Origin of the sequence: Rathayibacter sp. AY1C9 (assembly GCF_002932315.1) — a bacterium.
Taxonomy (GTDB): Bacteria; Actinomycetota; Actinomycetes; order Actinomycetales; family Microbacteriaceae; genus Rathayibacter.
This window is the reverse complement of sequence record NZ_PSVZ01000001.1, coordinates 1-54,210: the sequence shown is the minus strand read 5'-3', so window position 1 is coordinate 54,210 and position 54,210 is coordinate 1. Positions and strand designations below refer to the sequence as shown.

The following is a 54,210-nucleotide window of genomic DNA, read 5'->3' as shown; positions in this document are numbered from 1 at the left end:
GATAGGCGATGCGGGTATCGGAGTCGATGCTCATCGGGCGGCGCCGGACCGGATCAGCGGCGACGGCGACGGCGACGGGTGGTCGGGGCGGGAGCGGGTTCGGGCTCGACGTCGTCGGAGTCCTCGTCGTCGGAGTCGTCGTCCGGGTCGTCGTCGTCGGAGTCGTCCGAGTCCTCGTCGTCCGAGTCGTCGCCGTCGGAATCGTCGTCCGAGTCGTCGTCGTCGTCGACCGGATCGTCGTCGTCGCCCGCGTCCTCGTCCTCGTCGGAGTCGTCGTCCGAGTCGTCGTCGAGGTCGTCTTCCTCGGCGTCCTCGAGCTCGTCGTCGTCCGCGTCCTCGACCTCCTCGCCGAGCGCGTCCTGCGCGGTCTGGTAGTCGGCGAGACGCACGGACCACGGCACCCAGTCCGGAGCGAGGACCGCGCCCTCGCCCGGCAGCAGCTCGACCTCCAGGACGTTCACGTCCTCGGTCTCGTCGATCCGGGACAGCGTCGCCGTCCACAGCCAACCCGGGTAGCCGCGCATGAGGTTCGCGAACTGCAGCGACACGACGTGCTCGCCCTGCGCCAGAGTCGTGACCAGCTCGCCGATCGTCCCCTCGGGGGCGATCTCGGCGAGCGCGGCGCGAGCGACATCGAGAGACCCCGCGAGCACGGCGTCCGCCTCGTAGACGGGCTCGGGAGCCTCGTCCGCGGCGGCCTCGTCCGCCTCCCCCGGGGAAGCGTCGTCGTCGGCTGACGTCGCGTCCGCCGCCGGTGCGCCATCGGCGTCGGAAGGTTCGTCCATGACGAGGGCGGAATCCTCAGCAGAAGTCGCATCCTCAGCAGGAGCCGCATCCTCAGCAGAAGCCGCATCCTCAGCAGAAGCCGCATCCTCAGCAGAAGCCGCATCCTCAGCAGGAGCCGCATCCTCAGCAGGAGCCGCATCCTCAGCAGGAGCCGCATCCTCAGCAGGAGCCGCATCCTCAGCAGGAGCCGCATCCTCAGCAGGAGCCGCATCCTCAGCAGGAGCCGGCACTGCAGCAGAAGCAGTGCCCGAGCCGGAGACTCCCGCCTCCGCGGCGACGTCGTCGGCCGGAGGAGTCTCCTCCGCAGAGGCGGAGTCCTCGCCAGAAGCCTCGGTCACCGGGAGGGCCGCGTCGCTCTCACCCTCGCCGGAGGGAGCCTCGTCGACAGGAGCCGCCTGGTCAGCGTCGGTCTCCTCGTCGGCTCCGCGCGCGTCCTCAGCGGAGGAGTCAGAATCGGCGGGAGTCGCGTCGGGCTCGGCGCCGGAGACGCCCTCTCCCGAGGACTGCTCCACGCGAGCGTCCTCCGTGGTCGGAGCGGCGACGGTCTCCTCGACCGGGCCCTGCTCGTCGGTCGTGCCGTCGGCGTCAGGCATCCAGCTCGTCCGCAACCCGGCGCAGGAGCGCCGCGATCGTGCGCCCGTGCGCCTTGTCGGGGTAGCGGCCGCGCTTGAGCCCGGCGCCGATCCCGTCGAGCAGCTTGACCGTGTCCTCCACGATCACGGACATGTCGTCCGCGGACTTCCGGTTGAGCTTCACCAGGCTCGGCGGAGCGTCGAGGACGCGCGCCGAGAGCGCCTGCGCCCCGCGCTTGCCGTCGGCGATGCCGAACTCGAGGCGGGTGCCGGCCTTGACCGCGGTCCCGGAGGGCAGCGCGGAAGCGTGCAGGAAGACCTCCTGGCCGTCATCAGTGCTGATGAAGCCGAAGCCCTTCTCCTCGTCGTAGAACTTGACCTTGCCGGTAGGCATGCAGACCCCTCCTGGAAATGAAGCAGCCATCAGTTTAGTCGACCGGGGCCGCTCTATCCTTGACGGGTGAAGCCACAGGAGCCGGCGGGCGTCGGACGCGCGGAGCGCACGCTCGCCTACATGTTCATCGCGATCATCGTCGTGACGGTCCTCGCGTTCCTCGCGATCCTGGTCGCCCCCGCGCTCGGGATCCGCGAGTACGCCGGCCCGTTCTGGCAGTTCGTCTTCGCCGTGCCGCTGGTGGGCCTGCCCATCGCGTTCCTCATGATGATCACGATGCTCATCGTGGGGGTCCGGCGCCGCCGCGCGCAGTCCTGATCGGACGCGGTCTCCTCCTGCCGCACCGCCTTTCGTCAGGCGTTCCCCGCCGCCGAGCCGGCACCGAGCGCCTGGACAACCGACTCCCAGACTCCGTGCAGCCGACGGCCAGATACTGTCCTGCATGGACGGACCCCGCATTCTCATCGTCGACGACGAGCCCAACATCAGAGACCTGCTCACCACAAGCCTCCGCTTCGCCGGCTTCGCCGTGCGTGCGGTCGGCAACGGGGCCCAGGCCATCTCGGCAGTCCTCGAGGAGGAGCCGGACCTGATCATCCTCGACGTGATGCTCCCCGACATGAACGGGTTCGGCGTGACCAAGCGCCTCCGCTCGGCCGGGTACACCTCCCCCATCCTCTTCCTCACGGCGAAGGACGACACCGAGGACAAGATCACGGGCCTCACCGTCGGCGGTGACGACTACGTCACGAAGCCGTTCAGCCTCGACGAGATCGTCGCGCGCATCAAGGCGATCCTCCGCCGCACCATGCACGCCGAGGAGGACGCGGTCATCCGGGCCGGCGAGCTGACGATGGACCAGGACACGCACGAGGTCCTCGTCGGCGACGAGCCGGTGGAGCTCAGCCCCACCGAGTTCAAGCTGCTCCGCTACCTGATGCTCAACCCGAACCGGGTGCTCAGCAAGGCGCAGATCCTCGACCACGTCTGGGAGTACGACTTCAACGGCGATGCGGGCATCGTCGAGTCCTACATCTCGTACCTGCGACGTAAGCTCGACACGCATTCGGAGGAATCGCTCATCCAGACCAAGCGAGGATTCGGATACATGCTGAAGGTCGCGAAGGCCTAGCCTCCGCCACCTCGGCGCCACCTCCCGCCGGAGGCGCGGCGCCCGCCGATCCCGAGGGAGTTCCACCGCCATGCACCAGGGTCTGGCCGAGCGGTGGAACTCCATCTCGTTGCGCACCAAGATCACCGCGGTCACGGTCCTCCTGCTCACGCTGGGACTCCTCGTCTCCGGGATCGGGACGATGACGATGCTGAAGCCGCAGCTCGTCGCCCAGCTCGACGCGCAGCTGGCCGACCAGGTCCAGCGGACGGCGAGCGACCTCTCCGTCAACGACCTCGCCGCGATCGACGAGTCCAAGGCCGACTTCGGCGCCGTCTACGACCAGTACGGCACGCTCGACAACACGAACGCGTCCGGCGCGGCCGACCCCGCCTTCCCGCAGACCTTCACCCTCGAGCAGGCGCTGCAGGGCGGCGACAAGCCGATGGAGATCTGGAGCTCCAACGGCAAGGTCGAGTACCACGTCATGTCGACGGTGTTCACGAGGGGCACCGAGTACCAGACGCTCCTGCTCGCGGTGTCGACCCGCAGCGTCGACGTCATCATGACGACGTACCTCACGATCTTCCTCGGCTTCGGAGTCGCGATCGTCGTGATCGGCGCACTCCTCACCCGCCTGCTGGTCACCACCACCTTCGCCCCGCTGCGCGAGGTCGAGCAGACCGCCGCCGCCATCGCCGACGGCGACTTCAGCCAGCGCCTGGACGGGACGACACCCAACACCGAGGTCGGACGCCTCAACCGCTCCCTGAACGCGATGCTCGGGCGGATCGACTCCGCCTTCCGCGACCGCGCCCGCACGATCGACCAGATGCGCCGCTTCGTCGGCGACGCCAGCCACGAGCTGCGCACCCCGCTGGTCTCCGTCCGCGGCTACGCCGAGCTGTACCGGATGGGCGCTCTGCAGACGCCCGAGGCCGTCGGCCAGGCGATGGAGCGCATCGAGAAGGAGGCGATCCGGATGGGCGGCCTGGTCGAGGACCTCCTCGAGCTCGCCCGCCTCGACGAGACGAAGCCTCTCGCACTCGCGCCCGTCGATCTGATGCCGCTCGCCCGCGACGCCGCGATGGACGCGATGGCCTCCTGGCCCGACCGCGACTTCGGCGTCGAGACCCGCGACGACACCCCCGTGGAGACGCCCGCGCTCGAGCCCGACGAGGCCGGCGCCTCCGCCACTCAGACCATGGAGCTGACGAACCCCGGGCTCACCGGCCCGATCGCCGCGGCAGGAGCGAGGCTCGCCCGATTCCGCCGGCGTCCGCGCCGGGTCAACGCCGAGGAGATCGCCGCCGGCACCGCCACCGCCCCCGAGGAGCCGGGCGTGCCCGCGATGGTGATGGCGGAGGAGAACAAGATCCGCCAGGTCCTGACGAACCTGATCGGCAACGCCGTCCGCTACACGCCCGAGGACACTCCGATCGAGATCGGCGTCGCCGTCGACCGCTCCCGCCGCCTCGCCCTGCTGGAGGTCATCGACCACGGCGAGGGCATCCCGCCGCAGATCCGCGAGAAGATCTTCCAGCGCTTCTGGCGCGCGGACACGTCGCGGACCCGCGAGACCGGCGGCAGCGGCCTCGGACTGGCGATCGTGTCCTCGATCGTCGCCGCGCACAAGGGCCGCGTGGACGTCGTCGAGACGCCGGGCGGAGGCGCGACCTTCCGCGTCGCGCTGCCGCTGCTCACGGTCGGCCAGAACGGCGAGACCTCCCCCGCCTCGGTCTGATCCGCACCGCCGCCCGTCTCCCATCGGGGGGCTCTTCGGCCCGAGCTCTCCCGTCGACGTCCGCGAGCGGCACAGATCGATCCGCTCGAGCGACCGTGACCTCGCCGACCAGGCCCGCACGGCCGCGCACGGCTCACTCTCTCCTCTTGGGGACCAACGGGCGGCGAGCCCGCCCAGACCGCTGGAGATGAGACCCGACGCTCGACGGATGCCGCGTCACCGGATCCTGCGGCATCGCCGTCCGCATCCGTTCGGCCGAAGACATCTCCGCCCTGACCCCGGACGTCGCGACCCGCACCGGCGCACTCCACGCGCTTCTGGTGCCGGTGTCCGCTGAGGAGACCGAGGCGGCGCGGAGGGCGGTGCCACCGCAGGAGGACCGCCGTTGTGGTCGCGGGGCCGGTCCACGACCGCCTGCCGGCGGGGTCCCCCGCTGCTCGCTCAGATGCCTCCGGAAACGCCGAAGGCGGCTCCCCCGGAGGGAAACCGCCTTCTGCGTGGTGGGGGGACGGACTAGAAGTCCATGCCTCCGGTGGGGTCGCCGCCCGCGGCGACCGGGTTCTTCTCGGGCTTGTCGGCGACGACGGCCTCCGTGGTGAGGAAGAGACCGGCGATCGACGCCGCGTTCTGCAGAGCGGAGCGCGTGACCTTGACCGGGTCGATGATGCCCGCGGCGATGAGGTCGACGTACTCGCCGGTCGCGGCGTTGAGGCCGTGTCCGGTGGGCAGCTCGCGGACCTTCGCAGCGACGACGCCGGGCTCCATGCCCGCGTTGAGGGCGATCTGCTTGAGCGGGGCGTCGATGGCGACCTTGACGATGTTCGCGCCGGTCGCCTCGTCTCCGACGAGCTCGAGCTTCTCGAAGGCGAGCTTGCCGGCCTGGATGAGGGCGACGCCACCACCGGCGACGATGCCCTCCTCGACGGCGGCCTTCGCGTTGCGGACGGCGTCCTCGATGCGGTGCTTGCGCTCCTTGAGCTCGACCTCGGTCGCCGCTCCGGCCTTGATGACCGCGACGCCGCCGGCGAGCTTCGCGAGGCGCTCCTGGAGCTTCTCGCGGTCGTAGTCGCTGTCGGTGTTCTCGATCTCGCCGCGGATCTGGGCGACGCGGCCGGCGATGGCCTCGGCGTCGCCGGCACCCTCGACGATCGTGGTCTCGTCCTTGGTGATGACGACCTTGCGGGCCGAGCCGAGCAGGTCGAGGGTGACGTTCTCGAGCTTGAGGCCGACCTCCTCGGAGATGACCTGGCCGCCGGTGAGGATCGCGATGTCCTGGAGCTGCGCCTTGCGACGGTCGCCGAAGCCGGGGGCCTTGACGGCGACCGACTTGAAGATGCCGCGGATCTTGTTGACGACCAGGGTCGCCAGCGCCTCGCCGTCGACGTCCTCGGCGATGATCAGCAGCTGCTTGCCCGCCTGGATCACCTTGTCGACGACCGGGAGCAGGTCCTTGATGTTCGAGACCTTGGAGTTGACGATGAGGATGTAGGGGTCCTCGAACACCGCCTCCTGGCGGTCGGGGTCGGTCACGAAGTACTGCGACAGGTAGCCCTTGTCGAAGCGCATGCCCTCGGTGAGCTCGAGCTCGGTGCCGAAGGTGTTCGACTCCTCGACGGTGACGACTCCCTCCTTGCCGACCTTGTCGATCGCCTCGGCGATGATCGCGCCGATCTCGGGGTCCGCGGCGGAGATGGAGGCGGTCGCCGCGATCTCCTCCTTGGTCTCGATCGCCTTCGCGCCGGCGATGAGCTCGGCGGTGACGGCCTTGACGGCCTTCTCGATGCCCTTCTTGAGGCTGATCGGGTCGGCGCCGGCCGCGACGTTGCGCAGGCCCTCGCGGACTAGCGCCTGAGCGAGGACGGTCGCGGTGGTGGTTCCGTCGCCGGCGACGTCGTCGGTCTTCTTGGCGACCTCCTTGACGAGCTCGGCGCCGATCTTCTCGTACGGCTCGTCGAGCTCGATCTCCTTGGCGATGGAGACGCCGTCGTTCGTGATGGTGGGAGCGCCCCACTTCTTCTCGAGGACGACGTTGCGGCCGCGCGGGCCGAGGGTCACCTTGACCGCGTCGGCCAGAGTGTTGAGTCCACGCTCGAGGCCGCGGCGGGCTTCTTCGTCAAAAGCAATGATCTTGGCCATGTGTGTTTCTCGTCCCTCCCGGACGTCGTGAAATGTCTGTGCTGGCACTCGACCGGAGCGAGTGCCAAGGTCGATTCTGGCACTCGCGGTGGACGAGTGCAAGCGACCGGCACGCGCTCCGACACGAAGGAGCCGCCGCCCGCACGAGGCGGACGACGGCTCCCGGGAGGCTCGGTGGTCAGGCCGGGCGGACCGATTCGGCCTGGGGGCCCTTCGACCCCGTGCCGACCTCGAACGCGACCTGCTGCCCCTCCTCGAGGACCTTGTACCCCGACATGTCGATCGCGGAGTAGTGGACGAAGACGTCCTGTCCGCCGCCGTCGACCGTGATGAAGCCGTAGCCCTTCTCAGCGTTGAACCACTTGACGGTTCCGTTCGCCATCTCTGTACTCCCCAGTGCTGTGATGCCCGCGGCACGAGCGATGTGCTGGTGCCTGGTCAGGAATACTAATCCGGCTATCGGCCCCGGGAGGGGCTGGAAAGGGCCTCGCGGGGAAGAGTTGCCCGGGATTCAACACGGAGGAAACGTGCCCGTAACAGAGGGCCCCGATCAGCCCTGCTCGGAGGCGTAATCGGCCCCCAGGACCACGACGACGGAGCCCGTCTCGACGAAGTCCTGCGATAGCAGGACGGTCCCCGTTCCGAGCGAGTCGACGAGACCGAGGGCCGCTCCCTCGAGCGCTGGGTCGGTGTAGTAGACGGTCGTGGCGGCGATGTCCTCGGTGTTCGCGTTCGCGACGGTCGGGACGCTCCATCCGGCCGTCGTCAGGGCGTCGCCGGCGCTGGCGGCGAGTCCGACGGTGGCGGTGCCGTTGAGGACGGCGACGGCGAGATCGGGATCGAGCGTCGCGGCTGCGGTCGGGGTCGCCTCCGCGGTCGCGGTCGGCGGAGTGAAGACATCCGTGAACTGCACCCGGTCGTCGATGACCAGCAGCCCGATGAAGCCGAGCAGGACGATGACTCCGGTGGCGAGGGCGGCCCAGGCGAGGGCGACGGCGCGGGCGTGAGGGGCCGGCGGCCGGCGGTGGGCGCCGACGCGCGCCTCCGTCGCCGGGACCTCGTCGAAGCGGTCTCTCGGGTGCGTGTTCGACATCGGGGGTACGGCCGGCCTTCCGTTGGTGGACTCGAGCAGCTCGTCTACTCGAGGCGCCCGAGGCGTCGCGAGGCGCGGGCGCCGGCGCGCTGGTCGCGGATGCGCTGCAGCCGCGTGACGAGCATCGGGTCGTGCGCGAGGGCGGCCGGAGAGGCGAGCACCGCGCTGAGCACCTGATAGTAGCGGGCGGCCGACAGTCCGAACTGGGAGCGGATCGCGTCGTCCTTGTCCCCGGAGCGGGCCGTCCACTCGCGCTCGAAGGCGAGCACCCGCAACTCGCGCTCGGACAGACCGGTGCCCGGTCTCGGGTCCGTCGTCCTGCTCATCCGTCCAGGGTAGGCAGGCCCACGGCCGCCGCCGGGGAGGCGCTCCGAACACCTCGTGACCGTGTCGCGGCATGGAGGCGGGGAGTCTCCTCCACAGCCCGCGGAGGCGGAATGGAGCCGTCGCCCCGGGGGTTGGACCAGGTGGAGGGGCGCGACCGCCCCCGTACACTGACGAGGATTCCGAGGGAGACCCATGTCGTCGTATTCCGTGAACAAGTCCGACGCCGAGTGGCGCGAGGAGCTCGACCGCGACCAGTACGCGGTCCTGCGCGAAGCGGCCACCGAGCGCCCGTGGACCGGCGAGCTGCTCGACGAGCACCGCTCCGGCCTCTACACCTGTGCCGCCTGCAGCGCCGAGCTCTTCAAGAGCGGCACCAAGTTCGACTCCGGCTGCGGCTGGCCGAGCTTCTACGAGTCCGTGAACCCGGACGCGGTCCAGCTGATCGAGGACAGCACCCTCGGCATGGTCCGCACCGAGGTCCGCTGCGCGAACTGCGGATCTCACCTGGGACACGTCTTCCCCGACGGCTTCGGCACGCCCACCGGCGACCGCTACTGCATGAACTCGATCGCCCTGAACTTCCAGGCCGAGGGCGAGTGACCGTGTCCTCCTCCCCCGTGCTCGAGGCCGTCCTCGCGCGCCGATCGCGCTCGAAGGTGACGCCGGAGGCTCCGGGGCACGACGAGATCGCGGCGTTCGTCTCGGCGGCGTCGCGTCTCGCCGATCACAGCTCGCTGCGCCCGTGGCGGGTCATCGAGATCCGCGGCGCCGCCCGCGACCGGGTCGGCCGCAGCTTCGCGGTCGCCTCGGGGGCGAAGAAGGACCCGCGGAAGTACATCGAGAAGACGCACCGCGCCTCCCTGCTGCTGGCCGTCGTGGTCAGCGTCAAGAAGTCGAGGGTGCCGGCCTGGGAGCAGGAGGCCGTCGCCTCGGGTGTCGCCCACCTCCTGAGCCTGCTGCTCGACGAGGCGGGCTGGGGTGTCTTCTGGCGCACCGGCTCCTACACGCGCGACAAGGCCGTGCGGAAGGCGCATCGCCTCGAGAAGGGCGAGGAGCTGCTCGGCTGGCTCTACGTCGGCCGTCCCGACGGGAAGATCGGCGGCCCCAAGCGTCCCGCTCCCGCCGAGCGGCACCTCAGCATCCTCGAACCGTGAGACGCGGCGGGCCCCGATCCGGGCGGATCCGGGGCCCGCGATAGGGTGGCCGGGCGCGCGAGCGCACCTGCCGACGTGGCGCAATTGGTAGCGCACCCGACTTGTAATCGGGCGGTTACGGGTTCAAGTCCCGTCGTCGGCTCAGGAGAGAAGAAGGCCCCGACCGCTGTATGCGGTCGGGGCCTTCTGCATGCGCGGGGCTCGTGCGCGTCCGGGGCTCAGCCCGCGGCGGCCGGAGTCGGCTCGGAGGAGGCCGGAGCCTCGGTGGAGACCGGGGCGTCGCCGGGAGCCGGGGTCTCGGTCGACGCGGGGGCCTCGGTCGAGGCGGGCGTGTCGCTCGGCGCCGGAGTCTCGGAGGAGGTGGGCGCGGGAGTCGCCGACGAGTAGGAGTCGGCGGCGGCCGAGAGCACGAAGGAGCTGAAGGCGTCCGGGTCGGTCAGCGAGCCCGAGTACGCCTCGCCGTTGACCAGGACGGTCGGGGTGCCTGTGACCGCGGGCACGTCCGTGCCGGGCAGCGGACCCGAGGTGGCGCGCTCGGTCGCGGCGCGGACCCAGCTCACGAAGCTCTGGTCGTCGATGCAGGTGTTCACGGCCGCCGTGTCCTCGACGCCGGCCTGCGAGGCGTAGTCCTTCAACTGATCGTCCGAGAGTCCGTCGGTCCCCTCCGCCGGCTGGTTGGCGAACAGCAGGGAGTTGAAGTCGAAGAACGAGTCGGGCGAGCGGTCCGCGACGCACGCGGCGGCGTTGGCCGAGCGCTCCGAGTACTTGGTGCCGTTGGAGCGGGTCGTGAGGATGGCGATCGGGTGGATCTCGACCGTCGCGGCACCGCTGGTCACCCACTCCTTGATCTGGTCGCCGTTGGTCTTCTCGAACTGGCCGCAGTAGGGGCAGAGGTAGTCGAGGTAGACCCGGATGTCGACCGTGCCGGCCGAGGTGTCGAGCGCGCTGGGGGTGGGCGTCCCGTCGGCGGCGACGGCGCCGCTCGTCTGCGCGACCATGTTCTCGCCGATGACGACACCGTCGCTCGCCATGTTCGCCGGGCCCGGACCCGCGGGGCGGATGCTCGAGGTGACGGCGAAGACCACGATCACGACGACCGCGATCACGACGGCGGCGAGCCCGCCCTGCAGGGCGAAGCGGCTCACGCGGTCGCGGCGCTTCTGCTGCTCGCGCAGGCGGCGCGCCTTCTCTCGGGCGGCCTCTCGTCGCTGGTTCTTCGAGAGACGGTCGTTGGCTCCGCCGGTGGTCATGACAAGAACGCTCCGAATGAGAGAGGGGGAAGAAGGGGGTCGCCGGGCGCGACTCGCCGGAATCCTACGCGCGAGCCCTGGGAAACCTCCAAACGACGGATACGCGGTGCCCGACCGACGACTGTCGGCCCCGTGGCATACTGTGACGGTTGGTCGGAGTCGCCCACGCGATGATGACCATCACTTCCATTCACTCGGATCGTCCGGCACGTACCTGCCGGTGAAGGAGCAAGAACAATGGCGTCCGTAACTTTCGACCACGCGTCCCGCGTCTACCCCGGGGCCACTCGCGCCTCCGTCGACAAGCTCAACCTCGAGGTGGGCGACGGCGAGTTCCTCGTCCTCGTCGGCCCCTCCGGCTGCGGCAAGTCCACCTCCCTGCGCATGCTCGCCGGCCTCGAAGAGGTCAACGAGGGCCGGATCCTCATCGGTGACCGCAACGTCACGGACGTTCCGCCGAAGGACCGCGACATCGCGATGGTCTTCCAGAACTACGCGCTGTACCCGCACATGTCGGTCGCCGAGAACATGGGCTTCGCGCTCAAGATCGCCGGCGTCAACAAGGACGAGCGCGCCGCGCGGGTCCTCGAGGCCGCGAAGATGCTCGACCTCGAGCCCTACCTGAACCGCAAGCCGAAGGCGCTCTCCGGTGGCCAGCGCCAGCGCGTCGCGATGGGCCGCGCCATCGTCCGCAAGCCCCAGGTCTTCCTCATGGACGAGCCGCTGTCGAACCTCGACGCCAAGCTCCGCGTGTCCACCCGCACCCAGATCGGCACGCTGCAGCGCCGCCTGGGCATCACCACGGTCTACGTCACCCACGACCAGACCGAGGCGCTCACCATGGGCGACCGCATCGCGGTCCTCAAGGACGGCCTCCTCCAGCAGGTCGGCTCGCCCCGCGACCTGTACGAGAACCCGAACAACGTCTTCGTGGCCGGCTTCATCGGCTCGCCCGCGATGAACCTGTTCCACGCGGACGTCACCGACGGCGGCGTCAAGTTCGGCGACACCGTCCTCCCGATCGCCCGCGAGGCGCTCGCGAAGACGAGCCAGAAGGTCGTCACGCTCGGCGTGCGCCCCGAGGACGTCACCGTCTCGACCCAGCCCGGCGGACTGCCGATCGAGGTCGACCTCATCGAGGAGCTCGGCTCGGACGGCTACCTCTACGGCCACACCGAGGTCGAGGGCCGCCGCACCGACATCGTCGCGCGCGTCGACGGCCGCGTGCACCCCACCGCGGGCGACCGCGTGTACGTGACCGCGAACCACCGCGTGCACGTCTTCGACGCGGAGTCGGGCGAGCGCCTCTCCTGAGCATCCTCCTGCACCGCACGCTGCCGCCGTCCCCCCCAGGGCGGCGGCAGCGTCGTCTGCGGCTCCCCCACCGTCCGACACGCGACACGAACGGCGCACCATGTCCGGCTCCCTGAACATCACCTCGGCCACCGTCGACCCGGCCCTGCTCGACCTGCCGTGGAACCTGCGGCTCGACGACTGGCCCGACGAGTACATCGCCGCCCTGCCGAAGGGCATCTCGCGGCACACGGTCCGCTTCGCCCACCTCTCCGGTCACGTCGTCGCCGTCAAGGAGACGACCGCCGAGATGTCGCGGCGCGAGTACGAGATGCTGAAGACGCTGCAGCGCCTCGACGTGCCGTGCGTGGTTCCGGGCGCGGTGATCACGAACCGCACCGACGACGAGGGCGAGGCCCTGCCCGCCGTGCTGGTCACCCGTCACCTCAAGTTCTCGCTCCCCTACCGGGCGCTCTTCTCGCAGACGCTGCGGCCGGACACGGCGACCCGTCTGGTCGACGCGCTGGCGCTCCTCCTGGTCCGCCTGCACGTGATCGGCTTCTTCTGGGGCGACGTGTCCCTTTCGAACACTCTCTTCCGGCGCGATGCCGGCGCCTTCGCCGCCTACCTGGTCGATGCGGAGACCGGGCAGCTCTACTCGGGCGGCCTCTCGAACGGCCAGCGCGAGAACGATCTGGAGATCGCCCGCGTCAACATCGCCGGCGAGCTGCTCGACCTCGAGGCCGGCGGTCGCGTCGACGACGACCTCGACCCGATCACGGTCTCCGACGGCATCGTCGCGGCGTACCGCAGCCTCTGGAAGGAGCTGACCGGTGCCGAGTCGTTCGCGACGTCGGAGCGCTGGCGGATCAACGACCGCGTGAACCGGCTGAACGAGCTGGGCTTCGACATCGAGGAGCTCGCGATCAAGACCGACGAGGCCGGGTCGACGGTGCGCATCCAGCCGAAGGTGGTCGACGCCGGCCACCACCAGCGGCGGCTGCTCCGTCTCACCGGGCTGGACGCGCAGGAGAACCAGGCGCGACGCCTGCTCAACGACCTCGACTCGTACACGGCGACCTACGACAAGCAGGGCCTGGACGAGGAGATGGTGGCGCACGAGTGGCTGGCGCAGGTGTTCGAGCCGGTCATCCGCTCGATCCCCCGTGATCTCAAGGGCCGCCTGGAGCCGGCCGAGATGTTCCACCAGCTGCTCGAGCACCGCTGGTTCATGTCGCAGCAGCAGGCGCGCGACGTCCCCCTGGCGGAGGCGGTCACCGCCTACGTGAACGACATCCTGCGTCACCGCCGCGACGAGGCGACGGTCATCGCTCCTCCCACCGAGGCGCTGACCCTCCCGAACCTCGTCCTCGACGAGTCCGGCGACGCCGAGCTCACCGACGAGGACGCCGACGTCGACTGGACGAAGAACGTCTGACCCCCCCCCCACCACCGCAAGAGGGCCCGCGCTGTCAGCACGGGCCCTCTTCGCATCCCCCCGGCTCGCTCGCCGTAGGCGGCGCCCCTCTATCCGCTCGCCGCAGGCGGCGCCTCTGACATCCAGACCCGTAGCGCGGGTGCCGGCGCGGGGAGCTGCAAGGCGGAGGAGGAAGCGATACCGGCGGTATCGCGCCCGACGACAACGCCGCAGATCGCCGTGCCGGCGCCCGCGCTACTCGGAGGCGGAGCGGAGTTTGGAGATCTCGTAGAGCGCGACCGACGCCGCGATCCCGGCGTTGAGGGATTCGGTGGCGGAGCTGATCGGGATGGAGACGACGGCGTCGCACTGCTCGGTGACGAGGCGGGAGAGGCCCTTGCCCTCGCTGCCGACGACGACGAGGAGCGGCCGGTCGGCGAGTTCCAGGCCGGGCAGCATCACGTCGCCGTCGCCGTCGAGTCCGATGACGAAGACGCCTGCGCGCTTGAAGTCCTTGATCATGGCGGTGAGGTTGGACGCCATCGCGACGGGGATGCGTGCGGCGGCTCCGGCGGAGGTCTTCCAGGCGGCGGAGTTGAGGCCCACGGAGCGGCGCTGCGGGACGATGACGCCCTGTCCGCCGAACGCGGCGACGGAGCGGATGATCGCTCCGAGGTTGCGCGGGTCGGTGATGCCGTCGAGGGCGACGAGGAGGGGGACCGCTCCGCGGGAGACGCTGCGCTCGAGCAGGTCGCTCGGGTGGGCGTACTCGTAGGGCGGCACCTTCAGCACGAGGCCCTGGTGCACGGAGTCGGGGCCGGCGAGGCGGTCGAGCTCCGGGCGCATGACCTCGAGCACGGGAAGGCCGCGGGCGGTGGCGATCTTGAGCGCCTCCTTGACCCGGTCGTCCATCTCGATGCGGGTCGCGAGGTAGAGGGTGGTGGCCGGGATGCTGGCGCGCAGCGCCTCGAGGACCGAGTTCCGGCCCGTCACCATCTCGAAGTCGTCGCCGCTCTTGGGCTTGCGCGACGGAGCGGGGCGCCCCTGTCCGCGGGCGGCCGCGGAGAGGGCTCCGCCGGGGCGGCCCTTGCCGCCTGCGGCGACGAAGCGCTCGCGCGCGAGCTTCGCCTTGCCTGCGGGGTGGTAGGGCCGGTCCTCGGCCTTGGGCGTGGGCTTCTTGCCCTCGAGGGCCTGACGGCCCTGACCGCCGGAACCGACGGCCTTGCCCTTGCTCTTCTTTCGGACCGCTCCGGGGCGGCCGGGCTTATTCGCCATCGAGACTCCAATGCGCACCCGTCTGGGTGTCTTCGATCGTGATTCCCGCCGCGGCGAGATCGGTTCGGATGCGGTCGGCGCTCGCCCAGTCGCGCTGCTCGCGCGCGGTCTGGCGTTCGGCGACCAGGCGGTCGACCAGCACGCTGAGCGCGCGGTACGAGGGTTCGTCGTCGGAGCGCGCCCACTCGGGCGCCTCCGGGTCGATGCCGAGCACGGCCGCCATCGCGAGCACCTGGCTGCGCAGGGCCGAGACGGAGCCGAGGTCCTCGGCGTCGAGGGCGGCGTTGCCGGCGCGCACTGTCTCGTGCAGGACGCCGATGGCCTGCGGGACGGACAGGTCGTCGTCCATCGCCTCGGCGAACTCCTCCGGAACCACCGGCTCGCCGAGCGCGGCGAACCGCGTGCCGTCGAGGCGGCGGCGGGAGCGCTCGAGGAAGCCCTCGATCCGCTCCAGCGCCGCTTCGGCCTCCTCGAGGGCCCCGTCGTGGAACTCGAGGGTGGAGCGGTAGTGGGCCGAGCCGAGGTAGTAGCGGACGACGAGCGGGCGGGCCGCCTCGAGCAGCTCGGAGGCGAACACCGAGTTGCCGAGCGACTTGCTCATCTTCTGGCCGATGACGGACACGAGGCCGTTGTGCAGCCAGTAGCTGGCGAAGGCGTGGCCGGCGGCGCTGGACTGGGCGAGCTCGTTCTCGTGGTGGGGGAAGCGCAGGTCGAGCCCGCCGCCGTGGATGTCGAACTGGGTGCCGAGGTACTTCGTCGACATCGCGGAGCACTCGATGTGCCAGCCGGGGCGCCCGGCGCCCCACGGCGAGGCCCAGGCGGCCGACTCGGGCTCCTCCGGCTTGGCGCCCTTCCAGAGAGCGAAGTCGTGCGGGTCGCGCTTGCCGCGCGGGTCGGCGTCGGTCGCCGCCTCCATGCTCTCGAGGCGCTGGTGGGTGAGCGAGCCGTAGTCCGGCCAGGACCGCGTGTCGAAGTAGACGTCGCCGGAGTCGTCGGGCGCCGGGTAGGCGTGACCGCGCTCGATCAGGGTCTGGATGAGGGTGATCATCTCGGCGATGCTCGCGGTCGCGCGCGGCTCGTAGGTCGGCGGGAGGATGCCGAGGGCCGTGTACGCGGCGGTGAACTCGAGCTCGACGCGGTAGGCGAGCGCCCACCACTGCTCGAACGGCGCACCCTCGGGCACCCGACGCCGCGCGTCCTCGGCGATGGCGAGGATCTTGTCGTCGATGTCGGTGACGTTGCGCACCAGGGTGACCTGGAAGCCGCGGTACGCCAGCCAGCGGCGCAGCTGGTCGTAGGCGAGGGCGGAGCGCAGGTGCCCGATGTGGGGCGAGGACTGAACGGTGGGTCCGCAGACGTACATCCCGACCTCGTTCTCGCGGAGGGGGACGAAATCGACGAGGGCCTGGGCCTTCGAGTCATGCAGTCGCAGAGTCACGCGGGCGAGTTTACCGGGCGGACCGCTCCCGGCCGGGTCGGCGGCTCCGCCCGGGGACTACCGGGTGACAGCGGGGGTGGGGAGGACGAGTGCCGTCGCGGTCGCGGCGACCCCCTCGCCCCGGCCGGTGAAGCCCAGCGCGTCCGAGGTGGTGGCGGCGACGCTGACCGGTGCGCCGAGCAGCTCCGAGAGCAGCCTCTGCGCCTCCTCGCGCCGCGGCGAGAACTTCGGGCGGTTGCCGATGAGCTGCACCGAGACGTTGCCGATGGCGAAGCCGGCGGCCTCCACCAGCTCGCGGGTCGCGCGGAGGAAGACCTCGCCGTGGGCGTCCGCGAAGCGCGGGTCGGCCGTGCCGAAGCGGGAGCCGATGTCGCCGAGACCCGCCGCCGCCAGGAGCGCGTCGCAGATCGCGTGGGCGACCGGGTCGCCGTCGCTGTGCCCGGACAGGCCCCGCTCGCCCGGCCAGTGCAGCCCGGCGAGCCAGAGCGGCGACGCGTCGTCGAAGGCGTGCACGTCCGTGCCGATGCCGACGCGCGGCACGACGACGACGGGCGGCGGTGCGAGCACCTGCTCGGCGCGGGCCAGGTCCCAGGGGGTGGTGATCTTGAAGGCGAGCGGGTCGCCGGCGACGACGATCGAGGGGCCGCCGCGCGAGGCGAGGAGCGCCGCGTCGTCGGTGAAGTCCTCCTCCGCCGAGGCGTAGGCCTCGTCGAGGAGCGCGCGCGGGAAGCCCTGCGGCGTCTGCACCGCGGCGAGCTCGGAGCGGTCCACCGTGCCGAGGATCCCGCCGTCGGCGCGGATGCGCTTGATCGTGTCGGTGACCGGCAGACCCGGGATCACTCCACCGCGCGTCTCCCGGACCGCCGCGATCACCCGCTCGAACTGGTCGACTGGCGTGAGGGCGCGGGCGGCGTCGTGCACGAGCACCGTCTCGACGGCCGGGCCGAGCGCCCGGAGCCCCCGAGCGACCGACTCCTGGCGGCTGGCGCCTCCGGCGACGACGCTGACGGAGCCGTCCGGGGCGCCGGCGGCGTGCGCGAGAGCGGCCGTCTCCTCGAGGAGGGCGGCGGGAGCCACGACGACGATCTGGACCGGCTCCGCGAGCAGCAGCACCGTGCGCAGGCTGCGCTCGAGGATCGTCCGCCCCGCGCAGTCGACGTAGGCCTTGGGGCGCTCGCGGCCGAGCCTCGTGCCGCTGCCGGCGGCGACGACGACGACGGCCGCGGTCGGCGCGCCGGCCGGACCGTTCAGGATGCGAGGACCTCGTCGAGGAGCACGGAGGCGGCGTCCTCGTCGGTCTTCTCGGCCAGGGCGAGCTCGGAGACGAGGATCTGGCGGGCCTTGGCGAGCATGCTCTTCTCCCCCGCTGAGAGGCCGCGGTCGCGGTCGCGGCGGGTGAGGTCGCGGACGACCTCGGAGACCTTGACGACGTCGCCGGACCCGAGCTTCTCGAGGTTGGCCTTGTAGCGGCGCGACCAGTTGGTCGGCTCCTCGACGACCTCGGCGCGCAGGACCTCGAACACGCGCTCGACGCCCTCGCGGCCGATGACGTCGCGGACGCCGACCAGGTCGACGTTGTCGGCGGGCACCTCGATGACGAGGTCGCCCTGCGCGACGCGGAGCTTCAGGTACGTCTTCTCCTGGCCCTTGATCGTCCGGGTCTTCACCTCGGCGATCGTGGCGGCTCCGTGATGGGGGTAGACGACCGTCTCTCCGACCTCGAACTGCATGCGACGTCCTTTCAGCGGCGGAAAGATTACCATGCGCGCCGAGCGGGACGGGAGTCCGGACGGGCGGAGCCGCGGTGCTCGCTACGCTAGCCTGGTGTCGGCTCGTGCACAGTGAAGTCGCCCTGTCCGGGGCGAGCGGGGCCGACGATCTGGAGGTTCCTGTGAAGGCGCGTATCGCTGCATCCGTCGTTCTCGCGGTCGGCGTCGCCCTCGCTACCGCCGGCTGCAACCTCGTCGCCCCGCAGGCGACGCGCAAGATCTACGACCCGAGCGACGGAGTCGGCGCGACGATCGGCGATCTCGCCATCCGCAACGCGATGATCGTCTCGGACGACGGCGAGGCCGGCACCCTGATCGTGACGCTCGTGAACTCCACCGATGAGGCGCTGAGCGTCGAGGTGCAGTACGAGGGCTCCGCGGGCCGCAGCAGCGACACCGTCGACGCCGTCCCCGGCCGTACCGAGGTCCGCCCCGACAGCACCGAGGCCGTCCAGATGGACGACATCGACACCATCCCCGGCGGCCTGCTCCCCGTCTACTTCCAGTACGGCTCCGAGCAGGGCAAGGAGCTCCTCGTCCCCGTCCTGACGAACGCCCTCGAGGCCTACTCGACGCTGACCCCCGCGCCCTCCGCGACGCCGACCGTCACCCCGACGGCCGACCCCGCCCGGACCGCGCTCCCCACTCCGACCGCCGAGCCCGGCGTCGACGCTCCCACCGCGGAGTAGCCCCCTCCGCCCTCGAGGGCCGTCCACCCCGGCGGGCGGCCCTTCGTCGTCCCCGCAGGTCTCGATCCGCCGACTCCGTCGGCTACTCGACCACCATTCGCGCGACGTCCGGCTGCGCGCGTCTCGATACGCCGACTCCGCCGACCACTCGAGCACCACGCCCTGAGCGACGCCCCCGCCCGGCTCGTCGCACAGCGACGGCCCCACCCTCGACGGCTCGTCGCGCAGCGACGGCCCCACCCCGCGGCTCGTCGCGCAGCGACGGCCCCGCACTTCACCCCTCCAGCACAGGGTTGATCGCGGGTCCTGGCGGGGTGAGCTGCAAGGCGGAGGAGGGCGCGATACCAGCGGTATCGCAACCGACGACAACGCCGCAGATCGCCCCGCCAGGGCCCGCGATCAAGCGTCGAAGCGGTAGCCGAGGCCGCGGACAGTAACCAGGAGCACCGGCTCCTTCGGCGTCTTCTCGATCTTCGAGCGGATGCGCTTGACGTGGACGTCGAGGGTCTTCGTGTCGCCGAAGTAGTCGCTGCCCCAGACGCGGTCGATGAGCTGGCCGCGGGTGAGGACGCGGCCCGCGTTGCGGAGGAGCATCTCGAGGAGCTCGAACTCCTTGAGGGGCATCGGGGTCTCGACGCCGTCGACTTCGACCGTGTGGCGTTCGATGTCCATGCGGACGGGGCCGGCGACGACGATCCGCTCCTCGCCGGGCTCCTCGGTGCGGCGTCGGAGGACGGCGCGGATGCGGGCGAGCAGTTCGCGGGTGGAGTAGGGCTTGGTGACGTAGTCGTCCGCGCCGAGCTCCAGGCCGACGACGATGTCCACTTCGGAGTCCTTGGCGGTGACCATGATGATCGGGACGGAGGAGCGGGTGCGGATCTCGCGGCAGACCTCGGTGCCGGGCATGCCGGGCAGCATGAGGTCGAGGAGGATCAGGTCGTAGTCGCTCTCGTCGAAGGCGGCGACGGCGCGGTTGCCGTCCTCGGCGACGGTGACGTCGTAGCCCTCGCGTTCGAGCAGGTAGCTGAGGGGCTCGCTGAGGGCGCTCTCGTCCTCGACGAGCAGGATGCTGGTCACGCGTGTTCTCCTATCGGGGCGGTCGCCGCGAAGGGCGTCCGGGCGGGGTCGGCTTCGGGGAGCCGGATGGTGAAGGTGGAGCCGCGGCCGGGCTTGGACCAGACGCGGACGTCGCCGCCGTGGTTCTGCACGGCGTGCTTGACGATGCTGAGGCCGAGGCCGGTGCCGCCGGTGTGGCGGGAGCGGGCCTGGTCGACGCGGTAGAAGCGCTCGAACACCCGGTCGAGGTCCTCCTCCGGGATGCCGATGCCCTGGTCGGTGACGGCGATCTCGACGACTCCGCCGGTGGAGCGGACGCCGATGCCCACGCGGGAGCCGGCGGGCGAGTACTGGATGGCGTTGGCGAGGAGGTTGTGCAGCGCCGAGACGAGCATCTTCTCCTGCCCCACGACGTAGGCCTTCTTCATCCCGCCCTTGACCAGGGTGACGTCGTGCGACTCCGCCATGACGTGGGTGGTCTCGAGCGCCGCCGTGACGACGTCGTCGACGCGGATGATCTCGGCGGAGCCGGCGACGTCGGCGGCCTGGAGGCGGGAGAGCTCGATGATCTCGCGGGTGATCTTCGCGAGGCGGTGCGACTCCTGGGTCAGCCGGTGCGCGAAGCGGCGCACCTGCTGGGGGTCGTCGGCGGCGGAGTCGAGGGCCTCGGCGAGCAGGCCGACGGCGCCGATCGGGGTCTTCAGCTCGTGGGAGATGTTGGCGACGAAGTCCCGGCGGACGGCCTCGAGCCGGCGCGCCTCGGTGTGGTCCTCGGCGATGACGAGGACGTAGCGGGAGCCGAGGCGGGTCGCGTGGACGACGAGCGTCACGGCGGCGTCGGAGAGCGGGCTGGTCGCGAGCTCGAGGTCCTGGACGATGTCGTCGCCGAAGCGGCGGACGCGGTCGACGATGGCGGCGAGGTCGGGGTGGAGCAGCGTGTCCTGCGAGACCAGGCCGAGCGCGACGGCGCGGGTGGACGCCTTCAGCACGTTGTGCGACGGGTCGGTCACGAAGGCGGGCGAGCCGACGGCGTCGATGATCGCCTCGATCCCCTCGGGGAGCCCGACCGAGATCACGTCCTGCGCGATGCGGCCCTGGCGGGCGGCGAGCGTGAGCACGGTCGTCAGAAGGATCCCGATCGCGACACCGAGAACGAGCGACAGAACCACGATCAAGCCCGAATCCACGGACCCAGGCTAACCATCCACCGGGCGTCCCCCTACCGGACGCCCGTCGATCCTCCGGGGGTCGAGTACTGTTCAAACGCCCGGCACCGTCCGTTAACCTGCCGTGGTCATCATGACTGCGCCTGCGCCCACGGAGTGCAGTCGCAGCGGCGTGCGAGGTGCTCGCCGCAGATCCGGCGCCGTCGTCCGCGCGCGCCGTAGAGAGGGTCGAACACAGATGCGCGAAGTTTTCCAGCAGGAGCTGGCCGAGGTCCAGGAACGACTCGTCGAGATCTCCGGACTCGTCGAGATCGCCATCGAGAAGGCGACCCAGGCGTTCAACCACTCCGACGTCACCCTCGCGGAGGAGGTCATCGCGAGCGACGCGCGCATCGACGAGCTGGCCATCAGCCTCGACGAGCTCGCGATCGACATCCTCGCCCGGCAGAACCCGGTCGCCCGCGACCTGCGGATCGTCGTCTCGGCGCTGCGCATCAGCGCATCGCTCGAGCGGATGGGCGACATCGCCGAGCACATCGCCCAGCTCTCGCGCTACCGCTTCCCCGACAAGGTGGTCCCCAAGAGCCTGCGTCCGACGTTCGTCGAGATGGGCCGCCTCGACGTGGTCGTCGCGCACAAGCTGACCGACCTGCTCCGCTCGCAGGACCCGCGCATCGCGGAGGAGATACGCGACGAGGACGACAAGATCGACGAGCTGCACGTCAGCGTCTTCGACAAGGTGCTCAGCGAGGCGTGGAAGGGCCAGGCCGCCGACACCGTCGACGCGACCCTCGCCAGCCGCTACCACGAGCGCTTCGCCGACCACGCCGTGTCGATCGCCAAGAAGGTCCAGTACCTGATCTCGGGCGACTACTCCTAGTCGACACCTCGGGCTCCGGCCCGTCTCACCGTCCGGCCCGCAGGAACGAGCGTCTCCTGCGGGCCGGACGTGTCCGTGCGCTCCGCCTCCGGGGCTACGGGAACGGCCCGCCGGAGTCGAGGACTCGGGCGGGCCGTTCGCGCGTGCGGGGCGGTGCTACTTCTTGGCGCCCTGGGCGGCGACGGCGGCGGCACCGGCGGCCGCGGCCTCGGGGTCGAGGTAGCGCGCCTCGCCGATGGGCTCGAAGTCCTCGTTCAGCTCGTAGACGAGCGGGATCCCGGTCGGGATGTTGAGCTCCGCGATGTCCGAGTCCGAGATGCCGTCGAGGGTCTTCACCAGCGCGCGGAGGGAGTTGCCGTGCGCGGTGATCATGACGGTCTTGCCCGAGGCGAGGTCCGGCTTGATGTCGGACTCCCAGTACGGGAGCATCCGCTCGATCACGAGCTTCAGCGACTCGGTGCGGGGCAGGGCGTCGCCGAGGTCGGCGTAGCGCTCGTCGTGCGCCTGCGAGTACTGGTCGTCGTCGTCGAGCGGGGGCGGCGGCACGTCGAAGGAGCGGCGCCAGGTCTGGAACTGCTCGGGGCCGTACTCGGCGAGGGTCTGCGCCTTGTCCTTGCCCTGCAGGGCGCCGTAGTGGCGCTCGTTGAGGCGCCAGGAGCGCTTGACGTCGATCCACAGGCGGTCGGCGACCTCGAGGGCGATGTTGGCGGTCTGGATCGCACGCGTCTGGCGCGACGTGTAGACGATGTCGGGGTGCAGGCCCGCCTCGGTCAGCAGCTCGCCGGCGCGGGTGGCCTCCGCGACTCCCTGCTCGGTCAGGCGCACGTCGACCCAGCCGGTGAAGAGGTTCTTCTGGTTCCACTCGCTGTTGCCGTGGCGCACGAGGATGAGGGTGTAGGTCTCGGACATGCGTCCAGCTTAGAGGCGGCCCCCTCGCCCGCGGATACGCTGGAGAGCATGCCCATCGGAGCCGTCACCCGCGGAACGACGGGCACGAACCGCCTCCGCCGGGTCGACCGCCGGCTCGCCGAGCTGCCCGTCCTGCGCAGCACCGCCTCCCCGCTCGTCGTCGATCTCGGCTTCGGGGCGAGCGCGGTCACCACGCTCGAGCTGCACCGCCGGCTCGTCCGGGCCGCGCCCGACGTCGAGGTGCTCGGCCTCGAGATCGAGCCCGCACGGGTCGACACCGCTCGGCGCCAGCTCGCCCGGGTGAGGGAGGGCGGCACGCCGTTCCCCGCGGACGCGCGCGTGCGCTTCGAGCGCGGCGGCTTCGAGGTGCCCCTGCCCGCGGGGCGGCGGGCGGGCGTCATCCGCGCCTTCAACGTGCTCCGCCAGTACGACGAGGACGCGGCGGAGGGAGCCTGGGCGACGATGACGGACCGTCTGCAGCCCGACGGCGTCCTGGTCGAGGGCACCTGCGACGAGATCGGCCGCATCTGCACCTGGATCGAGGTCGGCCGGGAGGGCCCGCGCTCGCTGACCCTCTCGCTCCGGCTCGCGGCGATCCCCTCGCCGATGACGGCGGCCGAGCGCCTGCCGAAGGCCCTCATCCACCGCAACGTGCCCGGCGAGGGCGTGCACGCCTTCCTCTCCTCCCTCGAGCGGGCGTGGACGCTGAACGCCCCTCTCGCCGTCTACGGTCCGGGTCAGCGCTGGATCGCGGCGGTCCGGGACCTCCGGCCGGAGTGGCCGGTCCTCGGCGGGCCGCGGCGCTGGCGCCTGGGCGAGGTGACGGTCGCGTGGGAGGCGGTCGCCCCCTCCTCCTGAGCGCCCGACTGAGCACCGGACCTCCTGAGCCCTAGGCGAGCGGGGGCAGGGCGGCCCGCGCCTCGGCGGGAGCGGCGCCGGTCGCCGTGAGCAGGTCGACGACGAGCGGGCGGAGCAGGACGAGCACCGTCTTCTCGGCGAGGCGCGCCTCCGGGATCAGCCGCTGGGGGTCGAGCGTGGTCGCGAGCAGCACGAGGTCCTGACGCGCCAGGGCGAGCACCGACGGATCGGCGACCGCGCGGCCGAGCAGCGCGATGCCCGGGCCGAGGGCGGCGACCGCTCCGGCGAGCTCCGGCCGCGGGGCGCCGTCCCGGACGAGGAAGTCGGTGCGGCGCGCGACGATGCGCAGGTTGCGGGTCGCGAGGTCCAGCGCGGACAGCATCACGGCCTGGCGGGAGAGCTCGCCGCGGTGCCGGCGGACGAACGGCGAGATCCGGGCGAAACGGTCGCGGAGTCGAGCGCCGCGGTCCAGCCGTCGATGACCGGCTGCGTCCCGCGGATCCGCTCGAGGGCTGCGGTGGACGCCGAGGAGTCGCCCCGGCGGAGCGCCTCGGCCAGCTCCTCCACGGTCCGGCTGAGCGCGGTGAGGAGCCGGTGCGCCTCGGCCCGCGCTGTGCGCAGCGGCGGGCGGGGCACGATCGCCGTGCAGAGCAGCGCCGCGAGCCCGCCGATCAGGCCGTCGACGCTCCGGGTGAAGACGCCTCCGTCCGGCGCAGGGAGGACCATCACCAGCATCGCCTGGGTCCCGGCGGCCACGGCGAACCCCGGCGAGGGCGAGAGGGCCCGGCCGAGCGTGAAGACGATCGCGAGGACGACGGCGAGCTGCCAGACGCCGCTCCCCCACAGCAGGAGCAGGACCTCGCTGGCCGTGATGCCGATGAGCATCCCCGTCGCTGTCTCGGCCACCTGCTTGGGGCGGGTGTCGCGCGCGATGCCGAGGCTCGAGATCGTGGCCGTCAGCGCCAGCACCGGCGCGGGGTGCCCGAGGACGAAGTGCGCGGCGGAGTAGGCGAGGGTCGCCGCGAGCACGATCTGCAGCACGGCGGGGAGCGACGCCCCCGCGCGGGCGAGGGCGCGCGCGGGACTCAGCTCGGGGGTCCGGACGAGACCGCGCAGCCGCTCGGCCGCCCGGCCCCGCTCGGCGGGACGTGCGGCCACCACGGCGTGGCCTACCTGGTCGTCGCCCCGAGGCGGGGCAGGCGGGGCACTCCCGCCTCCGCTCCGGCTCCGGGCGGGACCACGACCTCCTGGGCCGCGGCCACGCGCGAGTCGCCGGCCAGCACGGTCAGCTCGAGGTCCACCGGGACGCTCCGCTTGACGACCGCGAGGGCGACCGGTCCGTCCTCGTAGTGCCAGGCGCTGGAGGTGACCGTGCCGACGTCGACCGGCTCGCCGCCCTTGAGCGCCGTGACGACGTCGCCGTGGGCGGGGAGGACCGAGTCGGAGCCGTCGAGCTGCAGCAGGACCAGGCGCCGGGGCGGGTGGCCGAGATTGTGCACCTTCGCCACCGTCTCCTGGCCCCGGTAGCAGCCCTTGGCGAGGTGCACGCTCGAGCGGAGGAGGTCGAGCTCGTGCGGGATGGACCGCTCGTCGACCTCGGTCGCGTGGCGCGGGCGCCAGGCGGCGATGCGCAGCGCCTCGAGGGCGTCGACTCCCGCGAGGGCCACTCCCACCCCGACGGCCGTCTCCGCGAGGGCCTCGAGGGCCGCTCGCGGGACCAGGACCTCGCGGAGCTCCCAGGAGCCCCCGGGGTGCTCTGTGGTCAGCGCGTACTGCCAGCCGCCCGGCTGGACCTGCGACCACGGGTCGCTCCAGACGACGGGCTCCTCGGCCAGTGACAGGGCGAGCGTCAGGGCCGGCCCGTCGCCGAGGGCGGCGAGGGTCGCGAAGTCGTCGGTGCGGTCGGCGACCTCGACGCGGAGCATGAAGCGCATCCGGTCGAGCCAGGCGGCCAGGCCGGCCGTCTCGTCGCGGTCGAGCAGGAGCCAGGCGGTCTCGCCGTCGTCGACGAGGCGGATGACGTGCTCGATCCGGCCGGTCGGGTCGAGCAGGAGCGTCTCGGCGGACGCGCCGGGAGCGAGGCGCGAGACGGCCTGGCTGGTGAGCGAGTCGATCCAGGTGAGGCGGTCCGGCCCCGTGACGGTCACGACGCCGCGGCCGGAGAGGTCGACGAGCGCGGTGCCCGCGGCGAGAGCGCGCTGCTCGCGGAAGGGCTCGCCGTAGTGGGCGGCGACGCCGGGCTCGGCGACGCTCGTCGTCGCGACGGCGCCCGGGGCGGCCAGGAGCGGGGAGGGCGCGTCAGTCGACACGGGCGAGCCGTCCGGAGGAGTGGGTCCGCAGGCCCTGGCCGAGCGCGGCGATGTCCCACGCCCAGAGCAGGTGGTCGTCGACCAGGCCGTAGAGGCGCGTGGCGGCGGCGTAGTCCTTCGCCGCGGCGGTGCGCATCACCGCGTCGGTCGCGAGGTCGATCCGCGGCCCCTTGACCTGACCGAGGTAGAGCTCGCTGACCCCGTCCGGGTGCACGAGCGAGACCTCGATGTCGAAGCCGCCGGCGGCGTTGCGCAGCGTCTCGACGGACTCCGCGTCGGGGAAGGCGGGTGCGCCGCGGCCGGGCAGCATTCCCGGGCCCGCGTCGGAGTCGGTCAGAGCGCGGCTGAGGCGCCAGTAGCCGGTCTCGGTGACCAGCGGCCGGGGCGCCTCCTCGGCGCCCTCCTCGATCAGCCACGTGTAGGAGTTGTAGTTGAGGTACGGGAGGCCGTCGTAGCTGAAGCTGATGCGATGGCCGAACTCGGCCTGGACGGAGTCGTCGCCGATCGTGTAGTCGATGACGCCCGAGCCCTCCCAGACGCCGAGCAGCCAGGACAGGGGGACGAGCTCGGGCGGCAGGCCCGACGGAAGCGAGATCACTCGGGCTCCGGCGGCGGCTAGCGCTGGCCGCGGTAGAGCTTGTAGACGACCACGCCGGAGACCCACGCGATGGCGAGGGAGGCGAGCCCGAGCAGACCGAGGTAGAAGAGTTCCAGGGCGAGAAGCATGCGCTCATCCTACCCGCCGCCTCCGACGCAGGGGCGGGGCGGACGCGGCCGCTCAGGCGGTGCGGATCCGGGCGCTCGGGACGGGAGGGCGCGACCGCTCAGGCGGGGAGGAGGAGGGCGATCCCGCTCGCGACCGCGACCACGGCCATCGCCCCGACGATGCTCGTCATCGCGCGGAGGAGGTACCCCTCGGCGCGGGCCACGGCGAGCTGCACCGCGAAGGTCGCGAGCACGCATCCGCCGAACGTCAGCGCGAGCCAGAGCTGCCGGGACTCCGGAGCGGCGATCGCCAGAGTCAGCACGGAGCCCGCGAGTGCGAGCGCCCAGACGACTCCGATGCCCACCCGATCCCTGCCCATCCGACAATTGTGCCCCAGGCGGACGCCCCTCCCGGCCCGCCGCTAGTATTGCGGGCAGACCAGTTCTGGAGGATCCGTGGCGCAGTTGTTGATACTGACCTCGGCGGGAGGCGCCGAGGTGCTCCCCGCACTGGGGCTCCTCAGCCACCGGACCCGGCAGATCCCCGCGGAGCCCGCCCAGCTCGTGAACGCCCCGAGCTGCGATCTGATCCTGGTCGATGCGCGGCAGGACCTCGCCAGCGCCAAGTCGCTCTGCAAGATCCTCACGACCACGGGCATCAACGTCCCCCTCATCCTGATTCTCACGGAGGGCGGGCTCACGGCCGTCTCGGCCGACTGGGGCGTCAACGACGTCATCCTCGACTCGGCCGGCCCCGCCGAGGTCGACGCCCGCATCCGCCTGGTGATCGGCCGGCTGGCGCAGGAGCAGTCGACCTCGCGCATCCAGGCCTCGGGCGTCGTGATCGACGAGGCAAGCTACTCCGCCAAGGTGCACGGGCGCCCGCTCGACCTCACCTTCAAGGAGTTCGAGCTCCTCCGCTTCTTCGCCACGCACCCCTCGCGCGTCTTCACCCGCGAGCAGCTGCTGAGCGAGGTCTGGGGCTACGACTACTTCGGCGGCACCCGCACGGTCGACGTGCACGTGCGGCGCCTCCGCGCGAAGCTCGGCGACCTGGAGTCGCTGATCGGCACGGTCCGCAACGTCGGATACCGCTTCAACGTGTACGAAGAGGACAATGAGCGAGTCGCTCAACCTGTCCGTTGAGGACCTGGCCGATCCCGCGGTGGCGGCCGGCCTCGAGCACCTGATCGGGCGCGCCGCCTGGTTCGACCATCAGCCCCCCTTCAGCGATCAGACCCTCGTCGACGCCCGGGCCGGCTCGCGCACCCTCCTCGTGGGGCTGCGCGCCGACGTGGTCGTGGCGGCGGCGATCCTCGGGCAGGGCGAGCTGGAGTTCGTCGTCGATCCGGAGTGGCGCGGGGTCGGCTTCGGCACCGCGACCCTCGAGCAGGTCCTCGCGAGCGGCCGGACGGGCCTGCTCGCCTGGGCGCACGGCGACCACCCCGCCGCCCGGGCCCTCGCGGCCTCCCACGGCTTCGCCCCGGTGCGCACCCTCCTGCACCTCGAGCTCGAGCCGCTCGCCGCCCCCGAGGTCCGCGTCCCCGAGGGCGTCGTCCTCTCGGACGCCCGCGACCTCGCTCCGGCCGAGTGGATCGCCCTGAACGCGCGGGTCTTCGCCGCGCACCCCGAGCAGGGGCGGATGACGGAGGAGGACCTGGCGGCCCGCCGCGCCGAGCCGTGGTTCGACGAGGGCGACTTCCTCCTGCTCCGCGACGCCGACGGCACGCTCCTCGGCTACGACTGGCTCAAGATCGAGCCCGGATCGACGACCGGCGAGATCTACGTCCTCGGGATCGCCCCCGAGGCGGCCGGACGGGGACTCGGCCGCACCCTGCTGAACGCCGGGCTCGCGCGGATGCTCGAGCGCGGCTGCACCACGGCCGACCTCTACGTCGAGGCCGAGAACCGGTCGGCGGTGGCGCTCTACCGCTCGCTCGGGTTCACGGACGCCTCCGTCGACGTGCAGTACCTGCAGCGCGCCGCGCCGCTGCGCTGAGCCGGCACTCCTCCACAGGGCCTCCCCCGGCCCCGTTCATCCGGCATTCACGAGCGGCGGCGCGGAGCGGACGGACGCGGTGCCAGGATGGTCGCATGGACGGCGACAACCTGCTTCTCGAAGACGGTCTCAGCGATGACCTCGACGACGACTTCGACGACGAGGAGGAGCACTCGGACCCGCTCCTCCCCGACAACCGCTACCTCGACCGGGAGCTGAGCTGGCTCGCGTTCAACCAGCGCGTGCTCGAGCTCGCGGAGGATCCGCTGGTTCCGGCGCTCGAGCGGGCGAACTTCCTGGCGATCTTCTCGTCCAACCTCGACGAGTTCTTCATGGTCCGGGTCGCCGGCCTCAAGCGCCGCATCCTCACGGGGCTCGCCCTGCCGACGAACATCGGCCGCGTGCCGGTCGACGTGCTGACCGACATCTCGGAGAAGGCGCACCTGCTGCAGCAGCGCCACTCCCGAGCGTTCAAGGAGCTCGTCGAGCCCGCCCTGCGCGCCGGCGGCATCGACCTCGTCCGCTGGGACGAGCTGAGCGACGCCGAGCGCACCGTGCTGGACGACTACTTCTCGGCCCAGGTGTTCCCTGTTCTGATGCCGCTCGCGGTCGACCCGGCGCACCCGTTCCCCTACATCTCCGGCCTCTCGCTCAACCTCTCGGTGCGGGTGCGGAACCCGAAGACGCAGAAGGTCGAGTTCGCGCGCCTCAAGGTGCCGCAGATGCTCCCCCGCTTCGTGCGGATCGCCGGAGTCGCGGCGCCGGGCGAGCCGATGCGGTTCATCTCGCTCGAGGACCTGATCGCCAACCAGCTGGACGACCTGTTCCCCGGCATGGAGATCCTCGACCACCACGTGTTCCGGGTGACGCGCAACGAGGACGTCGAGGTCGACGAGGACGAGACCGAGAACCTGATCAAGGCCCTCGAGAAGGAGCTGCTGCGCCGCCGGTTCGGCCCGCCCATCCGCCTCGAGGTCACCGACGACATGGACGACGAGACGCTGGGCCTGCTGGTCCGCGAGCTCGACATCACGACGCAGGAGGTCTACAAGCTCCCGGCCCCGCTCGACCTCAGCGGGCTCTTCAGCCTGCAGAAGATCGACCGCCCGGACCTGAAGTACCCCAATCACGTCCCGACGACGGCGGTACAGCTCTCGCCCAGCGAGCCCAACCAGCGGCAGGACGTCTTCAAGGCCGTCTCCCGCGGCGACGTGCTCCTTCACCACCCCTACGAGTCCTTCGCGACGAGCGTGCAGTCGTTCCTCGAGCAGGCGGCGGCCGATCCGGACGTGCTCGCGATCAAGCAGACGCTCTACCGCACTTCGGGCGACTCCCCCATCGTCGAGGCGCTCATCGACGCGGCCGAGTCGGGCAAGCAGGTGCTCGCCCTGGTCGAGATCAAGGCGCGCTTCGACGAGCAGGCGAACATCTCGTGGGCGCGCAAGCTCGAGAAGGCGGGCGTGCACGTGGTCTACGGGCTCGTCGGGCTGAAGACCCACTGCAAGCTCGCGCTCGTCATCCGCCAGGAGAAGGGCGGAGTGCTCCGCCACTACTCCCACATCGGCACCGGCAACTACAACCCGAAGACCTCGCGCATCTACGAGGACCTCGGACTCCTGACGGCCGACCCCGAGGTCGGCAAGGACCTCACGCGTCTGTTCAACGAGCTCTCGGGCTACGCGATCGAGAAGAAGTTCAAGCGCCTGCTCGTCGCGCCGCGCCACCTGCGGAAGGGCCTGCTCAAGCGGATCGCCGCCGAGACCGAGAACGCCCGCGCGGGGCGCCCCTCGGGCATCCGGATCAAGGTCAACTCGATCGTCGACGAGTCCGTGATCGACGCGCTCTACCGCGCCAGCCAGGCCGGCGTGCCGGTCGACGTGTGGGTGCGCGGCATCTGCGGGCTGAAGCCCGGCCAGGAGGGGCTCTCCGAGACCATCCGCGTGCGCTCGATCCTCGGCCGCTACCTCGAGCACTCCCGCATCTTCAGCTTCGTCAACGGCGGCGAGCCGGACGTCTTCATCGGCAGCGCCGACATGATGCACCGCAACCTCGACCGCCGCGTCGAGGCTCTGGTGCGGATCGTCGAGCCGGCGCACCTCAGCGAGATCGACGACATGTTCGAGCGGGCGATGGACGAGCGGACCGCCTCCTGGTGGCTCGGCCCGGACGGCGACTGGACGCGGCACCACCTCGACGAGGAGGGCGCTCCGCTCGCCGACCTCCAGAACCAGCTGATGCAGCACATCACCCATCGCAAGCGCGCGGCGACACGGTCCGCCAACCGGGCCTCCAGCCGCTGACGCCCGTGACGGGCACCGTCTACGCAGCAGGAGCGGTGTGCTGGCGGGTCATCGAGGGCCGCCCGCACATCCTCGTGATCCACCGGCCGCACCGCCGGGACGTCAGCCTGCCCAAGGGCAAGGTCGACGCGGGCGAGTCCCTCCCGGAGACCGCGGTCCGCGAGATCCGCGAGGAGACCGGGCTCTCGGTGGCGCTCGGGGTGCCGCTGGGGTGCACCGAGTACACGCTGCCGAGCGGGCGCCCGAAGGCCGTCTACTACTGGGCGGCGCAGGTGACCGAGAAGGCCGTCCTGGCGTCCGACTTCCTCCCGAACGACGAGGTCGAGGCGCTCGAGTGGGTGACGCTCAAGCGGGCCCGGAGCTACCTGACCTATCCGCACGACGTGACGATCGTCGACGAGTTCGCCCGGATAGCCGCACGCGGTGCGCTCGAGACCTTCGCGATCGTGGTCCTGCGGCACGCGAAGGCGGTGCCCGCCTCCTCCTGGGACGGCCGCGACTCCACCCGCCGCCTCACCGGGCGCGGCCGGGTCGAGGCCGCTGCCGCCGCTCAGGCCGTGGCCGCCTGGCGCCCGCGCCGCCTCGTCTCGAGCACCGCCAAGCGCTGCCGGTCGACCATCGCCCCGCTGTCCGGTCTGGTCAGGAAGCCGGTCAAGCTGCGCGACGACCTCAGCCAGGAGTCGCACGAGCAGGGCACCGCCGACGTCCGCGCCCTGGTCGGCAAGCGGGTCCGCGCCCGCCGCACCGCCGTCCTCTGCAGTCACCGGCCGGTGATCCCCGAGATCCTGCGCGAGATCGCCCTCGCCACGGCGACTCCTCTCGGCGCCTACCTCGACGAGGCGGCAGCGCTCCCGACCGGGGGCTTCGCCGTGGTGCACCTCTCCACCGGCCACCCCGGCTCCGGCATCGTCGCGATCGAGACGCACACGCCGCTGGCCTGACCGCCCGGGCGCGCTGCGCGACCGGCTCGACGGGTCCGTCCGCACCGGGCCGGTCGCGCCGCCGGGACGCGCCCGACGCACCGCGCCTTCCCCGCCGCCCCGTCGCTCCGCAATCCCGAGGCGGACCCGTTCACCGCGCGTTCACCGAGCGGTCGGTGGCAGGACACGACCCCTCCGTACTCTCGCTCGCGGGCTGCACCAGGTCCTGTTCTGTTTTCCACGCTTTCCTACCCGAAAGGGATACTTGTGAGATTCTCGCGTCTCGGCCAGGCGGCCGTCGTCGCCGCCGTCGCAGCGATCACGCTGACCTCCTGCGCTGCCAACGAGGCACCGGCCGCAGGCGGCAGCTCCGGCTCCGCCACCACCTCCACGCTCTCCGGCACCATCACCGGGATCGGCTCGTCCGCTCAGGGCACCGCGCAGACCACCTGGGCCGCCGCGTTCCAGACCGCGAACCCCGAAGTCACGGTCAACTACGACCCGCAGGGCTCCGGCGCCGGCCGCACCAACTTCATCGACGGCGCCGCCGACTACGCCGGCTCCGACTCCGCGCTCAAGGACGAGGAGCTCGCGGGCACCTTCGCCGCCTGCGCCCCCGACACCAAGGCGATCGACCTCCCGGTCTACATCTCGCCGATCGCGGTCATCTTCAACGTGGAGGGCGTCGACGAGCTCAAGCTCGACGCGGCCACCATCGCGGGCATCTTCAAGGGCACCATCACCTCCTGGGACGCCCCGGAGATCAAGGCCCTGAACCCCGACGCGACCCTCCCGTCGGCGAACATCACCTCCGTGCACCGCTCGGACGACTCGGGCACCACGCAGAACTTCACCGACTACCTCGCGGCCACCGCGAGTGACGTCTGGGACGCTCCCGCCGCGCAGACCTTCCCGTACCAGAGCGGTGACGGCGCCAAGGGCACCTCGGGTGTCGTCGACGCGGTCAAGAACGGCACCAACACGATCGGCTACGCCGACGAGTCCGGCGCCCAGGGCATGGACATGGCCCAGCTGAAGGTCGGCGACGCGTTCTCGACCATCTCGGCCGACGGAGCCGCGGCGGTCGTCGCCGCCTCGCCCATCGCCGAGGGCCGCGAGGACAACGACCTCGCGATCAAGATCGACCGCACCGGCACCGAGGCGGACGCCTGGCCGATGGTCCTGGTCAGCTACCTCATCGTGTGCCAGGAGTACGCGGACGCCGAGAAGGGCGAGGTCGTCAAGTCCTTCGCCTCCTACGTCGCGAGCGAGGAGGGCCAGGAGGCCGCCGCCGCTCAGGCCGGCTCCGCTCCCCTGAGCTCCGAGCTCGCCTCGACCGTCGCCACCGCGATCGAGTCGATCAAGTAGTCCCACCGGCAGGGCCCGTCTCGCAGCACGATCCGCGGGACGGGCCCCGCCTGTGCCGGGCTCGACCCACCGGACGCCCCTCCGAGCCCTAGCATCTCCCTGTGCGCCCCGCCGAACCCCCTCGTCTGAAGAGAGTCCCCTGGAATGGCAACTGAGACCGTCGTCCGCCCGAAGGCGAAGGTGCGTGTCGGAGATCGGGTCTTCTCGATCTCGACCGTCGCCGCCGGCTCCCTCATCCTCCTCGTCCTCGCCGCCGTCGCGATCTTCCTCATCGCGCAGTCGATCCCCGCGTTCACCGCGCCGGCCGGCAGCCTCCCCGGCGACGCGACGAGCTTCTGGGCCTACGTCGGCCCGCTGGTGTTCGGCACGGTCTGGTCGGCGGTGATCGCCCTGGTGATCGCCCTGCCGCTCTCGATCGCGATCGCCCTCTTCATCTCGCACTACGCGCCGCGCCGCATCGCGATGGCCCTCGGCTACGTGGTCGACCTCCTCGCCGCCGTCCCCTCGGTGGTCTTCGGCCTCTGGGGCGCGACCGTGCTGGCGCCGATGGTGCAGCCCTTCTACCTCTTCCTCAACGTGAACATCGGCTGGTTCCCGCTCTTCGGCGGCCAGGCGTCGGGCACCGGCAAGACGATCCTCACCGCCTCGGTGGTGCTGGCCGTCATGGTCATCCCGATCATCACCGCGGTCTGCCGCGAGATCTTCCTCCAGGCCCCGCGCCTGCACGAGGAGGCGGCGCTCGCGCTCGGCGCGACCCGCTGGGAGATGATCCGCATGGCCGTCCTGCCCTTCGGCGCCCCGGGCATCGTCTCGGCCGCCATGCTCGGCCTCGGCCGGGCCCTCGGCGAGACGCTCGCCGTCGCGATGGTGCTCTCGCCTGCGACGGTCGTCTCCTTCCTCCTGCTCACCTCGCAGAACTCGAACACCATCGCCGCGAACATCGCGCTGCAGTTCCCGGAGGCGAGCGGAGTCGGCGTCAACGTCCTCGTCGCCTCGGGCCTCATCCTCTTCGTCATCACCCTCGTCGTGAACTCGGTCGCGCGGTTCATCGTCAACCGCCGCAAGGCCTTCTCGGGAGCCAACTGATGTCCGCCGCCACCTCGTCGATGCCCTTCTCGCTGCAGGCGGGCAAGCTGCCCAAGGGCACCCCCTGGATGCTGCTCGTCGGCAGCTGGGTCGTGTTCGCCGCCGTCTTCCTGATCCTCCAGGCGGCCGGCATGATGAATGACTTCAGCCTCGTCGGCGCGATCTTCTGGGGCACCGTCCTCTTCGACGTCGCCATCTACGTGGTCTCGCGCCTGGTCGAGGGCGGCCGCAAGGCTGTCGACCGCCTCGTGACCTCGCTGGTCGCGACCGCGTTCATCATCGCGCTGCTCCCGCTGATCTCCCTGCTCTACACGGTCGTCTCCAACGGAGTCGCGCGGTTCGATCCGCTCTTCTTCTCCTCGTCGATGCGCAACGTCATCGACGCGGGCGGCGGCGCCCTCCACGCGATCATCGGCACGCTCGAGATCACGGCCATGGCCGCGCTGATCTCGGTGCCGATCGGCCTGCTCACCTCGATCTACCTCGTCGAGTACGGCCGCGGCCACCTCGCCCGGGCGATCACCTTCTTCGTCGACGTGATGACGGGCATCCCCTCCATCGTCGCGGGCCTGTTCGCCTACGCGCTCTTCGCGCTGCTCCTCGGCCCCGGCGTCCGGATGGGCTTCGCCGGCTCGATCGCCCTCGCCGTGCTGATGATCCCCGTGGTCGTCCGCTCGTCGGAGGAGATGCTGAAGCTGGTCCCGAACGAGCTGCGCGAGGCGTCCTACGCCCTCGGCGTGCCGAAGTGGCTGACCATCGTCAAGATCGTGCTGCCGACCTCCATCGCCGGCATCACGACGGGCATCACCCTCGCGATCGCCCGCGTCATCGGCGAGACCGCCCCGCTGCTCATCGTCGCCGGCTTCACCGCGTCGATGAACTACGACCTCTTCAGCGAGCGGATGATGACCCTCCCGGTCTTCGTCTACACGCAGTACGCGAACCAGGGCCCCGACGCCGAGGCGTTCCTCAACCGGGCCTGGACCGGCGCGCTGGCCCTCATCCTGATCGTCATGGCGCTGAACCTGGTCGCCCGCCTGATCGCGAAGATCTTCGCCCCCAAGCTCGGCCGCTGACACCCACCACTCGGCTCCGGCCGGAATCCCCGAAGGAAGCAATGTCCAAGCGCATCGAGGTCAACGACCTCAACGTCTACTACAGCCAGTTCCTCGCGGTGGAGGGCGTCTCGCTCGCCATCGAGCCCCGCACGGTCACCGCCTTCATCGGCCCGTCCGGCTGCGGCAAGTCGACCTTCCTCCGCACGCTCAACCGCATGCACGAGGTCATCCCCGGCGCGCACGTCGAGGGCGAGGTCCTGATCGACGGCAACAACCTGTACGGCCCGGGCGTCGATCCGGTGCAGGTCCGTCGGCAGGTGGGCATGGTCTTCCAGCGCCCCAACCCGTTCCCGACGATGTCCATCCGGGACAACGTGCTGGCCGGCGTGAAGCTCAACAACCGCCGCATCTCGAAGTCGGACGCGGACGCGCTCGTCGAGCGCTCGCTCCAGGGCGCGAACCTCTGGAACGAGGTGAAGGACCGCCTCGACAAGCCGGGCTCCGGTCTCTCCGGCGGCCAGCAGCAGCGTCTGTGCATCGCCCGCGCGATCGCCGTCTCCCCCGACGTCCTCCTGATGGACGAGCCCTGCTCGGCCCTCGACCCGATCTCGACCCTCGCGATCGAGGACCTCATCGAGGAGCTCAAGAACGACTACACGATCGTCATCGTGACCCACAACATGCAGCAGGCCTCGCGCGTCTCGGACCGCACCGCGTTCTTCAACATCGCGGGCACCGGCAAGCCGGGCAAGCTCATCGAGTACGACGACACCGCGACGATGTTCTCGCGCCCGTCCGTCCAGGCGACCGAGGACTACGTCTCGGGCCGCTTCGGCTGATCCGCCGCAGGCGAGAGCGAGCCGCGTCCCTCCGGGGTCGCGGCTCGCTCTCGTTCCACCGCGTGCCCTCCGGGAACGAGAAGAGCCGCACTCCGTGAGGGGAGTGCGGCTCTTCTCGTGCTCGGGCCGTCAGGCGATGTCGATCGCCAGTATCGGATCGGTGGTCGGAGTCGGCGAGCCGCCGGCGTCCTCGACCGTCACGGCGACGACTCCGCCCTCGGTCAGGCTCCCCTCGAGCGGGGCCACGGTGCTGCCCTCTCCCCCATCGAACGTCCCTGCGGCGACCGGACCGGACGAGCCGATGTACCAGAGCTCGTAGGTCTTGTCCTCCGGCAGCGGCGCCAGGTCGTCCACCACGAGGGCGGAGCGGCCGAGCGAGCTCGACCAGACCAGCGTCGCCTGCTCGCCGGTGGCGACCGTGCCGGTCGTCTCCTGCGCGTCGGGGGCGCTGCGGATCTGCTCCAGAGCCGTCTGCTGCTGCGTCTGGCCGGGGCCGGACGAGAGCAGCGGCGGAAGGGTCACTCCGCCGACCACGATCACCGCGGCGGCCGCGGCAGCCGAGAGGTAGACCGCGGGGCGGGCGAACCAGCGGCTCCGGGCGCGGTTCGCGGCGCTGCCGCCACCGTCCCGGCGAGCCGTCGGACCGCTCCGCTCGCCCTCGGAGGCGACGGGGACCAGACGGGGCGCGGCGGGCGCCTCGTGGTCCTCGTCGGGCTCCTCCAGCGGCAGCTGCGGAGTGGTGGCGATGAGCGCCATCAGGTCGGCCTTGAAGCCCGGCGAGGGCTCCACGGCGGGTGCGTCGGCGACCAGCGCCTCCGCCACCTCGGCGAACGCGTCGGCCTCGCCGCGCGCCTCCGGGTGCTCGGAGAGGAAGCGCTCGTAGCGCTCCTGCTCCTCGGGCGTCAGGATGCCCAGTGCGTGACCCGCCGCGAGATCGCGCGGGTCGTCCATCCCGTCGGGGAGTCGCACATCGTTCACAGGGCCACCCCCATCTCTTCTCGAAGTCTGATCATTCCGTCACGCAGGCGTGTCTTGACGGTTCCCACGGGGCACTGCAGGATCCCCGCGATCTCGCTGTGCGAGTATCCGCCGTAGTAAGCGAGCTGCAGCGCCTGCCGCTGCAGTTCCGTCAGGCGGCCCATGGCGGCCGCGACCTTCTCGTGCTCGAGGGACACCTCCGCCTGCTCGGAGACCTGGTCGTAGTCGCGTCCGAGGTCTCGGATTCCGATGCGCATGTCCCGATCACGGCCGGCTTGAGCCGCGCGGACCCTGTCGATGGCCCTGCGGTGTGCCATCGTGAGGATCCAGGTCGTCGCGCTTCCTTTATTCGGAGCGAAACGCCCAGCGGTTTGCCAGATCTCGAGGAAGACCTCCTGGGCCACCTCCTCGGACTGGGAGCGGTCGACGAGGACGCGGATGATCAGGCCGAGGACCCGGCCGGCCATCTGGTCGTAGAGCGCGGCGAACGCGGCCTGCTCTCCCCCGGCGATGCGCTCGAGGAGGACAGCCGCCTCCGCTGTGGTGTCGTCCGTCATCAGCCCCGCCTCGCCCGCGCCCGGGCTGAAAGATTCCGCGTCATCCAGAAGGCTGTCACGGCCAGGCCTGCAACGACGACCGACACCTCGATCGGGTGCGTCACGAATCGGACATCCAGCGCCAACGTGCCGATCGGCACGAGCGCGGGGTCGCCCAGCCGGGGGGCCAGCCAGAGCGAGATCACGGCCACCGCCGCAGCGGTGATGCCCGGATAACTGCGCGGGCGGATGAGGACCCAGAGCCCGGCGAGCACGTCGAGGACCGCGAGGACGCGCATCACCGTGCCCTGCGAGAGCGAGACCCCCGCGGCGAACTGGGCGCCCTCCGCGTCGTCGACGCTCGGCGCGGCGAGGAGGTAGAGGGCGGCGACGACCAGCAGCCCCGTCCCCGCCCAGACGCGCGCGCCGATCCGGAGAGCTCTGCTGTTCTTCATTCCGCTGGCGCCTGTCTGTGGGGACTCGGGCGAGGATCGACTCCTCCTGGGCCCTCGCCTCGCGCACCGTGGCCTCGATGCGAGCAGAGAAGGGGCCGGACCGCAGGAACGCCTCTCGGCGCGAGGCCGCTCGAAGCGGCTATAAGTGGAGCCCGGGGTTACTGCGATCCGGCTTCCGCCAGTCTACCAAAGGCCTCCGCGGTGGCGGCGAGCGGCGTTCGCAGTGGGTGAACGCGAGTTGCGCGTCACTCCAAGGAGTCGCTCCGCCACAGCCGCGCGCAGCTCACGAGCTCGGCCGCGGTGGTCGAGAGGCGCAGGGCGCGGGTGGTCAGCTCGCTCGCCCGGGCGGGGTTCACCGGCTCCACGTCGTCGGCGACCGAGACGGCTCCGGAGGCGCTCACGCGGCAGAACGCCGCGGCGCGGTCCAGTGCCACCGCGAAGTCGCCGTCGAAGACGCCGCGGAGGATCCGGTCGGCCAGCTCGGTGATCTCGGCCGGCCCCGTGGGAGTGCTGGCTCCGGCGACCACCGGGTCGATCGTGGCGGACAGCTCGACTCCGCGCTGGTAGAGGAAGCTCGTGCTCTCCGGGTCCTGCCGGATGACCAGCCGCAGCAGGTAGATCCGCCAGAGGGCGCCCGGCAGGCTCGCCGCGCTGGAGCGCGCCCAGAGCTCGGCCAGCGCGTCGATGCCGTTGTGGTCGGTGTACTCGACCAGGCGGTCGATGACCACCGGGTCGGGGTCGTTCCGGACACGGCTCAGCAGCGCGATCGCGGTCTCGTGGGCGACGCGGCTGATCTGCGCCGGGTCCTCTCCTCCCTGGAACGCCTCGAAGACGTGGGAGGGGAACTTGGTCGGCTTGTGGAAGCCGTCTGTCATGGGGCCGCCTTCCGCGGTCGTGCGCGCGGACGCTCTCGCGCTCGCGCTCCGTAGGGGGTTCGAGGAGGGTAACGCCCGCGGCTGGGCGGGTATGCCCGCGCGGAGGACGCGGTCCGCTCCGGGATCGTCCGCGCTCCGGGCCGCACCTGCTACGGGCCACACCTGCTCCGGGGGCGTCGACGGCCCGCTACCCTGGAGCGCGCGGGCCTCTAGCTCAGTTGGCAGAGCAGCGGACTTTTAATCCGCGGGTCGTCGGTTCGAGCCCGACGGGGCCCACCACACGACCGCCTGGTCGCGCTTTCCGGACAGTGCCAGGGCGCAGCCAGGTCGCCGCACTACCGTGCAGAGGTGCTGACCGTCCTCCGCGTCCTCCTGCGCCGGCCTCGGCTGTGCGAGGCGTGCCGCGTCCGGCCGGCCCGCCGCCGTGACCCGTTCTGCTCGACGGACTGCGCGAAGACGTACTACCTCTACCTCTGACGGCTCGTCCGGGCCGCGGTGCTCCGCGACGGCGTCACTCGTGGCAGAGCGACCACACCTCGTCCGGGTAGTCGCGGACCTTCTCGCCGACGAGCAGGCGCCAGCGGCCGTCCTGGTGCTCGAGCAGGCGGCCGGTGACGACCTCCGAGAGCCAGTCGGAGTCGATCCGGTACCAGCGGACGAGGCGGACGGTCGTCGCGGTGTGCGAGACGCGAGTCGTCATCGCGGGAGTCCCTTCTCGAGGAGGGAGCGGGGTGCTGGAACCAGCGGGGCGTTCGACGCGCGAACGGGGGGATGACCCGCACCGGGACGACTCCGTTGTCGACCGGCCGGGAGACTGCGGCGGGCATCCGGCGGACCGGATGCCAGGAACTCTAGACGACCGCGCGAACGGTGTCTGTCCCGTCGCCGGTCACAGCGGAGCGGCTCCGTTCAGCGGACTCAGGGCTGGACGGTGCAGCCGGCCGAGCGCGTCTGCCGGAACGCGGCCGCTTCGCGGGTGCGGGAGCGGAGCCTCCTCGCGCGGCGGCGGAGGAGCCGCTCGCTCGGGCCGAAGGCTCCGGATTCGAGGAGCTGGCGGAGGGACAGGGTCACCTGCCGGGCCAGACGGGGATCGATGCGGCCGGGGATCCGGATCGCGTCGATGAGGTCGAGGGCGTTGCGCGTGGTGCGGGAGATCGCCATGACGGAACCCTAGGGACGCCGGGGCGCGGTGTGCGCGCCCCGGACGGGGGCGCCGACGGGGACTGATGCTCAGCCCCGGGGCGCCCCGGCGGGATCAGTCGTGCCCGTTGCTGCCGTCGCCACGGCCCGTGGAGGACTGCAGGCGGTCGATGTGCTCGGAGGCCTGGGCCTTGGTGAGGTCGGCGGGCAGGGTCTCGCCCGCCTCGCGCGCGAGGGTGTCGAGGTAGCTGCGCTGCGGGCCGGTCATCGGCTCGTCGCCGGTAACCCAGTCGGACGGGTCCTTGCTGGCGCTGGTGTCGCTGCCGTCGTCGGCACGGGCGCCGAGGACGTCGCCCTCGGTCTTGACATCGGGATCGGTGGTGTTGTCATCGCTCATGGTGCGACCGTACGCCCGACCACCGACGCCGACGAGGGCTTGCGGAGCGGGCCCGGGCGCCCCGCTTCACGAGCCGAGCAGCGCGTGCGCGACGGTGAAGATGACCAGCCCGGCCAGGGAGCCCACGACGGTGCCGTTGATCCGGATGAACTGGAGGTCCTTCCCGACCTGCAGCTCGAGCTTCTCGGACGTCTCGCGCGGGTCCCAGCGGTGGATGGTGTCGCCGATGATGCTGGCGATGTCGGTGCGGTAGCGGTCGACCAGGTTGGCCGCGACCGATCCGATCCAGGAGTCGACGGTCGCCGCGAGACCGGCGTCGGTCGAGAGCCGGCGGCCCAGATCGACCACGATCGACTCGATGCTGCCGCGGAGGGGGCTCGACGGGTCGTCCATCGCGCCGAGGAGGGAGGCCTTCGTCGCCTCCCAGGCGTCCCCGGCGAGCTCGCGGACGCGCGGGCTGTCGAAGGCGCGGTTCTTGATCTCCTCGACCCGGGCGATCAGGTCGGGGTCGGTGCCCAGATCCTGCGCGAGCGTGGCGAGGTAGCCGTCGATCGCGATCCGGAACGGGTGCACCTGGTCCTCGCGCACCGCGGCGACGAAGACGAGAGCCTCGCGGTACAACCGCTCGTCCACCGCTCGGCTGACCGCGGAGGGCAGCCAGCTCGGCAGGCGGCCGCTGACCATGCGGGTGAAGCTCTGCGGGTTCGCGGTCAGCCACGCCTCCGCCTGCTCCACCAGCGTGTCCACGAGGCGCCGGTGGTGGCCGGCCTCGACCACGCTTCCCACCAGCGAGCCCAGCGGCGGGCCCCACTGCGGGTCGAGGAGGTGGCGCCGTGCCAGCGCCTCGATCACGCGCTGCACGTCGGAGTCGTCCAGCAGGGCGATCGCCGAGCGGACGGCCGCGGCGCTCTCGCCGCCGACCCGGTGCGCGTTCTCCGGCTCGGCGAGCCACAGCCCCGCCCGCCGGGCGATCCCGAAGGAGTCGAGCTTCTCGCGCACGATGGCGCCGCGGAGGAAGTTCTCCTCGACGAACTGCGCGAGGCTCGCGCCGATCTCGTCCTTCTTGGTCGGGATGATCGCGGTGTGCGGGATCGGCAGGCCCAGCGGCCGCCGGAACAGCGCGGTCACGGCGAACCAGTCGGCGAGCGCGCCGACCATCCCGCCCTCGCTCGCGGCCCGGACCCACTGCAGCCACGGGTAGCGCTCCTGCAGGGCGAACGACACGGCGAAGACGACGGCCATCACCACGAGCAGGCCCGTGGCGAGCCGCTTCATCCGGACGAGAGCGACGCGCTTGGCCTCGTCGTCGCGCCCGACCGCCGCGAGGGTGGTCATGACGCGGTGGGGAACCCCTCGTGGCGGATGCCCCACGCGACGGTCCACTCCTCGCCCGGCTCGAGCCAGCGCAGGCCCTGCCCGCTGTTGAACGCCTCGGCGGGAGCGGTCATCGGCTCCACGGCGATCGCGGTCTTCACGTCGTCGCCGTCGGGGAAGATCCGGGTGATGAAGACCTGGATGAAGTTGTGCGAGGCGTCGGCCCAGAGGAGCACGCGGCGGCCGTCCGCGGCGCGGAGGCCGTGCACGCTCTCGCCGTCGACCATCCGGACGTCGGCCCAGGCGTCGTCGAGCTCGAGGTCGCCGATGCGGCGGCCGGAGCGGAGGTCCCACTCGGTGCCCTCGACCGGGTTCTGCACGGTGGGGTTGAGGCGCTCGTCGACCTCGATGTGCACCGCCGCGTCGACGGTGATCTCGAGCTCGTCGGTCGGGACGTCGCCGATGGCGAGGAAGGGGTGCGTGCCGATGGCGACGGGCGCCTCGTCGGCTCCGACGTTGACGACGCGGTGGACGACCTTCAGCCCGTCGGCCTGCAGCTCGTAGCGGACCGAGGTCTCGAGGTGGAACGGGTAGCCCGCCTGCGGCACGACCGGCGCGGCCAGCTCGACGAAGGACGGGCCCTGGTCGACGAGGCGGTACGGGGTGCTCACCAGGAGGCCGTGGATGGCGTTGTGGTACTTCGGCTCGGTGATCGCGAGCTGGAGCGTCTCGCCGCGGTGGTGCCAGCGCCCGTCCTTGACGCGGTTGGGCCAGGGCATCAGGACGATGCCCGAGCCGAACGGCGGGACGGTGCTCTCCGGGTAGGAGGCGGTGATCTCCACTCCGTCGACCGAGAGGTGGCGCAGCGCTGCGGCCACCTCCGTCACGACGGCGTGCAGGGTGCGTCCCTCGGCGGTGAGGTCGAGCGAGAACTGGCGCCCGGTGGCGGGGGCGGGGGTGAAGTCGGCCATTCCTTGATCCTACGGACTGACGCGCTCGCCGAGCGTCCGGCAGCGGGTGACCGCGAGCCCCGCCTCCTCCAGAGCGGCGACGACTCCGTCGGCGGCCCCCGCCCCCGTGAGCAGACGGTCGAACTCGTCGGGAGCGGCGACCCGGCCGAGGTCGACCACTCCGAGCTTCGAGGAGTCCGCGACCACGACCCGGCGGGTCGCCGCCTGCAGCATCCGGCGCTTCAGGGTCGCCTCCGGGAGGTTGACGTTGGTGACGCCGGCCTCGGGGTGCACGCCGGTGCAGCCGATGAAGGCGATGTCGGCGCGGATCCGCTCGAGCAGCTCGGACGCGAGCGGCTCGACCAGCGAGTGCTGCAGCGGCCGCAGAGTGCCCCCGGTGACGACGACCGTGAAGCGCGGGATGGCCGGCTCGAGCGCCAGCGCCGTGGAGAGGCCGTTCGTGATCACCGTGACGTCGCGCAGCTCCTCCCGCGCCACGAGCGCGTGCGCGATGGCGAGCGGGGTGGTGCCCACGTCGAGCACGATGCTCTGCCCGGAGGAGACGGAGGCGGCGGCCTCCTCGCCGATCGCGGCCTTCTCGTCGGAGGCGGCGCTCAGGCCCTCCTCGAGCGAGCGCTCACCGGTGGGCCTCGGCGCCGGGATCGCCCCTCCGCGCACCCGCTGGAGGACGCCCTCGCTCGCGAGCAGGGCGAGATCGGAGCGGACCGTGACGACCGAGACCCCGAGCATGTCGGCCATCGGGGCGACCCCGACGAAGCCCGAGCTCTCGGCGGCCAGACGCAGCCGCAGCCGGCGCTCGATCGCCGACGTGGACTCCTGCTCGCCGTCCGTCCTCATCCGCCCATCGTGCCCGCGGGCCGGTGGACTTGTCAAAGGGAAAACGAGCTTTCCTTTTCGAAGGTGCGGCCCTAGTCTGACTCCTGCCATGAACGAAGCGATCACACTCTCCGCCGGCGTCGTCAAGCGCCCGCACACGCTGGCCGACGGCCGCGAGCTCCTCTACTTCGACGACGCCGACACGACCCTCCCCCCGGAGCGCGCCGCCGACGCCCGCCACCTCGACCCCCGCCCTGCCACCGCGCGGATGCGCCAGGACGTGCTGACCGGCGAGTGGGTCTCCATCGCCGCGTCGCGCCAGAACCGCGTGTTCCTGCCGCCGGCCGAGCTCGATCCGCTCGCCCCGGCGTCGCCGACGAACCCGTCGGAGGTGCCCAGCCGCTACGACGTCGCCGTCTTCGAGAACCGCTCCCCCTCCTTCGGCCCGCTCCTCGAGGACGCGGACGCGCCCGCCTCCCTGGCGGACCTGCGCACTCTCGGGCTCGGCCGGACGCTGACCAGCGTCGGCCGCTGCGAGGTCGTCTGCTTCAGCCCCGAGCACGAGGGCTCGTTCGCCACGCTCAGCGCCTCCCGAGCCCGGACCGTGGTCGAGGCCTGGGCCGACCGCGTGGGCGCCCTCTCGGCCCTTCCCGGCGTGCAGCAGGTCTTCCCGTTCGAGAACCGCGGCGAGGCGATCGGCGTCACGCTGCACCATCCCCACGGGCAGATCTACTCCTACCCCTACGTCACGCCGCGCACGACCCGCCTGCTCGCCTCGCTCGACAGCTACGGGCCGTCGATGTTCGCCGACGTCCTCGCCTTCGAGCAGGCCGGCGAGCGCGTCCTCCTCCGCGGCGAGCACTTCACCGCGTTCGTGCCGTTCGCCGCGCGCTGGCCCGTCGAGGTGCACCTCCTGCCGCACCGCCACGTCCCGGACCTGGCGGCGACGACCCCGGAGGAGCGCGACGAGCTGGCTGTGATGTACCAGCGCCTGCTCCGCGGCATCGACGCCCTCTACGACACCCCGACGCCCTACATCGCCGCCTGGCACCAGGCCCCGGTGCACGAGCGCCGCGACGAGGTGCGCCTGATGCTCCAGATCACCTCGCCCCGCCGCGCCGAGACGAAGCTCAAGTACCTCGCGGGGAGCGAGGCCGCGATGGGCGCCTGGATCGGCGACATCGCCCCCGAGACGAGCGCCGCGGCCCTGCGCGCGGCGATCGAGCGGGCCGAAGCGGCCGTGCTCGAGGCCGGGATCGCACAGCGCCCCGACGCGGCGCTGCCGGTCGCCGCGCACAGCGACGACTCGCTTCCCGGCGGCGCCGCCACTCCCGCCACCACCGCCGCCGACATCGCCGAGGAGAACCGATGACCGCCGCTCCCGCATCCCTGACCGCCGTCGCCGAGAGCGCGGCCGCCGCCTTCGAGCGCACCTTCGGCCGCCCCGCCGCGGGCGTCTGGGCCGGCCCCGGCCGCGTGAACCTGATCGGCGAGCACACCGACTACAACGACGGCTTCGTCTTCCCCTTCGCGATCGACCGCGCCACGGCGATGGCCGTCGCTCCGAGGGAGGACCGCCTGATCCGGATCAGCAGCGCCTTCTCCCCCGAGGTGGTCGAGGTCGCTCTCGACGAGCTCGGCCCCGGCGCCGTGACCGGCTGGTCGGCCTACCCGCTCGGCGTGGTCTGGGCGCTCACCGAGTACGGCGTCGACCTGGGCTCCCGCTCGGGCTTCGACGCGTACGTCGACTCCGACGTGCCGGTCGGCGCGGGGCTCTCGAGCTCGGCGGCGCTGATGTGCGCGATGGCCGTCGCCCTCGACGAGCTCTGGGACCTCGGCTTCGACCGCGCGACGATGGCCCGCGTCGGCCGTCGCGCCGAGAACGTCGCGGTCGGCGCCCCCACCGGGATCATGGACGAGTCCGCCTCCCTCTTCGGGAAGCGCGACGCCGCGGTGTTCCTGGACTGCCGCAGCCTCGACACCGAGGTCGTCCCCCTCGGCTTCGAGGAGGCCGGCCTCGTCCTGCTCGTCGTCGACACGCGCGTCGAGCACGCGCACGCCACCGGCGGCTACGCCGAGCGGCGCGCCTCCTGCGAGCTCGGCGCCGCGACCCTCGGCGTGCCGTCGCTCCGCGAGCTGACGGTCGACGACCTGCCGCGCGCCCAGGAGCTCCTCGACGACGTCACCTACCGGCGCGTGAAGCACGTCGTGACCGAGGACGTCCGCGTGCTCGAGACCGTCCGCACCCTGCGCGAGCACGGTCCCCGGGCGATCGGCGATCTGCTCGACGCCGGCCACGTCTCCCTCCGCGACGACTTCGAGATCTCGGTGCCCGAGCTCGACACCGCCGTCGAGGCGGCGCGCGGCGCCGGAGCGATCGGCGCCCGGATGACCGGCGGCGGCTTCGGCGGCTCCGCGATCGCCCTCGCCCCGGTGGAGAAGGAGGAGGAGGTCCGCGCCGCGGTCCTCGCCGCCTTCGCCGAGAAGGGCTTCACGACTCCGGAGCTCTTCCTGGTCACGGCCGCCGACGGCGCGGGTCGGGTGCTCTGACCTCTGCTTCCGTCGACGCCCCCTGCGACCTCGCGTCGCAGGGGGCGTTCCTCGTCCAGCCGCTACGGCGCCGGATCCGGCGGAACGACGGCGCGCCCTTCTCCCCCGGTGACCCGAACCAGCTCGGCGAAGCTCGTCGGGTAGACGGTGTGCGCGTGCCCGGCCGCAGCCCAGACCACGTCGTAGGCGGCGAGGGCCGTGTCGACCACGGTGCGCAGCGGCGCGGGATGGCCCACCGGCGCGATCCCGCCGATCGTCTGGCCCGTCGCGGACTTCACCTCCGCGGCCGGCGCCCGGGTGATCGATCCGCCCAGCTGCACGCCCAGCCAGGCGGTGTCGACGCGGTGGCCGCCGCTGGTCAGGACCAGCAGCGGCGCACCGTCGATCAGGAACACGAGCGAGTTGGCGATCTGGCCGACGTCGACGCCCAGCGCCTCGGCCGCCAGTGCCGCCGTCGACGCGGCCGAATCGAGCCAGCGCACGGTCGGGTGCACGCCGTGCCGGTCGAGGTCGGCGAGGACGCGGTCGACGGCCGGGTGGCTCCGTTCGCTCATGCCGCCGAGGCTAGCGCCCCGGCCGCCCTCACTTCTCGAACGTGGAGGCGTCGATCACGAAGCGGTAGCGGACGTCCGAGGCGAGGACGCGCTCGTAGGCCTCGTTGATCTGCGACGCCGAGACGACCTCGACCTCGCTCGCGATGCCCTTCTCGGCGCAGAAGTCGAGCATCTCCTGGGTCTCGCGGATGCCGCCGATGCCCGAGCCCGCGAAGGAGCGACGGGCGCCGAAGAGCGTGAAGACGTGCAGCGGCAGCGCCTCGGCCGGAGCGCCCACGTTCACCATCGTGCCGTTGCGGCGCAGGAGCCCCAGGTAGGCGTCGAGGTCGAGGGGCGCGCTGACCGTGTTGACGATCAGGTCGAAGGTGTTCGCGAGATCGGTGAAGGTCGCCTCGTCGCGCGTCGCGTAGTAGTGGTCGGCGCCCAGACGGAGGCCGTCCTCCTTCTTGCTGAGGGTCTGCGAGAGCACGGTGACCTCGGCGCCCATCGCGTGCGCGAACTTGACGGCCATGTGGCCGAGCCCGCCGAGGCCGACGACGGCCACCCGCTTGCCGGGGCCCGCCTCCCAGTGCGAGAGCGGCGAGTAGGTCGTGATGCCCGCGCACAGCAGCGGAGCGGCGGCCTCGTAGGGGATCGACTCCGGCACGCGGAGCACGAAGTCCTCGACGACGACGACGTGCGTGGAGTAGCCGCCCTGGGTGATGGTGCCGTCGCGGTCGACGGAGGCGTAGGTGCCGGTGTTGCCCTTCAGGCAGTACTGCTCCTCGCCCGCGAGGCAGTTCTCGCACTCGCGGCAGGAGTTCACCATGCAGCCGACGCCGACGCGGTCGCCGACGGAGTGCTTGGTGACCTCGGAGCCGACCTCGGCGACGACGCCGACGATCTCGTGGCCGACGGTCAGCGGGTACGCCACCGGTCCCCAGTCGCCGCGGACGGTGTGGATGTCGGAGTGGCAGATGCCGGAGTAGGCGATCTCGATGAGCACGTCGTGCGGTCCGACGTCGCGGCGCTCGATGGTGGTGGGGACGAGCGGCTCGGTCGCGGAGGGGGCGGCGTAGGCGGTGACGGTGAGCATGGGTTCTCCTCGTGGGGCGGGGCGCGCTCCGAGGACGTGTCCGACGGGGTGGGGGACGCGAGAGCGCCGGGCCACGCTACCGGCAGGCGACTGGACGTCGCCCCCGAGCGCGGTCCGGCGCGGGTCCCGTGGCGCGGGGCCGGTCAGCGCAGGGCGCGCTCGGCCGCCGTCACCACGTTGTGGATGAGCATCGCGCGCGTCATCGGGCCGACGCCGCCGGGCACAGGCGAGAGCCAGCCCGCGACCTCCGCCACCTCCGGTGAGACGTCGCCGGTCAGCTTCGCGCGGCCCGTCTCCGGGTTCTCGACCCGCGTGATGCCCACGTCGAGCACGGCGGCGCCGGGCTTCACCCAGTCGGCGCGGATGAGCCCGGGCACGCCCACGGCGGCCACCACGATGTCGGCGCGGCGCACCTCCGCGGCGAGATCGGCCGTGCGGGAGTGGGTGAGGGTCACGGTGGCGTCGAGGCCCTTCCGCGTGAGCAGGAGCCCGAGCGGTCGGCCGACGGTGAGCCCGCGGCCCACGACGACGACGTGCCGGCCCGAGGTCGGGATGCCGTGGCGCTGCAGCATCTCGACGATCCCGTTCGGCGTGCAGGGCAGCGGGCTGTCCAGCTCGCCCTCGACACCGAGAACCAGGCGGCCGAGGTTGGTGGGGTGCAGGCCGTCGGCGTCCTTGTCCGGATCCATGAGCTCGAGCATCGCGTTCTCGTCGATGCCCTTCGGCAGCGGGAGCTGGATGATGTACCCGGTCACGGCCTCCGAGTCGTTGAGCTGCCGGATGGCGGCGCGGATGTCGTCCGCCGACGCGGTCGCGGGGAGGTCCACGCGGATCGACTCGATCCCGACCTCCGCGCAGTCGCGGTGCTTGCCCGCGACGTACGAGCGGGAGGCGGGATCGTCCCCCACCAGCAGCGTTCCGAGCCCGGGCACGACGCCCCGCTCGCGCAGAGCGGCGACCCGCTCCGCGATCTCCGTCTTGACCGCCGTCGCCGTCGCGACGCCGTCGAGTACCTGTGCCGTCATCTCGGGCTCCTCGGTCGTGGCGCGGCGGAGGGGGACGGTGCCCCGGCCTCCGCCGCGCGGGTGGTGCAGCGGATCGACTACAGCCCGGGGTAGAGCGGGAAGTCGTCGGTGAGGCGGGCGACACGGCCGCGCAGCGCCTCGAGGTCGGCCGAGGGCTTGAGCGCCTCGGCGATGACGTCGGCGACCTCGGTGAACTCCGTGTCGCCGAAGCCGCGGGTCGCGAGCGCCGGCGTGCCGATGCGCAGGCCCGAGGTGACCATCGGCGGGCGGGGGTCGAACGGCACGGCGTTGCGGTTGACCGTGATGCCGACCTCGTGGAGGCGGTCCTCGGCCTGCTTGCCGTCCAGCGGCGAGTCGCGCAGGTCGGCGAGGACGAGGTGGACGTCCGTGCCGCCGGTCAGGACGTCGATGCCCTCGGCCTTCGAGTCGGCCGCCGTGAGGCGCTCGGCGAGGATCTGCGCGCCGCGGATGGTGCGTGCCTGGCGGTCGGCGAACTCGGGCTCGCCGGCGAGCTTGAACGCGGTCGCCTTCGCGGCGATCACGTGCATGAGCGGGCCGCCCTGCTGGCCGGGGAAGACGGCCGAGTTCAGCTTCTTGGCGTACTCCTGCTTCGCGAGGATGAGCCCCGAGCGCGGGCCGGCCAGCGTCTTGTGGACGGTGGTCGTCACGACGTCGGCGTAGGGCACCGGCGACGGGTGCAGCCCCGCCGCCACGAGGCCTGCGAAGTGGGCCATGTCGACCCAGAGCTTCGCGCCGACCTCGTCGGCGATGGCGCGGAACGCCTCGAAGTCGAGCTGACGGGGGTAGGCGGACCAGCCGGCGATGAGCACCTGCGGACGGACCTCGAGGGCCTTCTCGCGGACCGCGTCCATGTCGATGCGGAAGGTCTGCGGGTCGACGCCGTACGCGGTCGCGTTGTAGAGCTTGCCCGAGAAGTTCAGCTTCATGCCGTGGGTCAGGTGGCCGCCGTGCGCGAGCTCGAGGCCGAGGATGGTGTCTCCGGGCTGCACGAGCGCGGCGAGCGCCGCGGCGTTGGCGGAGGCTCCGGAGTGCGGTTGGACGTTGGCGAACTCGGCGCCGAAGAGGGCCTTGGCGCGGTCGATCGCGAGCTGCTCGGCGATGTCGACGTACTCGCAGCCTCCGTAGTAGCGGCGGCCGGGGTAGCCCTCGGCGTACTTGTTGGTCAGGACGGAGCCCTGCGACTCGAGGATCGCGCGCGGCACGAAGTTCTCGCTCGCGATCATCTCGAGGTAGCCGCGCTGGCGGTCGAGCTCCTGCTGGAGCACGGCGGCGATCTCGGGGTCGACCACCGACACGGGCTGGTCGAACGAGGCGGCGACGCCGGGGCTGGCGGGGGAAGAGGACACGGACGCTCCTTGGCTGGGAAACGGAAGGGGCCCGGCAGGTCGCTGCGGCGCGACACGGCTCGTTCGGGCGACCCGATCTACGGTATCCGTTCCAGCCCAGGCGTGCGGCGGGAAAAGTGTCCGGGGCGCTGCCCCGGAGGAGGTGCCGCTCCCTGATGGTCACCCATCCGAACGCCAGTCGCGGCGGGCTCACTCTAGCAAGCGGGCCGGGTGGCGCGGGAGTCGCGCCAGTCGGGGGCGGGCACGCGCGATCGTGCGACGATCCCTCGGGCGGTCCCGGCGCGGGACCGGGAGGGAGGGCGTCGCCGTGGGTCCTCGACGCCGCTCCGAGCGCATCGACGGCCGCAGCGACGAGGAGCTCGTCGCGCTGGTCCGGGAGGGCCGCACCGACGCGGTCTCCGAGCTCTGGCGCCGCCACTCCTCGGCCGGGCGCACCGTGGCCCGGGCGTGGGCGAGCAGCTCCGACCCCGACGACCTGGTCTCGGAGGCGTTCCTCCGCGTCCTGCGGGCGATCGAGCGCGGCGGCGGACCCGAGGGCGCCTTCCGCCCCTACTTCTTCACCACCGTCCGCAACGTCGCGGGATCCTGGGCCCGGCGGGACCGGCACGAGCGGCCGTTCGACGAGGCCGACCGCGCCCTCCCCTCTGCCGGCCCCGATCCCGAGGCGCACGCCCTCGCCGCCCTCGAGCGCGACCTGGGCGCGCGCGCGTTCCGGGCGCTGCCGCCGCGCTGGCAGGAGGTGCTCTGGTACACGGAGGTGGAGGGCCTGTCCCCCGCCGCCGCCGCACCGCTGATGGGCCTGCGGCCCAACGCGGTCGCAGCGCTCGGGGTGCGGGCGCGGGAGGGGCTGCGCTCCGCGTGGATCCGGGAGCACGTGGCGGACGCCTCGGCGACGGGCGAGTGCGAGTGGGTGCTCGAGCGGGCGGGGACGTACGCGCGAGGACGAGCCCCCGTCCGGGACAGGCACCGCATCGACCGGCACCTGGACGGGTGCCTCTCCTGCCGGGAGGCGCTGGCGGAGGCCGAGAGCACTGCGCGCCGCCTCGCGTCGGTGCTGCTGCCGCTCTCGGCCGGCGTGAGCGGTGCGGCAGCCTGGGCGGCGGGCGGGGGCTCTGGCGCGGCCTCCGGTCCGCTGCCGAGCGCGGTCCGGGCGTCGAGCGCGGTTCGAGCGTCGAGAGCGGTCCGAGCGTCGAGAGCGGGCAGCGGAACAGGAGTAGTCGTCGCCGCGTCCGCTGCGGCGGCACTCGCGGTCGCGGGAGTCGTCGGCGCGGTGGTGCTGCTGTCCGGGAACGGGGGCGGCGCGCTCGTGGCGGCGGAGGACGCCTCCGCGCGGGTGGACGAGCGCGCAACGGCCGAGGCGGCTGCGCCGGCGTCGAGCGGAGGAGCGACGGCGAGCGCCGACCGACCGGAGACGGACCCGGAGGCCGCGGACCGGACGAGTGCAGCGGACGGCGATCCGGCGGGGCGGTCCAGGGGTTCCGGCGCTGCTCCGAGGAGCACGGTGCCGGCCGTGGCCGGACGGGCCGCGTCGGACGATGCCGGAGCGACGCGCGCGACCCCCGGGAGGACGGGACGCCCGCCGCAACAGGAGCCGTCCCACGATCCCGTCGGCGCACCGGCGTCGAGAGGGATCGAGGCGACCGCCTCCCCGACTCCTGCCGCCGAGCCCGCCCCGTCCCGCCCTGCCGTGACCGGCAGCCCCGCACCGGCGCCCTCCCCTGCCGTCACCGAGGCTCCGGCCCCCTCCGGGCCGCCGGGGACCACGACCGGGAGCTCCGCGCCGGGCCCGATCGGCAACGGCCCGGGCCTGCCCTCCGTTCCGGTCCCGACCCCCGCACCCAGCACTCCGGTCCCGGTTCCTGTTCCTGTTCCTGTTCCGACCGTGACTCCCCCACCGGACACTCCGGCTCCGGCAGCGACGCACGCACCGAGCACTCCGGCGCCGGTCCCTACAGGGGCGCCGAGCACCTCCGCTCCGGTCTCGACTCCCGCGCCGGTCACGACCCCCACTCCGGCCGCACCTCCCGCTCCGGCCGCACCGACCCTCGCGCTCGACACCGACGGCCGGCTGCTGCCCGATGCCCTGGGCACCGCCGCGCCCGGCGCCGCGGTGCTCCTCGAGGACGCCTCCGACGGACGCCGCGTGGGCTCCGCCACCGCCGACGCCGACGGCTCCTGGACCGCGCCGGCGCTCCCCCTCCCCGCGGGCACGACCACGGTGCTGGCGCGCACCGCCGCAGGAGTCAGCGCCCTTGAGACGGTCGACCTGCGCGCTCCGGTGCTCCTCGCCCGGGCCGCGTCGAGCGGGGGCGCGGTCGGCGTGCTCGTGCTCGCCGACCCCGACGCGGACGGCCTCGACCTCCTGGTCGACGGCGAGCAGGTGCGGTCCCTCGCTCCCGGAGCCCCCGTCCTCGCCGCGACCCTGGAGGTCGGTCCCGGGAGGCACACGATCGGCGTCCGCTACTCCTCCCCGGACGGGCGGACGGGACCCGTCGCCGCCGTGTCCGTCGATGCGGGCTGAGGCGCGCGGACCGCCCTGTGCCCCACCGTTATCCTGGGCGGATGCAGCCCGAACCCGCCGCGTCCGCGACTCCCCGGCCCGCCCCCGTGAGCACCCGTCCGACGGGCAGCGACGCCGCGTGGTCCGGCGCCCGGCCCGCGGGAAACCACTGGACCCTGACCTTCGCCTGCCCCGACCAGCCGGGCATCGTGCACGCCGTGTCCGGTGCCGTCGTCCAGGCCCGCGGCAACATCACCGAGAGCCAGCAGTTCTCGAGCGCCGACACCGGCCGCTTCTTCATGCGCCTGCAGGTGGAGTCGCCCATCAGCCGCGAGGAGTTCGCCGCCGCCCTGCTGCCGATCACGGAGCACTACGGGATGACCTGGCGCCTCGACGTCGTCGGCCGGCCGCTGCGCACCCTCGTCCTCGCCTCCACCGCCGCGCACTGCGTCAACGACCTGCTCTTCCGCCAGCGCGCCGGGCAGCTCGCGGTGGACATCCCGATGATCCTGTCCAATCACGGCAGCCTTCGCGACCTCGCCGAGTTCTACGGCGTGCCCTTCGAGTCGCGACCCGTGGTCTCGCCGGAGTCGAAGCGCGGGTTCGAGGAGCGCGTGCTGGAGGTCGTCGAGGAGCACGACGTCGAGCTCGTGGTCCTGGCGCGCTACATGCAGATCCTCTCCCCCGAGCTCTGCGCGCGACTGGCCGGCCGCGCCATCAACATCCACCACTCGTTCCTGCCGGGCTTCAAGGGCGCGAACCCCTACAAGCAGGCGCACGCCCGCGGCGTCAAGCTGATCGGGGCGACCGCGCACTTCGTCACCAGCGACCTCGACGAGGGGCCGATCATCGAGCAGAACGTGGTGCGCGTGGACCACTCGCACTCGGTCGCCCAGCTCGTGGCGATCGGGCAGGACGAGGAGAGCCGTACGCTCACGCAGGCGGTCAAGTGGTTCGCGGAGGACCGGGTGCTCCTCGACGGGGCCCGCACCATCATCTTCCGCTGACCTCCGGCGGCTAGCATGGTCGGCGTGAATCGAGCAGGAGCGGACACCGCGGGCACCGACATCAGGATCGGCCCGAACGCGATCCTCCGGTTCCTCCTGGAGCTCGTCGCGCTGGCGACCTTCGCCCTCTGGGGCTTCGCGTCGTGGGACCTCCCGTGGAACATCGTCCTCGGCATCGGCGCTCCGGTGGTCGCCGCGCTGATCTGGGCGCTCTTCCTCTCGCCGCGCGCGGTCCTCGCGATCGACGTCTACGGCCGCTCGCTGATCGAGCTGCTCGTGATGGGCGCCGCCGCGCTGGCGTGGCTGGACCTCAGCCAGCCGGTCGTCGCGATCGTCTTCGGCGTCCTCGCCGTCGTCTCCGGCGTCATCGCGGGACGCCGCTCCCTCTGATCCTGACGGCGGCCGCTCAGGCCGAGGGGGCGCTCGCTCGGAGCCGTCCACCGCTGTCCCCGAGGGTGCACCGCTGTCCCCGTGCGATCACCGCCGCCTCGGACCGGAACCGTAGGCGGCGTCCCGACTCGCAGCGGCAGGTTGCCATCGCGCTCTCCCGTCGATGCACCTCCAGGGGTGCGCCACCGCAGCGGGATCCCGGGCCGATCGCACTGCCGGGGCCCCAGTCGGAGATGCTCCGCCCCGCCTGATCGTCGATCTCTCCCCGACCCGCTCCCGCCTCCGCTCTCGAGCCGTTCCCCCACGCAGCCCGGCCGGTCTTGCTCCCGGCCCGCACCACGAGCCGCCCGGTCTCCGCC

The 54,210-nt window shown here is 72.0% G+C and carries 58 protein-coding genes and 2 tRNA genes (1 of these 60 only partly in view); 26 read left to right on the top strand and 34 right to left on the bottom strand.

All coding sequences use genetic code 11. From position 1 onward, the window contains the following. The 3 genes in view from C5D09_RS00295 to C5D09_RS00285 are tightly spaced (at most 19 nt apart) and all read right to left on the bottom strand, a layout consistent with a single transcriptional unit that may run on beyond the window. Positions 1–34, bottom strand: partial view of a metal-dependent hydrolase gene (locus tag C5D09_RS00295; protein WP_104268364.1) — the 5' portion only. Its footprint begins 827 nt before the window's first position; 34 of the gene's 861 nt are visible here — the first part of the coding sequence; its start codon is at positions 32–34; the stop codon falls past the left edge of the window. A gap of 19 nt (positions 35–53) precedes the next feature. Beyond that, positions 54–1,379 carry a DUF3027 domain-containing protein gene (locus C5D09_RS00290; RefSeq protein ID WP_104268363.1) on the bottom strand — a complete coding sequence of 442 codons (1,326 nt, stop codon included), beginning with the start codon at positions 1,377–1,379 and terminating at the stop codon, positions 54–56. Next, positions 1,372–1,752, bottom strand: a complete 381-nt coding sequence (locus C5D09_RS00285; protein WP_104224602.1) for a cold-shock protein — start codon at positions 1,750–1,752, stop codon at positions 1,372–1,374. Before C5D09_RS00285 ends, C5D09_RS00290 begins: the two co-directional genes overlap by 8 nt. 66 nt (positions 1,753–1,818) lie before the next feature. On the opposite strand from C5D09_RS00285, the gene C5D09_RS00280 reads away from it, so the two are divergent. From C5D09_RS00280 to C5D09_RS00270, 3 genes are all read left to right on the top strand, one after another. Further along, the gene (locus tag C5D09_RS00280; RefSeq protein WP_258066859.1) at positions 1,819–2,070 is read left to right on the top strand and encodes a hypothetical protein; all 252 of its coding nucleotides are present in this window, start codon (positions 1,819–1,821) and stop codon (positions 2,068–2,070) included. A 124-nt stretch (positions 2,071–2,194) separates the two neighbouring features. Beyond that, positions 2,195–2,884, top strand: a complete 690-nt coding sequence (locus C5D09_RS00275; RefSeq protein WP_055787731.1) for a response regulator transcription factor — start codon at positions 2,195–2,197, stop codon at positions 2,882–2,884. A 70-nt stretch (positions 2,885–2,954) separates the two neighbouring features. Next, entirely contained in the window at positions 2,955–4,607 is a 1,653-nt protein-coding gene (locus C5D09_RS00270; protein ID WP_104224601.1) for a HAMP domain-containing sensor histidine kinase, read from the top strand. Positions 4,608–5,120: 513 nt separating this feature from the next. On the opposite strand, the gene groL is transcribed toward C5D09_RS00270, so the two are convergent. The 4 genes from groL to C5D09_RS00250 form a co-directional block, all read right to left on the bottom strand. Further along, a complete protein-coding gene (gene groL / locus C5D09_RS00265) occupies positions 5,121–6,743 on the bottom strand; it encodes a chaperonin GroEL (protein WP_104224600.1) in 1,623 nt (540 codons plus the stop codon). 178 nt (positions 6,744–6,921) lie between these two features. Beyond that, entirely contained in the window at positions 6,922–7,125 is a 204-nt protein-coding gene (locus C5D09_RS00260; RefSeq protein ID WP_104224599.1) for a cold-shock protein, read from the bottom strand. A gap of 168 nt (positions 7,126–7,293) precedes the next feature. After that, positions 7,294–7,836: a LytR C-terminal domain-containing protein gene (locus C5D09_RS00255; protein WP_104224598.1), complete on the bottom strand. Its 543-nt coding sequence runs from the start codon at positions 7,834–7,836 to the stop codon at positions 7,294–7,296. 44 nt (positions 7,837–7,880) lie between these two features. After that, positions 7,881–8,162 carry a DUF3263 domain-containing protein gene (locus tag C5D09_RS00250; protein WP_104224597.1) on the bottom strand — a complete coding sequence of 94 codons (282 nt, stop codon included), beginning with the start codon at positions 8,160–8,162 and terminating at the stop codon, positions 7,881–7,883. Between the two features lie 193 nt (positions 8,163–8,355). Between C5D09_RS00250 and msrB the strand changes: the two genes are divergently transcribed. The 3 genes from msrB to C5D09_RS00235 all read left to right on the top strand — a co-directional run bounded on the left by msrB (position 8,356) and on the right by C5D09_RS00235 (position 9,459). Continuing rightward, complete coding sequence (gene msrB / locus C5D09_RS00245) at positions 8,356–8,763, top strand: peptide-methionine (R)-S-oxide reductase MsrB (RefSeq protein ID WP_104224596.1); 408 nt, start codon at positions 8,356–8,358, stop codon at positions 8,761–8,763. Further along, complete coding sequence (locus C5D09_RS00240; protein ID WP_104268362.1) at positions 8,760–9,317, top strand: nitroreductase family protein; 558 nt, start codon at positions 8,760–8,762, stop codon at positions 9,315–9,317. The genes msrB and C5D09_RS00240 overlap by 4 nt, the downstream gene beginning before the upstream one ends. A 69-nt stretch (positions 9,318–9,386) precedes the next feature. After that, positions 9,387–9,459 (top strand) — tRNA-Thr (locus C5D09_RS00235). Positions 9,460–9,535: 76 nt separating this feature from the next. Here C5D09_RS00235 and C5D09_RS00230 read toward each other — a convergent pair. Further along, a complete protein-coding gene (locus tag C5D09_RS00230; RefSeq protein ID WP_104249377.1) occupies positions 9,536–10,567 on the bottom strand; it encodes a thioredoxin domain-containing protein in 1,032 nt (343 codons plus the stop codon). 237 nt (positions 10,568–10,804) lie between these two features. Between C5D09_RS00230 and C5D09_RS00225 the strand changes: the two genes are divergently transcribed. Continuing rightward, positions 10,805–11,881, top strand: a complete 1,077-nt coding sequence (locus C5D09_RS00225; RefSeq protein ID WP_104268361.1) for an ABC transporter ATP-binding protein — start codon at positions 10,805–10,807, stop codon at positions 11,879–11,881. 100 nt (positions 11,882–11,981) lie between these two features. After that, complete coding sequence (locus tag C5D09_RS00220; protein ID WP_104226481.1) at positions 11,982–13,298, top strand: DUF4032 domain-containing protein; 1,317 nt, start codon at positions 11,982–11,984, stop codon at positions 13,296–13,298. A 234-nt stretch (positions 13,299–13,532) separates the two neighbouring features. Here the strand turns inward: C5D09_RS00220 and rlmB are convergent, their stop codons facing one another. The 4 genes from rlmB to C5D09_RS00200 are packed head-to-tail and all read right to left on the bottom strand — an operon-like array spanning position 13,533 to position 17,720. Next, on the bottom strand, positions 13,533–14,552 hold the full coding sequence (rlmB, locus tag C5D09_RS00215; protein ID WP_104224591.1) for a 23S rRNA (guanosine(2251)-2'-O)-methyltransferase RlmB: 1,020 nt from the start codon (positions 14,550–14,552) through the stop codon (positions 13,533–13,535). After that, entirely contained in the window at positions 14,542–15,990 is a 1,449-nt protein-coding gene (cysS, locus tag C5D09_RS00210) for a cysteine--tRNA ligase (RefSeq protein ID WP_104268360.1), read from the bottom strand. Before cysS ends, rlmB begins: the two co-directional genes overlap by 11 nt. 57 nt (positions 15,991–16,047) lie before the next feature. Further along, a complete protein-coding gene (ispD, locus tag C5D09_RS00205) occupies positions 16,048–17,244 on the bottom strand; it encodes a 2-C-methyl-D-erythritol 4-phosphate cytidylyltransferase (RefSeq protein ID WP_104268515.1) in 1,197 nt (398 codons plus the stop codon). Then, positions 17,238–17,720: a CarD family transcriptional regulator gene (locus C5D09_RS00200; RefSeq protein ID WP_104224589.1), complete on the bottom strand. Its 483-nt coding sequence runs from the start codon at positions 17,718–17,720 to the stop codon at positions 17,238–17,240. Before C5D09_RS00200 ends, ispD begins: the two co-directional genes overlap by 7 nt. A 161-nt stretch (positions 17,721–17,881) precedes the next feature. Between C5D09_RS00200 and C5D09_RS00195 the strand changes: the two genes are divergently transcribed. Continuing rightward, a complete protein-coding gene (locus C5D09_RS00195; RefSeq protein WP_104268359.1) occupies positions 17,882–18,448 on the top strand; it encodes a hypothetical protein in 567 nt (188 codons plus the stop codon). A gap of 399 nt (positions 18,449–18,847) precedes the next feature. On the opposite strand, the gene C5D09_RS00190 is transcribed toward C5D09_RS00195, so the two are convergent. Together C5D09_RS00190 and C5D09_RS00185 are read right to left on the bottom strand one after the other, a co-directional pair. Next, entirely contained in the window at positions 18,848–19,525 is a 678-nt protein-coding gene (locus C5D09_RS00190; protein WP_104261014.1) for a response regulator transcription factor, read from the bottom strand. Then, on the bottom strand, positions 19,522–20,691 hold the full coding sequence (locus C5D09_RS00185) for a cell wall metabolism sensor histidine kinase WalK (RefSeq protein ID WP_104224692.1): 1,170 nt from the start codon (positions 20,689–20,691) through the stop codon (positions 19,522–19,524). Before C5D09_RS00185 ends, C5D09_RS00190 begins: the two co-directional genes overlap by 4 nt. A gap of 217 nt (positions 20,692–20,908) precedes the next feature. On the opposite strand from C5D09_RS00185, the gene phoU reads away from it, so the two are divergent. Next, a complete protein-coding gene (gene phoU, locus C5D09_RS00180; protein WP_104224693.1) occupies positions 20,909–21,550 on the top strand; it encodes a phosphate signaling complex protein PhoU in 642 nt (213 codons plus the stop codon). 156 nt (positions 21,551–21,706) lie between these two features. On the opposite strand, the gene C5D09_RS00175 is transcribed toward phoU, so the two are convergent. Beyond that, a complete protein-coding gene (locus C5D09_RS00175) occupies positions 21,707–22,459 on the bottom strand; it encodes a phosphoglyceromutase (protein WP_104224694.1) in 753 nt (250 codons plus the stop codon). A 48-nt stretch (positions 22,460–22,507) separates the two neighbouring features. On the opposite strand from C5D09_RS00175, the gene C5D09_RS00170 reads away from it, so the two are divergent. Next, complete coding sequence (locus C5D09_RS00170; protein ID WP_104268358.1) at positions 22,508–23,317, top strand: class I SAM-dependent methyltransferase; 810 nt, start codon at positions 22,508–22,510, stop codon at positions 23,315–23,317. Between the two features lie 31 nt (positions 23,318–23,348). On the opposite strand, the gene C5D09_RS00165 is transcribed toward C5D09_RS00170, so the two are convergent. The 5 genes from C5D09_RS00165 to C5D09_RS00145 all read right to left on the bottom strand — a co-directional run bounded on the left by C5D09_RS00165 (position 23,349) and on the right by C5D09_RS00145 (position 26,711). Then, on the bottom strand, positions 23,349–23,702 hold the full coding sequence (locus C5D09_RS00165) for a hypothetical protein (RefSeq protein WP_146085590.1): 354 nt from the start codon (positions 23,700–23,702) through the stop codon (positions 23,349–23,351). Beyond that, positions 23,699–24,478, bottom strand: a complete 780-nt coding sequence (locus C5D09_RS00160; protein ID WP_104268356.1) for an aromatic acid exporter family protein — start codon at positions 24,476–24,478, stop codon at positions 23,699–23,701. Before C5D09_RS00160 ends, C5D09_RS00165 begins: the two co-directional genes overlap by 4 nt. 8 nt (positions 24,479–24,486) lie before the next feature. Next, on the bottom strand, positions 24,487–25,626 hold the full coding sequence (locus tag C5D09_RS00155; RefSeq protein ID WP_104268355.1) for a folate-binding protein YgfZ: 1,140 nt from the start codon (positions 25,624–25,626) through the stop codon (positions 24,487–24,489). Beyond that, positions 25,616–26,224 carry an FABP family protein gene (locus C5D09_RS00150; protein WP_104224698.1) on the bottom strand — a complete coding sequence of 203 codons (609 nt, stop codon included), beginning with the start codon at positions 26,222–26,224 and terminating at the stop codon, positions 25,616–25,618. The genes C5D09_RS00155 and C5D09_RS00150 overlap by 11 nt, the downstream gene beginning before the upstream one ends. A 226-nt stretch (positions 26,225–26,450) precedes the next feature. Next, complete coding sequence (locus C5D09_RS00145; protein ID WP_146076503.1) at positions 26,451–26,711, bottom strand: hypothetical protein; 261 nt, start codon at positions 26,709–26,711, stop codon at positions 26,451–26,453. A 76-nt stretch (positions 26,712–26,787) separates the two neighbouring features. Here C5D09_RS00145 and C5D09_RS00140 point away from each other — a divergent pair, with 76 nt between their 5' ends. The 8 genes from C5D09_RS00140 (at position 26,788) to pstB (ending at position 35,901) form a co-directional block, all read left to right on the top strand. Beyond that, positions 26,788–27,477, top strand: coding sequence for a winged helix-turn-helix domain-containing protein (locus C5D09_RS00140; protein WP_104224700.1), 690 nt, complete (start codon positions 26,788–26,790; stop codon positions 27,475–27,477). Next, positions 27,449–28,330: a mycothiol synthase gene (mshD, locus tag C5D09_RS00135; protein WP_104268354.1), complete on the top strand. Its 882-nt coding sequence runs from the start codon at positions 27,449–27,451 to the stop codon at positions 28,328–28,330. The genes C5D09_RS00140 and mshD overlap by 29 nt, the downstream gene beginning before the upstream one ends. A gap of 95 nt (positions 28,331–28,425) precedes the next feature. Next, complete coding sequence (locus C5D09_RS00130) at positions 28,426–30,630, top strand: RNA degradosome polyphosphate kinase (protein ID WP_104268353.1); 2,205 nt, start codon at positions 28,426–28,428, stop codon at positions 30,628–30,630. A gap of 5 nt (positions 30,631–30,635) precedes the next feature. Then, positions 30,636–31,571 (top strand): NUDIX domain-containing protein, encoded by a 936-nt coding sequence (locus C5D09_RS00125; RefSeq protein WP_104268352.1) that lies wholly within the window; start codon positions 30,636–30,638, stop codon positions 31,569–31,571. A gap of 246 nt (positions 31,572–31,817) precedes the next feature. Next, positions 31,818–32,918, top strand: coding sequence for a phosphate ABC transporter substrate-binding protein PstS (gene pstS, locus C5D09_RS00120; protein WP_104268351.1), 1,101 nt, complete (start codon positions 31,818–31,820; stop codon positions 32,916–32,918). A gap of 144 nt (positions 32,919–33,062) precedes the next feature. Continuing rightward, the gene (gene pstC / locus C5D09_RS00115) at positions 33,063–34,004 is read left to right on the top strand and encodes a phosphate ABC transporter permease subunit PstC (protein ID WP_104227270.1); all 942 of its coding nucleotides are present in this window, start codon (positions 33,063–33,065) and stop codon (positions 34,002–34,004) included. After that, the gene (pstA, locus tag C5D09_RS00110; RefSeq protein WP_104224706.1) at positions 34,004–35,080 is read left to right on the top strand and encodes a phosphate ABC transporter permease PstA; all 1,077 of its coding nucleotides are present in this window, start codon (positions 34,004–34,006) and stop codon (positions 35,078–35,080) included. Before pstC ends, pstA begins: the two co-directional genes overlap by 1 nt. A gap of 41 nt (positions 35,081–35,121) precedes the next feature. After that, positions 35,122–35,901 (top strand): phosphate ABC transporter ATP-binding protein PstB, encoded by a 780-nt coding sequence (pstB, locus tag C5D09_RS00105; RefSeq protein ID WP_104224707.1) that lies wholly within the window; start codon positions 35,122–35,124, stop codon positions 35,899–35,901. Positions 35,902–36,030: 129 nt separating this feature from the next. On the opposite strand, the gene C5D09_RS00100 is transcribed toward pstB, so the two are convergent. From C5D09_RS00100 to C5D09_RS00085, 4 genes are all read right to left on the bottom strand, one after another. Next, complete coding sequence (locus C5D09_RS00100; RefSeq protein ID WP_146076502.1) at positions 36,031–36,879, bottom strand: anti-sigma factor domain-containing protein; 849 nt, start codon at positions 36,877–36,879, stop codon at positions 36,031–36,033. Further along, a complete protein-coding gene (gene sigK, locus C5D09_RS00095) occupies positions 36,876–37,436 on the bottom strand; it encodes an ECF RNA polymerase sigma factor SigK (RefSeq protein ID WP_104224709.1) in 561 nt (186 codons plus the stop codon). Before sigK ends, C5D09_RS00100 begins: the two co-directional genes overlap by 4 nt. Then, positions 37,436–37,870, bottom strand: a complete 435-nt coding sequence (locus C5D09_RS00090; RefSeq protein WP_104227272.1) for a hypothetical protein — start codon at positions 37,868–37,870, stop codon at positions 37,436–37,438. Before C5D09_RS00090 ends, sigK begins: the two co-directional genes overlap by 1 nt. Positions 37,871–38,115: 245 nt before the next feature. Further along, a complete protein-coding gene (locus C5D09_RS00085) occupies positions 38,116–38,745 on the bottom strand; it encodes a DNA-directed RNA polymerase subunit beta (RefSeq protein ID WP_104227273.1) in 630 nt (209 codons plus the stop codon). A gap of 203 nt (positions 38,746–38,948) precedes the next feature. On the opposite strand from C5D09_RS00085, the gene C5D09_RS00080 reads away from it, so the two are divergent. Together C5D09_RS00080 and C5D09_RS17775 are read left to right on the top strand one after the other, a co-directional pair. Then, a tRNA-Lys gene (locus tag C5D09_RS00080) sits at positions 38,949–39,024 on the top strand. Between the two features lie 69 nt (positions 39,025–39,093). Continuing rightward, positions 39,094–39,222: a hypothetical protein gene (locus C5D09_RS17775; protein ID WP_258059535.1), complete on the top strand. Its 129-nt coding sequence runs from the start codon at positions 39,094–39,096 to the stop codon at positions 39,220–39,222. A 34-nt stretch (positions 39,223–39,256) separates the two neighbouring features. Here the strand turns inward: C5D09_RS17775 and C5D09_RS00075 are convergent, their stop codons facing one another. The 6 genes from C5D09_RS00075 to C5D09_RS00050 form a co-directional block, all read right to left on the bottom strand. After that, positions 39,257–39,445, bottom strand: a complete 189-nt coding sequence (locus C5D09_RS00075) for a hypothetical protein (protein ID WP_104224712.1) — start codon at positions 39,443–39,445, stop codon at positions 39,257–39,259. 218 nt (positions 39,446–39,663) lie between these two features. Then, the gene (locus tag C5D09_RS00070; protein ID WP_104224713.1) at positions 39,664–39,906 is read right to left on the bottom strand and encodes a hypothetical protein; all 243 of its coding nucleotides are present in this window, start codon (positions 39,904–39,906) and stop codon (positions 39,664–39,666) included. Between the two features lie 94 nt (positions 39,907–40,000). Further along, complete coding sequence (locus tag C5D09_RS00065; RefSeq protein WP_104224714.1) at positions 40,001–40,282, bottom strand: DUF3072 domain-containing protein; 282 nt, start codon at positions 40,280–40,282, stop codon at positions 40,001–40,003. Positions 40,283–40,348: 66 nt separating this feature from the next. Continuing rightward, positions 40,349–41,617, bottom strand: a complete 1,269-nt coding sequence (locus tag C5D09_RS00060) for a DUF445 domain-containing protein (RefSeq protein WP_104224715.1) — start codon at positions 41,615–41,617, stop codon at positions 40,349–40,351. After that, complete coding sequence (locus C5D09_RS00055; RefSeq protein ID WP_104263066.1) at positions 41,614–42,567, bottom strand: aldose 1-epimerase family protein; 954 nt, start codon at positions 42,565–42,567, stop codon at positions 41,614–41,616. Before C5D09_RS00055 ends, C5D09_RS00060 begins: the two co-directional genes overlap by 4 nt. A 9-nt stretch (positions 42,568–42,576) precedes the next feature. Next, positions 42,577–43,404 carry a DeoR/GlpR family DNA-binding transcription regulator gene (locus C5D09_RS00050; RefSeq protein ID WP_104224717.1) on the bottom strand — a complete coding sequence of 276 codons (828 nt, stop codon included), beginning with the start codon at positions 43,402–43,404 and terminating at the stop codon, positions 42,577–42,579. A gap of 88 nt (positions 43,405–43,492) precedes the next feature. On the opposite strand from C5D09_RS00050, the gene galT reads away from it, so the two are divergent. Next, a complete protein-coding gene (gene galT / locus C5D09_RS00045; RefSeq protein ID WP_104268350.1) occupies positions 43,493–44,755 on the top strand; it encodes a galactose-1-phosphate uridylyltransferase in 1,263 nt (420 codons plus the stop codon). Further along, complete coding sequence (gene galK, locus C5D09_RS00040) at positions 44,752–45,933, top strand: galactokinase (protein WP_104268349.1); 1,182 nt, start codon at positions 44,752–44,754, stop codon at positions 45,931–45,933. Before galT ends, galK begins: the two co-directional genes overlap by 4 nt. A gap of 62 nt (positions 45,934–45,995) precedes the next feature. Here galK and C5D09_RS00035 read toward each other — a convergent pair whose 3' ends face one another. From C5D09_RS00035 to glyA, 4 genes are all read right to left on the bottom strand, one after another. Further along, positions 45,996–46,487 (bottom strand): YbaK/EbsC family protein, encoded by a 492-nt coding sequence (locus C5D09_RS00035; protein ID WP_104227277.1) that lies wholly within the window; start codon positions 46,485–46,487, stop codon positions 45,996–45,998. A gap of 28 nt (positions 46,488–46,515) precedes the next feature. Continuing rightward, entirely contained in the window at positions 46,516–47,562 is a 1,047-nt protein-coding gene (locus C5D09_RS00030) for an NAD(P)-dependent alcohol dehydrogenase (RefSeq protein WP_104233905.1), read from the bottom strand. A 143-nt stretch (positions 47,563–47,705) separates the two neighbouring features. Continuing rightward, positions 47,706–48,587 (bottom strand): bifunctional methylenetetrahydrofolate dehydrogenase/methenyltetrahydrofolate cyclohydrolase, encoded by an 882-nt coding sequence (locus C5D09_RS00025; protein ID WP_104268348.1) that lies wholly within the window; start codon positions 48,585–48,587, stop codon positions 47,706–47,708. A gap of 77 nt (positions 48,588–48,664) precedes the next feature. Beyond that, positions 48,665–49,954 carry a serine hydroxymethyltransferase gene (gene glyA / locus C5D09_RS00020; RefSeq protein ID WP_104224723.1) on the bottom strand — a complete coding sequence of 430 codons (1,290 nt, stop codon included), beginning with the start codon at positions 49,952–49,954 and terminating at the stop codon, positions 48,665–48,667. A gap of 307 nt (positions 49,955–50,261) precedes the next feature. On the opposite strand from glyA, the gene C5D09_RS00015 reads away from it, so the two are divergent. Genes C5D09_RS00015 through C5D09_RS00005 form a run of 3 tightly spaced genes read left to right on the top strand, consistent with a single transcriptional unit; the run spans position 50,262 to position 53,851 of the window. Next, complete coding sequence (locus C5D09_RS00015; protein ID WP_146085589.1) at positions 50,262–52,475, top strand: sigma-70 family RNA polymerase sigma factor; 2,214 nt, start codon at positions 50,262–50,264, stop codon at positions 52,473–52,475. Between the two features lie 41 nt (positions 52,476–52,516). Next, complete coding sequence (gene purU, locus C5D09_RS00010) at positions 52,517–53,461, top strand: formyltetrahydrofolate deformylase (RefSeq protein WP_104247704.1); 945 nt, start codon at positions 52,517–52,519, stop codon at positions 53,459–53,461. Positions 53,462–53,485: 24 nt separating this feature from the next. After that, complete coding sequence (locus C5D09_RS00005) at positions 53,486–53,851, top strand: YrdB family protein (RefSeq protein WP_258066858.1); 366 nt, start codon at positions 53,486–53,488, stop codon at positions 53,849–53,851. The last annotated feature ends 359 nt before the right edge of the window (positions 53,852–54,210 follow it).

Excerpts from the sequence above, each read along its gene's own strand:
- C5D09_RS00090 (WP_104227272.1), bottom strand. The coding sequence starts at position 37,870 with ATGAAGAACAGCAGAGCTCTCCGGATCGGCGCGCGCGTCTGGGCGGGG.
- phoU (WP_104224693.1), top strand. The coding sequence starts at position 20,909 with ATGCGCGAAGTTTTCCAGCAGGAGCTGGCCGAGGTCCAGGAACGACTC.
- pstB (WP_104224707.1), top strand. The coding sequence starts at position 35,122 with ATGTCCAAGCGCATCGAGGTCAACGACCTCAACGTCTACTACAGCCAG.
- C5D09_RS00230 (WP_104249377.1), bottom strand. The coding sequence starts at position 10,567 with ATGACCACCGGCGGAGCCAACGACCGTCTCTCGAAGAACCAGCGACGA.
- galK (WP_104268349.1), top strand. The coding sequence starts at position 44,752 with ATGACCGCCGCTCCCGCATCCCTGACCGCCGTCGCCGAGAGCGCGGCC.
- C5D09_RS00170 (WP_104268358.1), top strand. The coding sequence starts at position 22,508 with ATGCCCATCGGAGCCGTCACCCGCGGAACGACGGGCACGAACCGCCTC.
- C5D09_RS00030 (WP_104233905.1), bottom strand. The coding sequence starts at position 47,562 with ATGCTCACCGTCACCGCCTACGCCGCCCCCTCCGCGACCGAGCCGCTC.
- C5D09_RS00055 (WP_104263066.1), bottom strand. The coding sequence starts at position 42,567 with ATGGCCGACTTCACCCCCGCCCCCGCCACCGGGCGCCAGTTCTCGCTC.
- sigK (WP_104224709.1), bottom strand. The coding sequence starts at position 37,436 with ATGACGGACGACACCACAGCGGAGGCGGCTGTCCTCCTCGAGCGCATC.
- C5D09_RS00085 (WP_104227273.1), bottom strand. The coding sequence starts at position 38,745 with ATGACAGACGGCTTCCACAAGCCGACCAAGTTCCCCTCCCACGTCTTC.
- C5D09_RS00070 (WP_104224713.1), bottom strand. The coding sequence starts at position 39,906 with ATGGCGATCTCCCGCACCACGCGCAACGCCCTCGACCTCATCGACGCG.
- C5D09_RS00145 (WP_146076503.1), bottom strand. The coding sequence starts at position 26,711 with ATGGGCAGGGATCGGGTGGGCATCGGAGTCGTCTGGGCGCTCGCACTC.
- galT (WP_104268350.1), top strand. The coding sequence starts at position 43,493 with ATGAACGAAGCGATCACACTCTCCGCCGGCGTCGTCAAGCGCCCGCAC.
- C5D09_RS00130 (WP_104268353.1), top strand. The coding sequence starts at position 28,426 with ATGGACGGCGACAACCTGCTTCTCGAAGACGGTCTCAGCGATGACCTC.
- purU (WP_104247704.1), top strand. The coding sequence starts at position 52,517 with ATGCAGCCCGAACCCGCCGCGTCCGCGACTCCCCGGCCCGCCCCCGTG.
- C5D09_RS00250 (WP_104224597.1), bottom strand. The coding sequence starts at position 8,162 with ATGAGCAGGACGACGGACCCGAGACCGGGCACCGGTCTGTCCGAGCGC.
- C5D09_RS00035 (WP_104227277.1), bottom strand. The coding sequence starts at position 46,487 with ATGAGCGAACGGAGCCACCCGGCCGTCGACCGCGTCCTCGCCGACCTC.
- C5D09_RS00025 (WP_104268348.1), bottom strand. The coding sequence starts at position 48,587 with ATGACGGCACAGGTACTCGACGGCGTCGCGACGGCGACGGCGGTCAAG.
- C5D09_RS00075 (WP_104224712.1), bottom strand. The coding sequence starts at position 39,445 with ATGACGACTCGCGTCTCGCACACCGCGACGACCGTCCGCCTCGTCCGC.
- C5D09_RS00255 (WP_104224598.1), bottom strand. The coding sequence starts at position 7,836 with ATGTCGAACACGCACCCGAGAGACCGCTTCGACGAGGTCCCGGCGACG.
- mshD (WP_104268354.1), top strand. The coding sequence starts at position 27,449 with ATGAGCGAGTCGCTCAACCTGTCCGTTGAGGACCTGGCCGATCCCGCG.
- C5D09_RS00060 (WP_104224715.1), bottom strand. The coding sequence starts at position 41,617 with ATGACCACCCTCGCGGCGGTCGGGCGCGACGACGAGGCCAAGCGCGTC.
- C5D09_RS00050 (WP_104224717.1), bottom strand. The coding sequence starts at position 43,404 with ATGAGGACGGACGGCGAGCAGGAGTCCACGTCGGCGATCGAGCGCCGG.
- C5D09_RS00290 (WP_104268363.1), bottom strand. The coding sequence starts at position 1,379 with ATGCCTGACGCCGACGGCACGACCGACGAGCAGGGCCCGGTCGAGGAG.
- C5D09_RS00200 (WP_104224589.1), bottom strand. The coding sequence starts at position 17,720 with ATGCAGTTCGAGGTCGGAGAGACGGTCGTCTACCCCCATCACGGAGCC.
- C5D09_RS00270 (WP_104224601.1), top strand. The coding sequence starts at position 2,955 with ATGCACCAGGGTCTGGCCGAGCGGTGGAACTCCATCTCGTTGCGCACC.
- pstA (WP_104224706.1), top strand. The coding sequence starts at position 34,004 with ATGTCCGCCGCCACCTCGTCGATGCCCTTCTCGCTGCAGGCGGGCAAG.
- C5D09_RS00260 (WP_104224599.1), bottom strand. The coding sequence starts at position 7,125 with ATGGCGAACGGAACCGTCAAGTGGTTCAACGCTGAGAAGGGCTACGGC.
- C5D09_RS00275 (WP_055787731.1), top strand. The coding sequence starts at position 2,195 with ATGGACGGACCCCGCATTCTCATCGTCGACGACGAGCCCAACATCAGA.
- pstC (WP_104227270.1), top strand. The coding sequence starts at position 33,063 with ATGGCAACTGAGACCGTCGTCCGCCCGAAGGCGAAGGTGCGTGTCGGA.
- C5D09_RS00285 (WP_104224602.1), bottom strand. The coding sequence starts at position 1,752 with ATGCCTACCGGCAAGGTCAAGTTCTACGACGAGGAGAAGGGCTTCGGC.
- C5D09_RS00175 (WP_104224694.1), bottom strand. The coding sequence starts at position 22,459 with ATGTCCGAGACCTACACCCTCATCCTCGTGCGCCACGGCAACAGCGAG.
- groL (WP_104224600.1), bottom strand. The coding sequence starts at position 6,743 with ATGGCCAAGATCATTGCTTTTGACGAAGAAGCCCGCCGCGGCCTCGAG.
- rlmB (WP_104224591.1), bottom strand. The coding sequence starts at position 14,552 with ATGGCGAATAAGCCCGGCCGCCCCGGAGCGGTCCGAAAGAAGAGCAAG.
- C5D09_RS00065 (WP_104224714.1), bottom strand. The coding sequence starts at position 40,282 with ATGAGCGATGACAACACCACCGATCCCGATGTCAAGACCGAGGGCGAC.
- C5D09_RS00225 (WP_104268361.1), top strand. The coding sequence starts at position 10,805 with ATGGCGTCCGTAACTTTCGACCACGCGTCCCGCGTCTACCCCGGGGCC.
- C5D09_RS00220 (WP_104226481.1), top strand. The coding sequence starts at position 11,982 with ATGTCCGGCTCCCTGAACATCACCTCGGCCACCGTCGACCCGGCCCTG.
- msrB (WP_104224596.1), top strand. The coding sequence starts at position 8,356 with ATGTCGTCGTATTCCGTGAACAAGTCCGACGCCGAGTGGCGCGAGGAG.